Origin of the sequence: Pinirhizobacter soli, assembly GCF_015905305.1 — a bacterium.
GTDB classification, from domain to species: domain Bacteria; phylum Pseudomonadota; class Gammaproteobacteria; order Xanthomonadales; family Rhodanobacteraceae; genus Pinirhizobacter; species Pinirhizobacter soli.
This window is the reverse complement of record NZ_JADZLQ010000004.1, coordinates 1-57,671: the sequence shown is the minus strand read 5'-3', so window position 1 is coordinate 57,671 and position 57,671 is coordinate 1. Positions and strand designations below refer to the sequence as shown.

Sequence of the window (57,671 nt, the reverse complement as noted above, 5' to 3'; positions counted from 1 at the left end):
TGGTTGGAGTGGAACTTGATTTCGTCCAGGGCGTGGGACTGCATCGGGTCGGCGATGCCCACGAACAGCCGCTTGCCCCGCTTGAACAGGGGCAGGGCCTGGTGTTTGGTGATCAGGGCTTCGGTGACCAGGCCCAGCGGCAGGTTGGCCGGGGCCACCGCCGAAACGTCCATCAAGGGCATGCCGAACTCCGCCGACGCGACCTGGGTAAGCTTCAGGCTGTCAACGAGGTTGCGGTCGATCAGCCAGGACGAGAGCGCAACCTTTTGCTGGGCTGACTCCATCACGGCCTGGCGGACATCGGCCTCGGGCACGACGCCCTCGGAAACAAGCCGACGTGCCATGCCGGTGAGCCCGACAAGGTTCGACTGCTGTAGCATTTGCGACGCCATAAAATCCCTGTCCTGCCCCCAGTTACGTTAAGAATCTACAGCAGAACATGACTTTGGGCCACGTCCCTAGGCAGGCCATCCCGCCCTCTGCCGGATTATTGACGCTTTCCGGCCATGCAGATGGGATGCAAGTCGCGTACCGAGGGCGTGAATTGGGCCTGGGGGGCACGTTATGATCCGGTTTCACAGAGGGGAGCACGCCTTGAGTCGCCTTAGCATCATCCTGCCCGCCAAGAATGAGGCTGCGGCCCTGGTCGACGTGCTGCCCAAGCTTCGGGCGGCGCAGCCGGACGCTGAAATCATCGTGGTGGACGATGGGTCCACCGACGACACCCGTGCTGTATGCGCGGCAGCAGGCGTGACCTGCCTGAGTTCGCCTTATTCCATGGGTAATGGTGCGGCCATCAAGCGCGGCGCGCGGGCGGCGAAAGGCGAGATCCTGGTGTTCATGGATGGCGACGGGCAGCACGATCCGGCCGATATTGGTCGCTTGTTGGCGCGCCTGGACACCGGGTTCGACATGGTCGTGGGCGCCCGCGACTGGGACAGCCAGGCAGGCGTGGGTCGTGGCGCGGCCAACACCTTCTACAACTGGCTGGCCACGCGGATTACCGGCCATGAGGTCAAGGATCTGACGTCCGGCTACAGGGTCGTGCGGGCAGACAAGTTCCGCGAATTCATCCATCTGCTGCCCAACGGGTTCTCCTACCCCACCACCAGCACGATGGCCTTCTTTCGCAGTGCCTACGGCGTGGCATACGACCCGATCAAGGCACACAAGCGCGTAGGCCAAAGCCATATCAAACCGATTCGCGACGGGCTGCGTTTCCTGCTGATCATCTTCAAGATCGCCACGCTCTATTCTCCGTTGAAGCTATTTGTGCCGGCCAGCTTTCTGTTCTTCGTGCTTGGTTGCGCGAATTACGCCTGGACATTCCTGCACGAGGGACGTTTGACCAATATGAGCACGCTGATGTGGAGTGCGGCGGTGATCGTGTTCCTGATCGGCTTGGTCTCCGAACAGATCACGGCCCTGACATATCGCCGAGACGCCTGATGGCGCCGACGGGCGACCAAAGGGTACTTAGCCGGGCACTCGTTTCGGTCTGCGTAGTCACCTTCAACCACGAACGGTATATCCAGGACTGCCTGCGCAGCGTGCTAGCCCAGCTTGGTGATGCGGAGTTGGAGATCCTCGTCGGTGACGATGGATCCACGGATGCCACGCGGCCGATGCTGGCCGCATTGGCGGCGGAGTTTCCCCAGATCAACGTGTTTAATCGCGACCGCAACCTTGGGCCAATCGGTAACCTCCTGGATCTTCTGCAACGCTCCACGGGCCAATACATCTGCCATCTCGATGGCGACGATCTCTGGCTGCCTGGGAAGCTGCGCGAACAATTGCGCTTGATGGAGGATCCAGCCGTGTCGGCGGTGTACACCAACGCCATCGTGTACGACGACCAGCGTGAACCTGTCGGGATATTCACCAATGCAAACGCCGGCGCCTACGACAGGGCCGCCTTGCTTGAGCGCGGGAATTTCCTTAATCACAGCTCCCTGCTTTATCGCGCCCGCGATAGGCCGAGCGTCCTTGCCATGCCTGCCCCTTTCATCGATTTCCGCATCCACTTGATGCTGGCGAGCAAGGGGGAACTTCGTTATACGAGCAAAGTGCTTGTCGGATACAGGCAGGGAGCGGTTGGTTCAATGCTTGCCACGGCCAACGCCGCGGTTCGCGAGCAATATTGGCAGGCCGTCGTCGCCAACGTGGTCGCGGACGACCCGGTGCGTCTTCGCGTTGCCGCAGCTTCCGACTTCCTCAGGCGTGTTGTCTTTCGCGCGATTCGCACGCGCACGTTTGGTTTGGCGAAGCAGTGGTGGGCGACCGTGCGGCGCGACCTGCGCGTTCCCGGCGCGATGCTCCTGGCGTCAGTGGTTGCTGGGTGTATAGCCGAGGCGTGGCGCCAAGGTTACCAATGGACATCCATGCGAATGCGCCGCCGCGGCACCCGCATCCTCTATTTTCGCTGACGGGAAATGTCGTTGGATCCAGCCAAGCTCTTCCTTGCAGCCATCTACCGATGGCCCGTGTTGGCCCGCCGCCACTGCGTGGTGTGCGATCGTAACGTCGGTGGCTTCTTGCCTTATCGCGGTGGCAGCAAGGGTTTGCCGCCGGCCATGGCAGCGTTGGGCATCGTCGGTAGCGATGTCGACCATTTCGAGTGCCCTCGCTGTGGTGCCCACGATCGCCTGCGACACCTGTTCCTATACCTGGATCGAGCCGGCGTGTTCGACCGGATGCGCGGGGCGAGGATCCTTCACGGCGCTCCCGAAATCGCGCTAGCCACGCGGATCGAGGCGCAGGCGCCGTCGCGCTACGTGCAGTGCGATCTATTCCCGTCGCGGCCCGGGATCGAGCGCGTGGATCTCACTGCCATGCCGTTCGACGATGCTTCGTTCGACGTGGTGATTGCCAACCATATGCTTGAGCACGTAGGCGATCTTCCCGCAGCACTTCGGGAAATCGGTCGCGTGCTAGCACCGGGTGGCATGGGTATCCTGCAGACCCCATACGTGCCCATGCTTGAGGCAACCATCGACGATGCCGGGGTGCAGTCGGATCGGGCGCGGCTCCAGCTCTATGGTCAGGAAGACCACGTACGCCTGTTCGGTCGCGACATCTTCCATACATTCGCACGGCATTCGGGGCTGGTGAGCAAAGTCGCCACGCATGACGAACTTCTGCCGGATATTGATGCGTACCGCTACGCCGTCAACCGGCATGAGCCACTCTTTCTGTTTGAAAAATCCGCCTGATTTTCAGCGAACCTCGGGAATACCGTAAGAGCGAAACAGTATCCATTTGCGAGGGACCCAGGTAAACGCCGAGTAGTATCCGCGAAGAGGTGACGTTCCGCGCGCGCGCGCAGCCCTTCGTTCATCCATGGCAAGCTTTCGCATTCGCCATGACGAGGTGATCGCATGGAGGTAAATGTCCTTCATGACGCGCCCATCGCGCTTGGTCAAGGTGAGTGCCATGCCTTCGAGCAACAACAACAGCATATGCACGAAAAGAAGGGGCAAGACCACCCAGCCAGGCGAGAATATCGCCATCAGCATGGTCTTGTTGCGCTCGCTTAGCTTGCGCCGCCTGAAACTCGTCGACAGCCGACCGTCGGTGGCCTTGTTGCCGCCGAAACTGTGGCCTTGCCGGTGTCGGTATCCGCTCGACGGGGAGGCGAGGACTTTCCTTCCCATCCGTCGCGCAGCGCAGCAGATGTACATGTCCTCGGCGATCGATTCAATCCATGTAGGGAAGCCACCCAGTTCGTTCCAGAGGGAGGCTTCGATGCAAAGGCAGGCGCCGATGGTCATGGCTACATCGGTCCGTGAAGCATAGACATTCGGCACGGGGTTGTAGAAAGTATCAAGCAGGCAGCCCCGGTCGACGAGCTCACCGCTCGTCCAGTCGTACTGGGGGAGCGTCAGGACGTTCCCTGGATGCGCCTGTGCCTGCGCCCATAGCGTTGCCAATGCGTCGGGGTAAAGAGCGGCGTCGTTATTCAGCAGAAGCAGGAATTTGCCGCTTGCAGCATGGGCCATGCGGTTGTTGGACACGCAGAATCCGACATTGGTATCGCTGGCGATGACTTTGACGCCCGGAAATCGCGCAAGGACCTCTAGCGATGCATCCGTGGAATGATCGTCGTGCACGATAATTTCCACGCGGGCATCAATGGTTTGCGCCAGGACCGATTTGAGGCAGTCGGCAAGGATGTCTTCGCCATTGAAATTGGCGATGCAAACTGAAAAAAGGGGAGGCGTCTCGTCCAAGGTTGCCTCAGGATTGGGCTGCCCAGGCATCTGCCAGGCCCCGGTCGAGAGTCACCTGCGGCTGCCAGGCAAATGTACGGCGCGCACGCGCATTGTCCAGGACAATTCTTTCGACATCCACGGGTCGGCTTGCGCGAAAAATGCGCGGAACTGCTTTGCCGCACGCCGCTTCGACGTGGGTCAACAGTGCATTGAGGCTCGTCGGTTCCCCGCTAGAGGCATTGTAGGTTTCTACGCCAGCAGCAAGTGGGGTATCGACACACTTTATGCAAAGCGAAACGAAATCTTCGACATGGAGATAGTCTCGAACCGCGGAGCCATCGCCCCAGACGGTCAGTGGCTCGCCCGATATGGCTGCGTGAAACGCCGTAGGTATGATGCCAAAACCTGGCCGGAACGGCTGTCCCCTCCCAAATACGTTCGAAGGCCGGAGGATGATGGCCTGGCCTGCCGATTGATGGGCCCAGGCTGAAACAAACGATTCGCAAGCAGCTTTGCCGGCACTGTAGTAAGACTTTGGGGCAAGCACGCTGCTCTCGACCGCCATGGCGGCATCCACGTCGCCATAGATGGCGCCACCCGTCGATATGAAAACAAGCTTGCGCGGAGGCAGCCGGTGTAAGCCTCCCAACAGGGCGAACAGTGGCGCAAGGTTCTCGTCGAGCTCCGCCATGGGTCGTCCCGCGGTGGATCCGGGTGTGCTGGTACAGGCAAGCCAGACGATTCCCTCGCATTCACGAGCTAGTTCCTCGAACGTTTCGCTCGATGGCTCCCGCACGATGACGTGGTGCACATCCGGGATAGGAATACCTTCCTGTCTGGTCACGGCAATGACGCGACGCCCGGCGGCGACCAGCGCCTTGCAAAGACGCCTGCCGATAAAACCGCCAGCTCCCACCACCAGGACTGCCTTAGCCACGTTTGCCTTGCTCCAGGACGCTTCGGTATTGGCGGACGTACCGTTCAGCGCAATCATCCCACGTCCCCATCTCGTGTTCGATCCTTGACTTGGCGGCCTGGCCCACGGCGCGGTTGCGCGCGCTGTCCTCGAGTGCTGTAAGTCCTTCGGCAAGGGCGTCGCGGTCGGGGGCGATCCAGCCGGTCAACCCATGGGCAATGAGATCAGTGTGGGCGGCGATGGGTGTGGCGATGATTGGTAGCCCGGCGGCCATGGCCTCAAGCATGACTTGAGGACGCCCCTCTGCGTGCTGGCTGAGCGTAATCAAGCCATGGGACTGCGGAAACCATTTGGTGCGAATTTCGTCTGCCCCCGCGGGACCATGATAATTCACCCATGACGGTACCTGAATTGATTCCTGCATCGGGCCAATCAGGTCGAGGACACGACTTCCGTCCTTGAAATACGGTTCCGCCCAGTCGAAGAGCGATCCAAGCTTACCTAGGGTGAGCCGGGTTACCGCCAGCCAACGTGATGGTGTTTGCAGAGTTCGTTCAACGTCGAACCAGCGAGGATCGATGCCGAACGGCACCGCTTGCACACGCGCAACATCGCCGAAGGCCTCATTCAATACTGGCACCATCCAGTCGGCGTTGGGACACAGTACGGTCGGACGCGCGCCGAAGGTACGCCTTAGCGCGCTGCGCATACCTGGCATCTTCATCAGACGCAGATCGTTGCCGAGCACCGTCACCAGCGCTGGGCGGGAGTCATTGGGTAGCGGCAATGCACATTGCAGCCAATTCACGTGATAGACATCGCAAGTGGACTGCCGGTAGCACCGGGCCAGCCCGCGAATGATGCGGGTAGCTGCAGCCACGCCGCGAACCGGATGTTGGCGCAGAAGGTGTGCAACGCCACCCGCCGCCATGAGATTCGCGAGGTCCCGGGATTCACGTTCCGTGGTGGCATGGACGACTGATGCCGGCATCGGGCCAGGCGGTGCCCAGACTGACAAGGCTACATCGTCACGCCGTGCCAGCGCCGTCACCATGTGGCGCATGAACACTCCACGCCAGTCGAGTTTGTCGGCCGGATAGGACGTGCTGGTCAAGAGGATGTCGAGTGAGGTATGCGTCATGCGAGTGTTGGATTTGGGAGCTGGTGGTTGGCCTGTTTCAACGAATGTCGCCACGCTGTGGCCTTGCCAGCCGCAGGAGATCGACCAGGGCCGGATGGGACGTTCGCCAGGCGAGTAGCAGATAGGCGGCTGCACCGACGAGGCAGCCCGCCAGCAGCGCGACTAGTGACCGTTGCATGCTGAGGTAAACGACGTACGCAAGCGACACGGCAACGAGTGTACCAAGCACGATACCGGCCATGTCCCGCAATTGTGACGAGGCTCCGTATCCAAGGAGCTTGCCTGAGTAATGCATGTTGATGCCCATGGCGAAGAGACTCGCGGCCACCGTAGACCACGCGATTGCCCCGATGCCGAAGGGGCAGGCGGCCAACAGGAGAGCTACGGCCAGCGACTTCTTGATGACTTCGTTGCGCAGCACCAGGCGGGGATGGCCAAGCGCATTCAGTAGCGAGACATTCAGTACATGCGAAGGCCATGGCAATGCACCGAGGGCAAGGATGGCAAGGATAGGACCGGTGGCCTGCCACCGTGGACCGAACACCAATTCGACCACGGGCGTGGCGAACAAGGCCAACATGGCGACCAGGGGCACGAAGACGAACATGCTCATGGAAAGCGACCCCCTGACTGCGCGATGCAACAGGGTCGGGTCGTGCCGAAGCGATGAAAAAAGGGGGAGGCCCAAACGGTTCAATAGAGCGGCGGCGAGCGAAGTAGGAACCTGCTGGGTATTCTGCGCCATCGTGTAGAACCCGAGCTCACGCGCTGCAAAGAAACGGCCGACAAGCAAGGCCTGCAGACGTGTATAGCCCGTATCGATCAACCCGGCCAGGAGCATGAATCCGCCGAACGACCAGATCGACCATAGGGCGCGCGGCCGGAACCGGCCATGTGGCCGCCATTCCGTAATCACCAGCAGCAACACCGCGCGAGCACCGATGGATACCACTGCCTGCCAAGCCAGGCTCCATGCGCCATAGCCCCGCCACGCCAATACGAGCGCGACAGTACTCGCCGTCATGGCACTTCCGAATTCGATCTTGGCCCTGACGTTGAAACGCATCCGTTGCGTCAGCAGGGCATCGGGAACCACGGCCAGCCCGTTCAATGGGAATATCAGCGCCATGAAACGGCAAAGACCGGCGAGTTCAGGCTGATTGAAAAAACTGGCAATCAAGCCGGCGCATGCGAACAGCATCAATCCTGCAATCAGCGACACCAATACGTTCACCACAAAGACGGTCGTTTCTTCGTCGGCCGTCGTCGACTGCTTCTGTACAAGCGCGGCACCACTACCCGAATCGATGAAGATCGCCCCGATGGCGGTGAATATCAGCACCATCGCCAGCAGACCGAAGGCATCGGGAGAAAGCAAGCGCGCCAGAACGGCGGTCACGGCAAACTGGATCACATAACGTGTGCCGATCTCCACGATGCTCCATCGGGCCGCGCGGAAAGCAGTCGCGCCGGCCTGCGAATCGGGCGGAGTCATGCAGGCCGCAGAACGCGTGCTGGGACGCCGGCCACCGTGGTGCCGGCTTCCACGTCGCACGTGACGCACGCGCCAGCACCGATCACCGCGCCATCGCCTATCACCAGCGATCGAGTAGGTGTGCCGGGCAGGATCGACGCGCCGACGCCTACGAAAACCCCTTCGCCTAGGTGCACTCTCCCGGCTATGTGCACGCCCGGCGAAAGTGTGCTGAAGGAGCCGATGCGTACGTCGTGCGATACGGTGCAGCCGACGTTGATGTGAACGTGTGATCCCAGATCGATATCGACGGTGAGCACGCTTCCAGCGGCGATTACGCTGCCAGGCCCCATCGTGACAGAGGAGGCTACCGCCACCGCGGGATCGGCAAGTGTCACTTCGCGCATGCCGACGGACAGGCATTTCGCTACGGCAGTCCGTCGTGCCGACGGATCACCCAGTGCGGCGACGAATGACATGCCCTCGGGCACTATCGACGCGATGGTGGCCACCGGTATGCCAGCCGCGAATTGTCCTTGCCCATGCCCTTCGTCGACCAGGAACACCAGTTGGTCGGCTCGATAGCCGCAACGCAAGGCCAGGTTCGCGAGTTCACGCCCATGTCCACCCGCGCCGAAAATCGCGAGCTTCGTCGTTTGGCCTACAAAGGTGGCGGGATGGTCGGTCATACGGATCGTGTATCCCAGGGGTTTAGAGGGACTTCCTTGCACCCAGTTCGAGGATGTCGCAGATGGCGTCAATATCGTCCGGTGTCAGTGTCGGGCCGGAAGGCAGCACGAGGTTGCGTGCGGCGACCGCGTCGGTGTTCGGAAGGCTCACGTCTATTTCGTCGCGGTAAGGAAGCATGCGGTGACATCCTGGCCAGAAATACTTTCGCGCTAGTACATTTTCGGCGGAAAGCACTTCGACAAGGCGATCGCGCGATGTTGCCGACGCGTCACTGACGGATGCCACGATGTAGTGGTAGTTGTTTTCCTCAGCCGGGTCGTACAGGACGAGGTCCAAGCCCGGGATGCCATCGAAGCGTGACGCGTAATGCTGGTAACAGCGCTCGTTGGCGGCAATGAATTCATCCAGCGATTCGAGATTCGTCAGGCCCATGGCCGCGCTCGCCTCGATCATTTTTCCGTTGGTGCCGGGATGAACTACGTTGTCGAATCCGGCGAAACCAAAGTTGCGCATCAGTCTCATTTTTGCAGCGAGCTGATCGTCATTGGTGACCACCGCTCCGCCTTCCATGGTGTTGAATACCTTGGTGGCATGAAAACTCAGGACTTCGCATTGTCCGAAGCCACCAATCCTTCTGCCCCGATAAGAGGTGCGGAACGCATGCGCGGAGTCGAACATCAGGGCCAGGCCGTGCTGATCAGCCAGGAGCTGGAGCTCATCGATGGGTGCCGGGCGCCCCCAAAGATGCACGCCTATGATGCCGCTCGTCCTTGGGGTGATAAGGGGCTCGACTGTGGCAGCGGTGAGGTTGTGTGTGTCTGGGTCAATGTCCGCAAACACAGGCGAGATGCCTTGCCATGCAAGTGCGTGCGCGGTTGCGATGAATGTCCAGGAAGGTACGATCACCTCGCCTCTCAACCCGAGCGCCCGGATGGCAATCTCCAGGGCGATTGTCCCGTTGCACATGGCCACGCAGTGCTTCACGTCCAGGTCTTTGGCAATCCTCGCCTCCAACTCCTGAACCAGAGGGCCGTTGTTGGTCAGCCAGCGATTTTCGAACACCTGCTGCATGTATGTGGCGAACCTGGCCGGGTCGCCGACATTTGGCCGGCCCACATGCAATGGTTGCGCAAACGCGGGCGCGCCACCATCAATGGCCAGTTTCGTCCTGGGCGTCGTGCTTGCTTTTATCTGGCTGCTATTCATCGTCGGGCGGCTGCTGTTTCGGGTCATGGATATGATCGATGGCATGGGCAAGTGTAGCCACATCCTGATCGAGCCTGCCGCCATAGTTTAGATGCCTTAGCGCTGCGAGCTGCCGGGTGGCTTCCGGGGTATCGCCCAAGCTGACGGCCCAGCGTCCCAGCGTTACGCGGTAGGCCGGCTCGGCGGGTGCGGCATCCACGGCCAACCTGGCATACCTATAGGCCGTCGCCACATCGGAAGTGGACATCCAGATGTAGTCGGCATAGGTAGCCAACAGGCGCGCACTAGGCTGGGGGTGTGCGAGAGCCGAGGCAAACGCCCGTGTCATGGGTTCCTCGGGAAGATCGCAGCGATCGTCCGACTCGCACTGAACCAGTGCAATCAGTGAACTTTCATCCTGGATGGTTGGCCTGTGCGCTGCCAGTTTGCCAATCATGCTGTCCCACCAGGATTGCTGCAGAGGCAATTTCATCCGCGAGTTAAAGAAAACAAGTGCCTGTTCCGGAAGTATCGATGACCCCGGCAACTTGGCCGCACGTTCGAGCGGTGGATAAACCAGTGGCGCGAATGGAGATGAAGGCTCGTACTTTGAGGCAATGATATAGGTCCGCCCCAGCTCGTACTGGGCCCGCGGAGATTCGGGCGCTCGCAGCGCCAGTTCCTCCGCAAGGCCTATGGGCGAACCCCAGGCGGAAGCCGTGAGCCAGGTCGTGGCCGCCCAAATAAGTATAAGAGCCGCCAGTCCCGTGCGCCTGGCAACGACGAAGTGTTCGTTTTGTCTGGAAAGGGCGCACAAGCCAGGCACGACCACCAACATGGCGCCGATGCTCGAGAAATAGTTCCGGTGCTCGTAGATCAGCTCAAGCGGGATGATGGTTGCCGTAAGGACGTGTCCGGCAAGGTACCAAAGCACGCCTAATCCGATCAGGGGATGTCGTTTGCGTAGCAACAACCCCATAACGAGCATCGCTGCCAGAAGAACGATCGATGCAGCCGTTGTCCAGGGGGTGAAGATGCCCTTCGAAATGATGAAATCATCGTGGTAGAACGAGAGATCGTTCGACCGTGGGATAAAGATCCATTGCACATAATCCAGAACGATGCGTGCTTCGCTAAGCAGGCGTTCCGGCAGATTGAAATCGCGTACGGCCCACGTGGCGGGTTTGATTATGTTGGGTACAACGATGGCCACCCCGACAAGCATGGGCAGCACCAATACCAGGGCAAACAACGTAAGGATCCGCCTGTCGCGTGGCGCACTGGTGCTTGGCGTGCTGGCGGTCCGAAAGTCAAACAACACCCATTCGGCCAAAAGTGCATAAAGCGGGAGTAGTGCCGCTGTCTCTTTGGCGAGAATGCCAATGGCGGTAGGGATGGTCAGCGCAAAGATCGCCAGGAAGATCCATCGGCGGGGCGCGGATGGTGATTTGGCGTTATCTCCAGCCGCGTCGCGCATGTGCAATCGAGCGGAAACATAGAGGTTGAGGCCAAGCAGAACAAATATGTTCGCGAGGCTTTCCATGCGTTGTACCGTGTACAGCACGGCTGTCAGATTGATCGGTAGAACGAGCCAAGCGGTCGCCAGGAACGCGGCAATCAACGACACATGGTTGACGGTCAATTTTGCAGGGCTCGCCTGGTCCGATGCGCGGAGCATGCCTTCCGCATAAATTAGCCGTCTGCCAAGCAGAAACAAAAGAATGCCATTGACCAGGTGCAGAATGACGTTCGTGAACTTCATCCAGAAAGGGTCGAGCCCCGTTAGCAGGAAATTCGTAGCGAAGCTCAATGAAGCCAATGGCCGCTTGAAGTCACTCGAGGGCGATGACAGGGCCGCATTGACGAGGGTCCCTACCGTGGCAGTCGCTGGCTGCACGCCTTTATTGTCAACAATGTTCGGAAAGTCGTCGAATACGAAGCTGCCGTACAACCCTTTCCAATAAATGAATATTGTCAAGGCCGCCGCCAACAAAACGACGGCCCATGCATAGCGATCGCGCTTCAATGCGTGGATCATCGAATTCCCCCGTGTGTATCCTCAAGGTTGACATCATCTTGAAGATTCTTGCGAAGCCGGCGATATTCCTTGCCCCAATAGCCTTGGCGAGCTAGTACCCACTGGTGAATGTGCGGCATGCCTGGCGCGATCGCCAGTGACTCTTTCTTCAAAGCACTAAAATGATCAAGATGGCTTAGCCCTTCACGCGGGAATCCGGCCTCGCCGAGCATCGCTGACTGTTGCATCGCTATCTCAATACGGGGTTGCTCATCAAGCGCCATGTTGAAGTAATCCATGGCTGTTGCTGAATCCCGACGCTGCAAAGCCACGTCGCCGCGGATGTGTTCGATGTCCTGGCGACGGCCATTGCTAAACCGGGAATTGTGCAAACCTCGTTCGATCAGATGCTCGAGAGCATCAAGATCGAAACCCTTGCAGCTGCCAGCTCGCGCAGTGTCGATGGCGCGGTCGGACCAACTTACCAGTAAAGCGCCCGGGTCTCGCGATGTCTCCATCGCGCGTCCTGCAGCCTCCAAGGTAACTGGATCGACGCTCCCTTCCAGGCAGTGAGCCGCCAACAGGTTGAGTGCAACCTGGATCTGCGTTGGGTCGCGTTCAAGCATGGGTGTGAGTCTGGCAATGGCTGAAGCAGGGTGGTCGGCCGCCATTTCCAGGGTCGCGGCGTTAGTTTGCGCACGCGGGGAGTCGGGGTTCATACGCGCCCAGATAAGGGCCTGTTCGGTTGTATTGCCCCAGATCGAGGCATTGGCCCATGTCATGGAGGCCAGCCCCAGCAATAGCGCCGCTGACAGCAGGCCGTATGAGAAATCGGTGGTACGCGATCGAGGTGCGCCGATAAGCTCGAACCGGCGCCCAACGCCGGTGACCGCCAATGCCAGAGGCCAGAACAGCAACAGCGCCGGCAGGTAGTTGCGATGCTCGTAGTAGAGCTCCAATGCGATCGTAGAGGACTCAACCAAGTGGGCGCACAGGAAGAACGCAATGGCGAGCGAGGCGGCGGGCCATCGCCGACGTAATCCAAAGACGGCGAATACCAAGACGAGAAGGCCAAGGATGGCGATCCAGGTCGTCGAGGGGTCCGCGAGAGACTTCGATGCCATGAACTGCTCGTTGAATACGCCCGACGTGAATGGTCGGGGGATCCACAGCAAACGAAGATAGTCGAACAGGATGCGTGGCTCTGTGAGCAAGCGCTCGCCGAGCGTCCAGGGTCGCAATGTGCCTATGCCTCGTACCATTCCGACCCAGCCTTGCCATGCAAGGTAGCCAAGGATGGCGACGGCCGGGATCCATGCGCTAACGACCATCATCCGGCGATAGGGGGCTGGTCGCCCTTGTCGTAGCTCTCGACTTGGCGATAGCACTATGCACTCCACGAGCAGCGCATAAATGGGTAGTAGCGCTCCGTTTGCCTTGCTGAGAACACCCAGGGCGGTAAAACCCAGTAGTCCCGTCGCCACGAGGAGGCCGCCCGCCAGCGTACTTCCTTGCGCCATGCGTGCACGGCCCGAGAGCCAAAGATTCAGGCCGCAAAGCGCACACGTTGCCGGAAGCATGGCCTCGCGCTGCACGATATACAGAGTGGTGGACACAAACAGTGGATGCAGGACCCACAAGGCTGATGCCAGCGCCGCAGCCAACTCGAGCCGTCGACTTTGTCCGGGATCACGCAATGCATTGCCAGCCCCGAGGTGCCCGAGCCGACGCAGCAAGACAAATAACAAAGCGGCATTCGCCAGGTGAAGCAACAGGTTCGTGCGTTTGAAAGGATACGCATCCGCGGGCCAGTCCCGCGCATCGACAAGGAAACTCAGCAGGGCCAGCGGACGGCCGGTCGGGTCGGCTTCACCTGACGTAACGTAGCGAAAGAACGTAGCCCAGTTGTCGACTGGGCCCGTAGCGCCTATGGCAGGCAAGTTCGCGTAGTCGTCGAACAGAAAGCCGCCATGCAAGCCCGGCATGTACGCAAACCAGGCCAGGGCAAGCACGATGGCGAACAGCAAGAGCGTCAGGGATGGTAGGCGGACGTCCCTGCGCATGTGTCGATGGTCGCCTGGCTGGTTGGGAAGAGCCACATTCGTGGCTTCCCAATATTACCGCGATAAGGCAAAAATTAACGGCAGGACGAGGGAATGTAGTTGGTCTTGAGCGTCGCGGACTTGCAGCGCCACGCGATGCTACCGGCATTGGTGATCGGAGAAAGAACCAGGTTGCTGGCGGTGGGGATCTTGGTGCTGGCCTTGGGACCACCGTAGGCAGCCGTGATCAGACCGGTCGAGGCGCCGATGGTGATCGAGCTTACGTACTGACCCTTGATGCTGAGGGCGGCTGCAAGACCTGCCGAGCCGTTGTTGAGCGGGAAACGACCGGTGTTCTGGTAGAACTCGGCGACGGCCGTCTTGGCGCCATCGGCGAGAACAGGACCTTCCGAAACCTGCGAACGGATGGTGTAATCCTGGTACGCCGGGATAGCAATGGCGGCCAGAATGGCAATGATGGCAACCACGATCATCAGTTCGATGAGCGTGAAACCCTTCTGTACGGTCTTCATGGAAGTAATCCTTGTTGTGCGAGCAAAAATTGCTTGGGTGTAGGTCTCCTTATTCGCTATCAGCTTCCCTGCTTAAACAAAGAGCCGCACGAGGCGGCTCCTTGCAATCCGCAATTTGCCAGAAAATTAACGGCAGGACGACGGGATGTAGTTGGTCTTGAGCGTCGCGGACTTGCAGGTCCACGCGATGCTGCCGGCATTAGTGATCGGCGAAAGGACCAGGGTGCTGGCGGTGGGGATCTTGGTGCTGGCCTTGGGACCGCCGTAGGCAGCCGTGATCAGGCCGGTCGAGGCCCCGATGGTGATCGAGCTTACGTACTGACCCTTGATGCTGAGGGCGGCGGCGAGACCTGCCGAGCCGTTGTTGAGCGGGAAACGACCGGTGTTCTGGTAGAACTCGGCAACAGCCGTCTTGGCGCCATCGGCGAGAACGGGACCTTCCGAAACCTGCGAACGGATGGTGTAATCCTGGTACGCCGGGATAGCGATGGCGGCCAGGATGGCGATGATGGCAACCACGATCATCAGTTCGATGAGCGTGAAACCCTTCTGTACGGTCTTCATGGATGTTCCTTCCTAACGGTGGTTAGCTAACCAAAAGTGTGATGCCCCCTGAGCCCCAGCCTCGGATCCTCCTAGGCAGATCCGAAACCTCCCCCTTCCACTTAATCGTTGGCAGGAAACGACCAGGAAGCTCGCGGAGTCACTAAGCATCTTGCATGCCACGTGACTCGGCGGGCGGTGCCCCCATCATTGCGGGGCAATGCGATTGTCGGGGTTTGTTCTAGGCAGAGCAACCACAACAGCATTGAACTGGCTCACAAAAATCCCGGTTAGAGCATCGACGCTAGGCGTCACATAGTGACCTTAAGCGTCAGTAAAAGAGTTGCTATCGGCAGCTGGAAGGCAGGTAGTTGCTCTTCATCAAAGTTGCTTTACAGGTCCACTGAATGCTTCCGGTGTAGCTCACGGGCGACAGCAGCAACGTGGCAGCGCTAAGCGCTGGATTGGCTTTGGGGGTTGTGAAAGCAACTTGAATCAAGCCGCTAGTGACAGTAACTGAACTGGCATATTGTCCCCTGATCGACGTCGCCGATACGAGACCAGCAGAAGTATTGGATGGGGGCAGCCGGCCCTTGTCGGCGAAGAAATCCCAAACGGCTGTCTTTGCCCCTGTGGAAAGCGTAATGCCCTCGGCTACCTGGGCGCGGATCGTATAGTCCTGGTATGCAGGGATGGCGATGGCGGCGAGGATGGCAATAATGGCCACCACGATCATCAACTCGATAAGCGTGAAGCCCCTTGTGTTCTTCATGGCCGCTAGATTTTCCCCTGGATATTCCAAACTCCAGCACAAATCATACCGGTACCCTTGCCTACCTGACGCTCAAACGAGACTCGGGTCACAAATTTGTCGGGACTTGGCGACCTCGCCCTAAACAGGTCTAGGCGCGGCTGATCGCGGTGGCGGCCATCAGCAATTCAAATGGACGCTAGCGGGCGCCGTGCATCCAGCGCCTGATCACCGGCCCCACCACTAACGCCACCACCGCAGCCCCCAACCCCACCCAAACCATCTTGTCGAACAACTGCCCATACTTCGCACTAGCCACCGCGAAGTCGATCTTCCCATCCAGCGGAATATCCAGCGCTGCCCATTTCCCAAAGATCGAAGCCACCTGCTCGGACAGCGACGTCCCCAGCCACCAGGCACCCATCATCAGCCCCACCACCTGCGGCACGGACAGCTCTGCCACCGCCGCCAGGCCGATCGGCGCCAGCGCCACTTCGCCCACCTCGATCAGGAAGTACGCAAGCACGATCCACCACACGCTACCGAGCGACGTGGCGGTCACCGTGGCATTGCCCATGGCCAGCGGCAGGAAGGCCAGGCCTGCGAAGGCCAGGCCGATGGCGCTCTTGTTCGCCTTGCTGGGGTTCCAGCCCCGGCGTTCCAGCGCCGGCCAAAGCCAGGCAAATAGCGGCGAAATCAGCACGATAAAGAACGCGCCCAAATAGGTAAGCGAGCTCGCCGTCTGCGGCAGCACCACGCAGTCGCGCAGGATCAACAAGGTGCCCGCCAGGGTAAGGCCACCCAGCAGCAACTTGGCCATCCGCGTGGACTTCATGGCCAGCGCTGCGCCCACCGCGAAGGGGCTAAGGATCAACGGGATGGTCGACCACGGCACCGGGTGACCCTCGCGGATCACCATCGAGGGGAATAAATCCTTGCCCAGCATACGATCGTTGAACAGCACCCACGAGCCATAGGTCTGCTCATACAGCGAGAAGAACAGCAGGCACACCGCCACGAAAAACACGCAGGCCAGCATGCGGTGGCGCTGCACCTTGTCGCAGCGCATGGTCACGTACCACGCCAGCCACCCCAGCCAGCCGGCCATCGTCGCCAGCTGCAGCCAAAGAACGGCATTGCCCAGCTGCATCAGGCCCCAAAGCACCGGCAAGGCCAGGGCGGCACCCAGATAGATCGCCCATTCGGTATTGAGCGGCCCCAACACCCGGCGCTTCAGCCGCTCCATGCTGGGCGGCTCGGCATGCCCCTGCAGATGCCGCTGTCCGGTAACGAATACCGCCAACCCGGCAAGCATGCCGATCCCTGCGGCGCCGAAGCCGTAGCTCCAGCCATAGGTATCGCCCAGGTAGCCGCAGATGATCGCCGAGAACAGCGCGCCCACGTTGATGCCGGCATAGAACAAGGTAAAGCCCGAATCCAGCCGGGGGTCGTTCTCGGGGTAGAGCTTGCCTACCACGGTGGAAATATTGGGTTTCAGGAACCCCACGCCGCTGATGATCAACGCCAGCGAAAGATAAAAAACACTAAGCGCGAAGAGGTCCCGGTGCACCACGCCATCGGCACCCATGGTGGCCTGATGGCCTTCCACCGCCATGCCCAGGTGGCCCAGGCATAGCAGCACGCCGCCCAGGATCACCGCCTTGCGCATTCCTAAGAACCGGTCGGCCAGGATGCCGCCCAGCACCGGCGTTGCGTAGACCAGGCCGCCATAGGCGCCGACCAGGGTCAGGCTTTCGGTGTCGGAAAAGCCATGGTGCTTGATCAGGTACAGCGCCAGCAGGGCCTTCATGCCATAGAACGAAAACCGCTCCCACATCTCGGTAAAGAAGCAGACGTACAGGCCCTTGGGGTGGCCGAACAGGTCTTCGCCCGGATCGTGGGCCTGGGCATCTTCAAGGGTCATGCGTTGGAGCCTGGCACGTGGGATCGGCCGGGAGTATGCCGGGAATGACGGGTTGATGGGGGACAACCCTTGCGCCACGCCCGCGCGCCGCTTACCGTCACGGGCTGGAACGACACGCCCACGGAGTGCCCATGAAACCCTTGTTCGCCGCGCTTGCCCTGGCGCTTGCCGCGGGCCCCGCCCTGGCCGCCGACGGCCCGCATCCGTTCTCGGTCCGCGACCTGGTGATGATGGACCGGGTAGGGGATCCCCAGCTTTCCCCGGATGGGCGCTTCGCCATCTTCAGCCTGCGCACTACCGACTACGCGGCCAACAAGGGCAATACGGCGATCTACTTGCTGGACTTGGACAAGGGCGGCACGCCGGTGAAGTTGTCCGACAAGGGCAACACCCCGCGCTGGGCACCGGATGGTTCGGCCGTGTACTACCTGGCCAATGCCGGCGATACCTCGCAGCTCTTCCGCCAGGGCGTTGACACCAAGGGCAAAGCGCTTGCCGCCTCCGGTTCGGCCACCCAGGTCACCTCCACGGTGCTGGATATCGACAGCTACAAGCTGTCGCCCGACGGCAGCCACGTGCTGCTGTCGATGGAAGTGTTCACCGACTGCGCCGACCTTTCCTGCACCAAGGAAAAACTCGACGGCCGTGCCAAGGACAAAGCTTCCGGCACCGTTTATAACAAGCTATTCGTGCGCCACTGGGACACCTGGGAAGACGGCCGCCGCTCGCAACTGTTCATCGCCCCCACCACCGGTGCCACGGCGGAGCCCACGCTGCTCACCCGCGGTATCGACGGCGACGTCCCGGGCAAGCCCGATGGCAGCGACGATGAGTTCTCGTTCTCGCCCGATGGCCGCTCGGTGTTCTTCGACGTGCGCATCGCCGGCACCAGCGAGCCATGGTCCACCAACTTCGACATCTACCAGGTACCAGCCGACGGCTCCGCCGCACCGAAAAACCTGACCCAGGAAAACCAGGCGTGGGATGCCAACCCGCTGGTGTCCCGCGACGGCAAAACCCTTTACTACACGGCTATGAAGGAGCCCGGCTACGAGGTCGACCGCTTCGGCATCATGGCCCTGGACCTCGCCAGCGGCACCCGCCACGAAGTGGCGCCAGGCTGGGATCGCTCAGCGGGCAGCCTGCAGATCAGCGACGACGGCAAGACGCTCTACACCACCACCGACGACAACGGCCAGCACCCGCTGTTCGCCATCGACGTGGCCACGGGCAAGGTGACCAAGCTCACCGACAAGGGCACCATCGGCGGATTCGCACTGGGCGCGAAGCGCATCCTGCTGCAGCGTGACGATCTTAAAGTGCCGGCCGACCTTTACACCGCCGACACCCGCGGCAAGGGCTTGAAACAGGTAACCCATTACAACGCCGCGCGCATCAAGAACGCCAAGACCGGCGACGCTGAGTTCTTCACCTTCAAGGGCTGGAACAATGAGACGGTGCAGGGCTACGTGGTCAAGCCCGTGGGCTACAAGAAGGGCCAGAAATACCCGGTGGCCTTCATCATCCATGGCGGCCCGCAGGGCGCGATGAACGATGGCTGGAGCTATCGCTGGAACCCGCAGACCTATGCCGGCCAGGGCTTCGCCGTGGTCACCATCAACTTCCACGGCTCCACCGGCTATGGCCAGGCCTTCACCGAAAGCATCTCCGGTGACTGGGGTGGCAAGCCGCTGGACGACCTGAAAGCAGGCTGGTCGGCGGCGCTTTCGAAGTACAACTTCCTGGACGGCGACCGCGCCTGCGCCCTGGGCGCCAGCTACGGTGGCTACATGGTGTACTGGATGGCCGGCAACTGGAACCAGCCGTTCAAGTGCTTTGTCGACCACGACGGCGTGTTCGACGCCCGCGCCATGTATTACGAGACCGAGGAATTGTGGTTCGAGGAAAAGGAAAACAGCGGCGAGCAGTTCGAGCACCCGGAGAACTACGAGAAGTTCAATCCGGTCAACCACGTGAAGGATTGGCGCGTGCCGATGCTGATCGTCCACTCGGCAAAGGACTTCCGCATTCCCGATACACAGGGCCTGGGCGCGTTCAATGCACTACAGCGACGTGGCATTCCCAGCCAGCTGCTGCACTTCCCGGATGAGAACCACTGGGTGCTGAAGCCGCAGAACAGCGTGCAGTGGCATGAGACGGTGAATGCGTGGCTGAAACAGTGGACGGCTCCGACGACGGAGCATTGATTCAGCCCATCGTGCAGGGTCAGGGCAGCGTCAATGCCCTGGCCTTGCTCAGATATCTTTCTGCTTCATCAGCGTTGCCTTCGCGCAGCAACACGCTGCCCATCACGGCATAAGGTTGGGGATCGGTCGGGTCCCCCTCGATGGTCATAGTCAGCATCGCCTTGCCGTCCGCGATCTGGCCCGTGGCCAATAGCCAGCGAGCGCGACCGAACAGGTACGAATGCAGCATCCGAGGGTCGTAACGCAGCTGCCGCGAAGCCTGCACCTTGTCCAGCGCGGTACTGGCGAGGGCCAGATCACCCTGGTCCAGGGCGAAGTTGGCCACATTCACCACGCATTTGTCGCAGGGTACGGGGTCACTCATGATTCGGTCGGCAAGATGGCGCGCATCGCTGGTACGACCGGCGGCATCGTAGGCATTGAACAGCATCGCCTTCGCCTCTTCAGCATGGGGATTTACTGCCAGGGCCCACTCCCAAAGACGCAGGTTGGACGACCACAGGGGGATCACCGTGATCAGGGCGAGGATCGACGTGGCAAGCCACGCCAGACACGCCACTGCAGGGACGACGGAAACAACGCGGTTGGATGTGGCAAATGGCCAACGGCTGAAGGCGGTAGGCACAAAAACCGCCAGTGCGGCGATGGCCAGCATCGCGTAGCGCTCGTGATAGGTGCTGCCGTCGAAATTGATGCTGCCCAGGTGCAGCGCGGGCGCGATCGCCACGCTAAAAGCCAGTACCGAGATGGCCGCGGGCGAACGGCGTCGCACAGCCAAGATGATCGCACCGATGACTATGGAGATGGCGGCTACATCAATCAGGCCGCTAAGCGCGGTGAGGTGTTCCGGCGGGTAGGGCAGGGCCGGATGCAACGGATTGAGGCCCGAAGGCACGATCGCCAACGCCCAATAACGCAGGTATAGAAAGCAGGCTTGCTGCAGGTTGGTCAGTACGTCCACATGCACTTGGGCTAGAGGATTGATCCGCCCCAGCGCCCATTGCCGCAGGCCCAGGTAAATCAAGCCAGCTATGGCGCAAGCCATGTATATCCCTCCGCGCTCACGCACGAACGACATCATCCGGCGCGCGAAGCCGTTACTTGCGGCGTCGCGGGCCAAGAGCATGTCCTGGCACAGCAGGAGCAGCGGGAAACACACCGCAGACTCCTTTGACAGCGCCGACAAGAAGAATAGGGCGCCGACGACGATCGCACGGAACAGCTGCGACTTGATCGAGAGATTCGCCAGCAGGGCTAGCAATATGAATAGGGTGAGCGCCAGTTCGAACTGGCAGCCCACCCAGACTACGGCTTCAACCAACGCCGGGTGAAGGCCGAAGAACAGCATCGGTAGTGCTGGCACTAGCCAACGTTCAAGTCCATCGTCTTGCCGCCCGCAAGCTGCTCGAAGACGAAGCGCGAGCAGCCCCACGATGAAGGTATTGAGCAAGTGCATCGCCAGCGACACCAGGTGCATGGGTCCGGGTGCGTCATCGAACAGGCGGATCTGCAGCGTAAAAAAAGCAATGATCAGTGGGCGGAAATAGTATGCCCAGTCGTTATAGCCGCGGAAAATGATCTGCTTCCACTGGTCACCCGTGCGTAGCCAGGGCATCTGCTGGAAGTTCAGAAGGTCGTCCCAGACAAATCCTGCGTGCCGGACGGGCAGATAAAGCAGCGCTATGGCGGCCAGTACGGCAAGCGTGATGATTCCGCGTGATCGTGACATGGCGCCGCGCTTATCCCCTAGTGGTGCCGGGCATTGTGGGTCACCGTCCGCTGAAGGGGAAGCGCGGCCCATTGGTCACGACAGTCGCGAACCTGAGAGAATCGCTGCCAGTCAATCCAGAGCCAATAATCATGGCCCAAGAACAACCCTTCCTGGTCTTCGGCGCTCCTGCCATTGGCGAAGAAGAAATTGCCGAAGTGGTGGACTGCATGCGTTCGGGATGGCTAGGCACCGGCCCTCGAGTGGCGCGGTTCGAATCGGACTTCGCCGCTTACCGAGGCGTCGGTCCGCAGCACGTAGCGGCGGTCAACTCCTGCACCGCTGCCCTGCATGTGAGCATGGTGGCGGCGGACCTGGAACCAGGTTCCGAGGTGATCACCACACCGCTCACCTTCTGCGCCACGGTGAACGCGATCATGCACGCGGGGCTTACCCCGGTGCTGGCCGACGTGGACGAGGCGACGGGTAACATTGATCCCGATGCCATTGAGGCGGCGATCACGCCGCGCACGCGAGCCATCGTGCCGGTGCATTTCGCCGGCCGGCCTTGCGAGATGGATCGCATTGTGGCCATTGCCGAGAAACACGGCCTGGTGATCATCGAGGACTGCGCCCACGCCATAGAAACCGAGTACCACGGCACGCCAGCGGGACGGTTCGGCGATTTCGGTTGCTTCAGCTTCTACGTCACCAAGAACGTGGTGACGGGGGAGGGCGGGATGATCCTGGGGCGCGATGAGGAAAAGATCGCACGGGCGCGAATCCTGGCCTTGCACGGTATGAGCAAGGATGCCTGGCATCGTTTTGGCGACGCCGGTTACAAGCATTACCAGGTGGTGGAGTGCGGCTTCAAATACAACATGATGGACATGCAGGCGGCGATTGGACTGCATCAGCTTGCCAAGGTCGAGAAGCACTGGCTGCGTCGCCAGGCGATCTGGGCGCGCTATGACGAGGCGTTCGCCGACCTTCCCATTATCACCCCAGCACCACCCGATGCCGACACCCGCCACGGCTACCACCTGTACACGATTCGCGTCGACGCCGAACGCTGTGCGGTCGACCGGGACGGTTTCCTCAATGCGATGAATGCCAGGCGCATCGGCACAGGTGTGCACTACCTCTCCGTAGCCGAGCATCCTTATTACCAGGACACCTTTGGTTGGAGAGCGGAGGATTGGCCCGTGGCTATGCGCATCGGGCGCGAGACATCCAGTCTTCCGCTGTCGCCAGGCATGACAGACACTGATGTCGAGCGCGTGATCGAAGCCGTTCGCACGGTAGTGTTGGGGCTGTAGCAGGCATCTGGGCTAAGGGCTTTCGACTCTGTCTCCAATACCCCTTGCGACGACTACAACGCGGCGGTTTTGACATTTACTATGCCATCCTCGGGGCGACCCTACTTCGTCCTACCCGAGAGCGTCCCCTGCAGGGCCCGAATTAGATCCAACTTATTTTCGCGTGTCCAGCGAGAATCATCCAGGACGTCAATGGCTCCTTGTAACCGTCGCTCAGCCTCCGCGCGATTAATCTCCTTCATGCCTTGGGGGCGAGAGCTCTTTAGCGATGCGAGCTGTGACGCATAGAATGAGCGCGCTGCTCCGAAGTCGTTCAAGGCAACGAGAAGGAAGCCAACGTCGGGGCCTCCATAGTCCTTTGGAGCCAGCTCTCTAATCGCCAGTCGTGCTCGAGCTTCAATCTCTGGCGTAGGCGTAAGAAGATAAAGGCCCATATAGCTACTGATAATTAACTGCTTGTCCTTGGGTGGGCACGGCGTGGATTCTGTCGTTGCGATAGCTTCTTCATACAACCCTTGTCGAAAGAAGGCTATTGCCCTCTGCGACGTATTGTCCTCAAGTGTGCATTTAGGCGTTCCATCTGTCGCTGTGCATGCGCACAACGAAGAAGTCGTTAGCAGAAAAGAGAGCAGGCGGTAGCATCGAATTTTCATCGGGAATTTTGTTTGTGTGCGAACTATGACTGTGTCGACATATTTACGATGTCGCAAGAATTTGCTCTTATTGTGCGAATCTCTGATCACCCTGCTCAAAATAAGTCTTCAAATGCCAGCGCTCGGTGCTCGCTCGTCTTTGCGGGCCTGGGCGAGGCCCCCCGTATTTGAGTAGCGCCGATCACCTCGGCATCAATCTATTCAGCCGAATCTTGTAGCAAGCGACCAGCAACCGGCCAAGAACGATGTCTAAAACTATATGAGCGGCAAGCACTGCGTCGAACGTAGTGGAGGTCTCAATGCAGTCAATTATCTTGACAAGGTTTCCCCCGATTTCAATGAACCAAGCATTGTAGGAGTCAACCTGGGCATCTTGCGACGGCTCATGAGCATCCAGTAGCTCTACGCAGAAAGCCGGAAGAGCCTGACGCATGCGTTCGGGTGAGGTTTCGAAGGACCACGTGAAATGCAATTGCCAACGACTAAGACCGCCTCGATCCGCCGAATCGAGTTCCTGGAGCAGAGCGACATCCAGCTCTAGGTCCTCTGTAAAGTCGGTAAAGTCGGATGCGCTCGCTAAGCGTGACCCAGACTCAAGGGATAAACCAAGAGACTTGGTGTTGTCCAATCTTCTAAGGAGGGACTGGCGCTGGTCTTCGGGCAGTGCCCGAAATTCCTCCGATTCAACAAAGACGGCGGGGAGTTCGACTTTTACGATCACCGTTGTATCCCTAGAACCCTGGGGCATTGAGATTAGCAGCCCTTTGCCACTCTTCAAGTTCAGCCGGAGGAGGGCGGCAGTACAAGAGGACTCGGCCGATCGCTTTGCGTAGCGCAGCCTGCAATTCCAAGATGGATCTAAGTTGATTCGGATCCCAGCATCGAGTGCCACCTGATTGGAACTAGGGTATGCGCTTGTTCACTAGTTTCCAGTTCGCACTTTGCGCGTCGCGCTTGGCTTTGACGCATAAATCGTTGCTTCCCGGACAATTGCTTCCTGCCGTTGGACTGGGTTCATCCGCGCATCCTGCTGGACTATCCCGTCCACTCTTCAAATCGAACCTTGTCAATCTCCCTCCGCGCAAGCGCTCCTAAGCTCGACGCGAAGTCGCCGAGCTGTCCATAGGTTGCGACGAATCGTACGCGTATGAACGCTCTAGCACCTTGGAAGCCGGCACCAATTTCTTCCTGCACGAGGCTGACTTCAATTATTGTTTTCCCACTCGCGCCGACGCTGCTTGCACGAATCCCGATGAGTTCGTCGGCTACTCTCGTATGATCGATGGGGTCTAAATAGCCAAGCGAAATTGCAAGCGTTTCAGTGATGCTGATAGGTATCTTCGAAAATATTTCACTCTCCGTTTCAAGCGTCTTTGAATTGAAATATGCGAGGGCCTCGCCACAGAACGATCCTGACCTCAGCGCGACCACGAGTCGAGGGCTATCCTCAATATCATCATTAATAGTTACTTCAAAGTAGTTAGCCACCAATACCACCACTTACGATTTTCAGCTCGACATTGAGCCCAGCACCATTTGAAAAATAGTGAATTACCACCAGGCGCCCATCTGCGCACCGGTGAGAGTGTTGCATTTTAACCCAATCGCCAGGTCCGTAATGCGCGAGCAGCCTCGGAAGATCGCCAAGTGGATTGTCATTCATGATCGGACGCCCCGCGCCAGCCTTCGCCTCAGCTAGTGCTAACTGCTCGCACAAATCACCTCCTTGGCAATCAGGGATTGCCGGGTTGGCTGCTGTAGCAGGTGCAGCATCTCCCGAGAGCCCTCCAACTGCTGCCGCACCAATCGCTCCTCCGACTTGGGCAGGGCTTGGTACTGGGACTGGTCTTGGTTTGGGCAGCATGCCAGCGGCTTCGCAAGCCTCGGCCCATGCCGGGTTTTCGACGCAGAGTTGCGGGCTACCCTGTAAACCAAGAGCATCGGTCTCATGCAGTGGTGAACTTGCCACATACCCGTAGGTTGTGAGCCCGCCACCCAGTCCAATCGGGTCGCTTTGCAGATACCGTCCAGTCGACGCCTCATAGTCGCGGTGGACGTTGTAGGCCATACTTGATTCGGCGTCGTAGTACTGGCCAGGAAAGCGAAGATTGAACGTATAAGACCCTGTTGGCGCCAATTCTCCAAATGAGTTCCCGAGATAAGGCCATTGCCAAATTGCCGATCCGCTCGAGGTAGTTACTGACCGTGGGGTGTTTAACGCATCGGCATGGATAAATGAAAGGGCATTAGTCGAGCTCGTGTAATCTATTACTGCGACAGGTAGATCATTAACCCACAGATAGTCGCGGCTGCTTGTTCCGTGTTCTGCGATAAGCTGGTTTTTCGTGTCGTAAGTGAAGCGCTCATTCGCAACTGTGGGGAATGACGTCGACTTGCTTGTGCGTTGGCCCATGGCGTTTTGGACGTAGGTCCCCGCCATTTGACCATTCGATTGTGCCACGGTCATGCGATTGCGACCGTTGTAGCCGAAGCCAAAGGTCTGCCCTCCAAAAACACTGGCCGTGGTATTGCCGTTGGCATCCGATGTTCGCGCACCGTTGCCGACCGCGTTTAGATGGTGCGTACCGGCGTCATAGCTGTAGTCGCCGGTTGCGAGTCCAGATCCGGTCTTACTTAGACGATCCCCGGTTGCGTTGTAGGTGTACGCCTGAACAGTGTTGGTGCCATCAACAATACCGGTTAAGCGATAGAGGGGATCGTAACTATAAGTCTCCGTCGCAGGACTTGCTCCGGGAGCGTTACCAAGTGCCACTACGTTACCCAAGGCATCGCGCGCCACATGAATTGCCAAAGCCGGACTCACCACGTCGGTGAAGGCATAGTTCGCGTCGTACGTTCGCGTAACCGTCTGGCCGTTGCCCAGCGTATACGACTGCACCGGCCCAAACGGCAGATAGGCCATGTTCGACACCGCGCTGGCCGCGGTGCCGCCGGCTGGCGTCAGCGCGGCCGCAGCAATCTGCCCGTTGGCATTCCGTGTGTACGAAACAACGGTGCCGCTCGGATAGGTTAAGCTCTGCAGCCGGTTGGCACTCGTGTACGCCATCGCCGTGGTGTCGGTGGCCGCTCCCTGAGTCTGCATCTTTCGGATGACGTTGCCCCGCGAGTCGTAGCAATAAGTCGTGGTCACTGCCACTTCCACCATCCGCGTCAGCTGGCCCATGGGCTGGGAGGCGGAACAACCAGTAACTGAATTTGCCTCGTCGTAGTGATACGTCACGTTGAGCGACGTGTCGGCGTAGGTAGTCGACAAGATTCGGTTCAAGGCGTCATAGGTGGAGGTGGCGACGATACCCCGAGCATCCGTCCGGGTCAGCTGATTGCCGGCGGCGTCAAAGGTGGCCGTGGCGGTGCCGGTGTCGGGGCTGGACAGGGCAGTCTGGTTGGCGAGGCCGTCCAGGGTGTAGGTGGTGACCAGGTTGCTGGGGTCGGTGACCTGGACCAAGTTGTCTTTCGCGTCGTACCCGTACCGGGTGGTGGTGTTCTGGGTCGCAGGATCGGTGCCGTTGTAGTTGTCGAGGGTGGTGATCAGTCGGTTGAGGCTGTCGAAGCTGGACTGGCGCTGGACGCCTAAAGCATCAGCGGTGTGCACTAGGTTACCGTTGGCGTCATAGCTGTCGGTGAAGCCAGCGTTGAGCACCGTGTTGTTGAGGCCGTCGCGCAGAGCGGTGAGCTGGCCCAGGGCGTTGAAGGTGCGGCCGATGGATCGTTTGACCGTGTTGCTGGCGTCGTAGACGGTCTCGGCTGTCTTGCTTCCGGCGTTATCCAGGGTGTAGTGGATGTGGTTGCCGAGGGCGTCGGTGACGTCGGTAAGGCGATGGGCGTCGTCGTACGTGTAGTGGGTGACGACGTTGTCCGGATCGGTAACCTGGGTGAGGTTGCCGACGGGGTCGTAGCCGTAGGTCGTTGTCGCCCCACCATAGGACCGAGTCAGCACTCGCCCGCGTGGGTCGTAGGAGATGTCGGTATTAGTGCCGTTGACATCAGTGATTCGGGTGACGCGGCCAGCACCGTCGTAGGAGGCGTAGGTGGTGGTGTGACCGAGGGCGTCCTGGACGGTGTAGAGGTCGCCGGCCTGGTGGCAGGCGGAGCCGGGGGGGCCGCAGTTCGTCGCAATGCTTGATGTGTAATACGTGTAGGTGGTGATATCGCTCACATCAGTCCGTGGACCGTCTGAGCTAAGCAAAAGACCAATGACGGGGCAGGATGAACTGGTGGTGTCGCAATAAGTGTTGATAGTACGACGCACGCCGGCGGGTGGCGTACCGGTCGGGGCGCAGGTGTAGCTGCTGGCGACGGCGGGGTCGACCTCGCAAGACGCGGTGACTTGGCCGCGGCTGTTGTACACCCATGCCAGGCTAGAGACGATAACGCCGCTGGCATTCTTTACGGTGCGCAGGACAGGCTGGCGAAGTGCGCTGTTCCATGTGGTATCGGTGGTTCGCTGCTCTGATTTGCCCTGGCTCTCAATTTTCTGAGTTAGCAGGCCGTTCCCGTCGTATGTTGTTAGCGTGACGTTCCCGTTGAAGTCGGTCCTTTGCTGCGGGTTGCCGTTCGCGTCATAAATGGACGATGCGGCATTTGAACCACAGGTCGAGCACGGTGAACTCACCGACGCCACGCGAATGACGCCCAGGGGATTCACGTAGGTTACGTGCTGCGTGCTACCCAGCGGAGTGGCTACGTCCGTTGAACCATCTGAGTTGTATGTAAAGCCAAAACTTAGCGCGCCACCAGCATGCGTGGAGGTTAGTGCTTGACCATTCGCGTTATACGAGAATGTTGCAAACGTTGCGCTGTTCTCGTCGATTATGGACGTTAACAGATTGGTTCCTGGCGAATAGCCATAAGTGCGCGACGAACCGTCGTTTAACGATATCGATGAAAGATTGGTAAGACTTGGTGTGACGTTATAGCTGTAGGTATACGTGTTTCCGTCTGGACCAAGAGCGGAGCTAAGTGTTCCATCGGCGTTATAGGAGAAATTTAGGACTCGCCCTAAAGGATCGCGCACGGTAATCAGAAATCCCGGCCCAGGGGCGATACTCGCGGATGTTGATGCGTCGCTATACTTCAGCGAAGTTACAAATCCAGAGGAGTCTTGGATAGATATGAGCGATCCCGACGCATCGTAGACCTCGGTTTCGCGTGTTCCAGACCAATACAAAGTCCAGCCAGTTACGTTGTTGTTGGAATCGTGAGCCGCCGTTAGCTGATCGTACGGATTTGTGTCGGAACTAAACACATGGGTATTGGGATCAGCTTGGAATGTGATCTGCTTCCCGTCTTGCCTTAAAGCGTTCGCGCCGTAGACATCGCCTTCAATGCTACGGGAGTAAGTGTGCCGCCAGCCGGCTCCGAGGTGATCAGAGCGGGTTCCTGAGTCACTGTTGTAGTGCCGGGTAAGCTGCAGCCAGTTCCCCCATTTACCGTCAACTTCTTCCTGGTACTTGTTGCCAGTAGAGGAGTTAACGGGATTGCCGCGCATCGGCGAGGATGGGCATTGACCGTTTCCGCATGCGCCTAGATTGGCAGGCGGTTTGGGAGTTCCCGGAGGGCAGTAGTATGAGTACCCATCGTACATCTCCCATGTGCCATACCAGTTCAGCCAGAACCCCCACCCGGGTTGGCCTTCGTGCGGATGCAGGATGCATGGCTGAGTTTGAAAGCCGCCGTACGTTGATATGCGGTCTTGGTTGCATGCATCATGCATTACCTGCATATGCGGGCAAGTTGTAGAGTCGGCAAAGCTGCGCGCCACTGGAAGTGCGAACAGGAGCAAGGAAATGAGGATGGCTTTGAGGGCCGTGTGCATCTGCGTGGCCCACTTGCGATGAGTCCTTGGGGTCCGGTGACGGGATTGAGTTGCGGTGAGGCACGGCTCCGCTGCATGGCTGCAGCCATGATCAAGGACGGTCAACATGAGTTCCCCAACAAGCGCAAGCGGTGTGCCGCGCTATGAGAAACTTATACGCCGTGGGACATGCACAATCAAAGGGCGAAGAGTGCGCTAGCGCTCACTTTTGAATTATGCGTACTCGCGAGATGGCGTAACGTTTCAACACAGCGAAAAGATGACGGCCGAAGCCCTAAAGCAAATGACGCGTCAAAAATGTGTAGGGGATTTCCTACAAGCGCTTCGCGTATGCAAGCGATGAATGTGTTGACATATTCGCGATGCCGCAAAAATTTACGATTGCGGTGCCAGTGTGGAATATTCGGAATTCGTTCATCGTCAAACTTGAACTGCTCAAATGCGAAGGATTGGTGGCAACGTCACTCTTCTTCGGAGGATAGGTAGTTTGCTATCGAGAGCGAAGCTCCGAGGTCGGCAAGGGCACGCAGCACTGAAGGCGAGAATGTTGGTCCACCGTCGAACGAACTCTGAAAATGAGCGCACCACCAGAACACGTCATATTTTTTAACGTAGGTTGATATAACGTCCCTTCGAGCGAGAAGGTGAGGAAGCAAATTCAATAGGCCATCTTCTAGTTTTTCCCATTCGCGTACATAGGTGGCCTCTTCGCCAATACCCGAAAAACTCCATATGCCTGTTTCAAAAGTCCCAGAAGGCCCACGCGTTTCCCCGCGACATCTTGTGTGCCGTGGCGTAAGGCTTATTTCGTGGGTTATGTCATCTGGTACAAGGTCGGCCCCTGCAATCCTGAATTCAACGGTATAGAGATCGCGAGATGAGTCGCTCATAGGACTGACCTGTGCTCGAAATTTGTAGCCACTCAGGCAGTGAGTGGGAGGTCGATGTTACGGGATTCCAGCCAGGCTCGACGAACCGAGGCGGGAGGTTGGTAGCGATGGGCGCTGTGGGGTCGTTGTTCGTTCGAGTCGCCCAGGGCCAACCAGGCTGCCATCCGGCGATAGCCGAATCGGGGGTGCTGCTGAGACGCGGCCACGAGCTGATCGCTCACGGCCTGGTCCTTACCTGGCTGACGCAGGCCATACCCCGCCACTCGCCGGCTCAGGCCCAGATAGCCGCAAGCCTTTCGTTGCGATATTCCCCGACGAGTCAGGGTAGCCAGCGCCGCCCGCCGTCCCGACGGGGTGGTCATTTTTTTTGGCCGAATTCTTTCAGCCCATCGATCACTAGCATTTGCTCGGCAACCAGGCGTTTGAGCCGGCCATTCTCCGATTCCAGCTCCTTCAGCCGACGCGACTCGTCCACATCCATCCCGCCGAAGCGATTGCGCCAGCGGTAAAAGGTCTGCTCGGTGATGTTGTGCCGCTTGCACAGGTCCTTGATCGGCATCTCCTGCCGCTCGGCTTCGCGCAAGACGCGGATGATCTGTTCTTCGGTGAAACGCTTCTTCATGAGTTCTCCTTGCTTGATAAGTAGAGAACTCACTATCCAAATGGCTACATGATTCGGCTCAGGTCACTAGGGCACGGGGCCGTTGTCGTCGACAATAATTTTGGCGTGGTGACTGCCCGATGGAGCTTGTGCATCCGGCTGAATGCCAATAGTCACGTCATACGAGGCGGATTCTCTACTGTGGAAATAACTTCCTTGCCCCCCGTCAGCGCCCGTAATGATTGGTTGCATCCGCACGTTCCCATTTCTATCAGGTAGCTCTGTAGCGGCCCCGCGCACGTAGCCAAAGAGCGGATTACACCTATCATGTTCGTTGCGTGTCCATACGAGTTCACGCAACGCGTGGTCTTCATGGATTACCACTGGCCCGCGCGCGACCCTGACATCGATAGTTATTCGTATTTCCGATGAGGCCAAGGAGCAATCGACGGGATCTAATTTAACCCCAGCAACGAATTCGCGGCGGGGAAGGCCGGACATTCGAAAATGCAATTCCTGCGCGCGTGTCAGGTCGATATGCCCTAGGGTCAGAGTGTACTTGTTCGTAACAAAGCGATGCCCATGATCTACAAGCGTTCCATCGCCCTTGTAATCAGACACGGAGTAGCAGCCAGCTAGAAGCAATGGCAGCAAGGAAACAATTGTTAGTCTTTTCATGTGCGTAGGTCTGTTTCTAAGGTCACGGAAGCGCCGCGAATATCGCGTGGACTTCTTGTGTGCCGGGGTGTGAAGCTTATCTCTCGGGTGATGTCGTCTTGGACAAGATCGACTCCTGCAATCCTGAATTCAACGGTATAGAGATCGCGAGATGAGTCGCTCATAGGAGTTCTGAAGCCGGTTGGCTATAGATCCAGTACTACTGCATTGCTCGGGTTTGGGTTGAGTATTTAGAGAGAATCCCCGTACAGTTGCTTTGCTTCGGGTGAGTCAAAAAGAATTGTTTCGCCTATTCCGTGAGCCAATGCAAAGAATGCCTGGTGCCAGATATTCGCCGCACGAGATGCATCTTCGACCGGTCCGGGCATGTCGAAGGATGTCAATGGGAATTCGTTCATCTCATCGTCGATACGAGAGATGATCACTCGGCAACTCTTGGCATCAACTCGTACTACGTGCGCATACTTCGTCGGCGCCCTTTCCGCTATTGATTCGCCGGCTGGTGATCGTCTCCAGGTAATTCGATCATCCTGTACTTCAATCGACTTATCTGCTGGGAGACGTGATGCAAGAGCTGCCATAGCCTCTTGGCATCTAGGCGATCCACTCGGAAAGGCCATCGCTTTAGTATTGGTCTCGCAGGACAAAACAATCGTCTCGATATCCTCGTAACGTACAGGTCCAGAGCCCAGGCCGGGATCGCCCATGCCGTCCGGGCCGAGAAGAGAGAGATCCAATGGAATATCTTGTCTGTACATGCGAGGATCGCCAACGAACCATACCATCGCCCTGATAGTGATTCCTTCGTCTTGCCCAAACTTCACGAGGGCTCGTAAAAAGGCATCGACTTGCACTGAGCCGATCACGTTCCTGTCCTATATGGAAAAATCATTTCAACTCCAGCCTCGTTTCGTGCATGAAAGTGTGGGCATGAATGATGGTCTGGAAATTCAGGCCCAGTTTGGCCTGGGTGGCCATCTGGGTGATTTTTTATTTCCGCCCGACCGTTCCTACAGCCTCCCATGTTCCCGCCATGACCTGCGGCAGCGGCCCAGTCTAGATGTCTTGCTCGCTCATCTCTTTGGCGAGTACGTTAATAACATCCCCGCTTTGCATCTGAATCAGGAAACGTTGAAGGTCACCCTCCGCCTTGACCTCCACTTCAAAGATGCTGTGGCTACGTCCCCATTCATCGTTACGAGTCCAGCCGAGCGAGCGCACCCCGGAGAACAACATCCTGCAGGGCGACAAACGAACCATTTCGACCGGCGTCACATCGAGGGCAAAAGTCTTCGCGTCCCAATCAAACGACATCGCGTTGATGAATGCATCGTGATAGTTCAGCATAAAGTTTCTTATTTTCCGATGGGAAGGTGGGCTCCCGGCGAATTTTCTGCGGCGGGGTTGCCATTGATGTCCAGTCGTTGTCCGCTGGGGTCATTGACGTGCATGTGCGGACCCGATCTTGTATCGTTTGGGTGTGAGAGAACTCGCTGTTCTCCAGTCACCGGGTCATCATAACTTCCCCTTCCATTCATGGGGTCTGGCCCCATCGGCTTCAGGCCTGCATTCCGGGCGAATGCGTCAAGGGCCTGAGGCGACAAGCCAGCCAAGTCCCGCGGGTGAATGTTAGGCGACGATATCTCGCCGGCTGCATCGTAGTCTGTTGCCTTGCACTCGCCTAACGGGCCGAACTGAGAGGCCGGAATCGGTGGCACATATGTATTGTGGTCGGCGCGCGCCGCCGCTTCGTTTGCCTCCTCAGCTTCCTGCCTTTCCAGGCGGGCAATTTCTTCATTGACAACGGGAATGTTTTCCTCGGGAGCTTCCTCCTCGGGCGGGCCGGAAATGAGGCCGGTGGCATCGGTCGCGGTAAGAGGATTGCCTTGTGCGTAAGAGAAGGTAGAGCCGCCGGCCGCAAGGCCTACAGGGTCGCTTTGCAGGTATCGGCCCGTTGCCGGCTCGAACGTCCTGCGGCCATTTTGGACCAGACCGGCCTCCTGGTCGAAATACTGGCCAGCAAAGCGCAGGTTGAAGGTGACAGAGCCCGAAGGCTGCTGCTCACCGAACGCATTGGCACTAAACGCCCAGGACCAGACCACGGCGCCGGCACTGTTGGTAATGGCGCGTGGGGTATTCATGCCATCTGCATGAACAAACAACACAGAAGGCACCGTGCCCGTATTGTCAACCATGGCGACTGGGACGTTTCCAAGCCAGACATAATCGCGGCTGACGGTGCCCGATTCAGTCAGGAGATGACCCATAGGTTCATAGACAAACCGTTCGGTCGAGGTCGGGGCCTGGAGGGTCTGTTTGGCCACCCGCTGGTTGAGGGCGTTGTAGACGTATTGGGCCACCGTCTGGCCACCTTGCTGAACAATGGTCAGCCGGTTCCGGTCGTTGTACCCAAATCCGAGGGTGGCACCGGCCGAAACAATCGCCGTGGTGTTGCCATTGGCGTCCACTGACCGTGCGGCATTGCCAATTGAACTCAGCTGGTGAGTGGCTGACACATATTGGTAAGTTCCGGTAAAAATTCCTGTGCCAGACTTTGTCGTGCGGTCGCCGGTCTTGTTATAGGTGAACCCCTGGATCTGAGTGGAGCCGTCGATGACACTGATGATGCGTCCAAGGTTGTCGTATCCATAGCTCTCGGCTGGTGCGCCGCCGCCCGAGCTTGCAAAGATTCGGCCTCCGACATCTCGCTGGACATGGATGTCAAGGGCTGGGCTGACGACGTCAGTGAAGCCATAATTCTTGTCGTAAGTCCGCGTGAGTGCCTGATTGTCGGCGATTGAATAGCTAGCGACTGGCCCAAAGGGAAGGTACGTGACGTTTGAAGCCACCGTCACAGCGCTGCCGCCGATGGGGGTGACGGTCACGCCCGACACCTTGCCATTGGTGTTGCGCGTGTAGTGCACAGCGGTACCGCTGGGGTAGGTGATCGCCATTTCACGCCCTGCCAAACTGTAGGCGATGGTCAGAACGTCGGTTGATGCACCCGTGGTCTGGGCCTTTTTTATGATGTTGCCTCGGGCGTCGTAGCAAAACGTGGTCGACACGGCGCTTTCGACGATGCGCGTGAGGTGCCCGATGGGCGATGAGGAGGCGCATCCGGTGACCGAATTTGCCTCGTCATAGTAATAGGCAACGTTAAGGGAAGCGGTCGGGTAGTTTGTCCCCGTCAGTCGGTTCAATGCATCGAAACTCGACTGCGCGACAACACCTTTTGCGTCCTGGACCGTGAGGCGGTTGCCCGCTGCGTCAGTGCTAGTCGTGGTTGTCCCCGTATCGGGACTTCTCAGGGATACGCGGTTGCCGAGGCCGTCAAATCCATACGAGGTCGATAGCGCGTCGGAATCCGTGACGCTGGTGACCTGGTTTTCCGCATCGTAACCATATCCAGCCGCCATGTTCGCGGTGGCGGGAACGCTGCCCTGGTAGTCATCGAGGGTTTGGTGGAGGCGATTGAGCGCATCAAACCCCTGAAGCCGCTGAACACCATAAGCATCCTGGGTGTGAACCTGACTCCCGTTGGCATCGTAGCTGTCTGGGTAGCTTGCAGTCAGGACCGGATTGCCAAGACTGTCCTTCACCTGAGTCAGGTGTCCAAGCGTGTCGAACGTTCTTGAAGTGGAGCGAACGAATTGCCCGGAAGGATTGTAGGTTTCCTCCATCGTGCGGTTGCCAGCCGCATCCAGGCTGTAATGAATATGGCTGCCGAGGGCATCGGTGACATCCGTTAGCCGGTGCGCGCCGTCGTAGGTGTAGGTGGTGATGACATTGTCGGGGTCGGTGATTTTGTTCACGTCACCCATGGCGTCATACCCATAGGTTGTCGTTGCTCCCCCGTAAGTCCGAGTGAGGAGCCAGCCGCGCTCGGTATAGGTGAAGTCCGTGTTGATGCCGTTCGGGTCGGTGATGCGGGTGATGCGCCCGTTGGCGTCGTAAGACGCATACGTCGTCGTCTGCCCTAGGGCATTGTTGACCTGGTAGAGGTCGCCCGTCTGATGGCACGCGGCACCCGGCGTGCCGCAACTAGTGGTGCTGCTGGATGTGTAATACGAATACGTGGTGACGTCGGTGACATCCGTGCGTGGGCCATCGATAGTCAACACCAGTCCAATCAGGGGACAGGTGGTCGATATCGCGTCACAGTAGGTGTACGTCGTTCGCCTGACACCATCGGGTGGTAGGCCTGTTGCAGCGCAGACATAGCTTCCCGCCTTCACTGGGTCTATGCTGCACGTGGCAAGAGGCTGTCCACGGGTGTTGTAAACCCAGGCATCTTTGGTGACCAGCGTCCCAGCAGCATCCTTGAGCGTGCGAAGCGTTGGCTGTCTAAGCGTTGTATCCCAGGTGGTGTCCGTGGTCCGCTGGACCGCGCTTCCCGACGCTTCGATCAGTTCAGTCAGGAGGCCGGAGGCCGAGTAGGCGACCTGGGTCAGGTTGCCATTGAAATCCGTGTAGCTCGACGGGTAGCCATTGGCATCATAGGTGCGGCTCTGCCATTGGGTGCCACATGCCGGCTTGCAGGTTGCATCGTAGTTGGCCGTTCGAATATGGCCGTTGGGGTTCAGAAAGGTCTGCGTTGCGCCACCACCAAGGGCAAAGGTGATGCCCGAGGACGACGCGTTGTAGCTGATGGTGGTTTGCCCGGCACCTCCCGCCAGGGACGTGAAGGTGGCCCGGCCAAGACTGTCGAACGACGTACTCTCAAACCGTACGCCCGACTCGTCAATGATGCCCGTCATGGCCGAGGGCAGATTGTTGCCACTCGTCAGGTCTTGTTCGTTGTAGAGGTACTGGCGGACCTTCGTGTCCGGGTATTGGACCGTGGTCAGGTTGCCCGTGCTGTCGTAGCCGTAGACGAACGTGCCGCCGTCCGGCTGGGTCATTTGGTGGAGATGGGCAGTGCTGTCGTACGTGAAATTCAGTGCCCGGCCATCGGAGGCTGTCACATTGAGTAAAAGGCCTGGTTTGGGAGCGACGGCCGGGTCAGTTAAGGGTGTGCTGTAGGTCAGGATAATGCCCTGCCCGTTTTCGTCAGCGACGGATTGCAAGAGTCCGGACACGTCATAGGTTTCGATGTGGTGCAGCGTGGCAACGTTGAGCCTGTAGCCGGTGGGATTGCCGTTGACGTCATCGATTTCAACTAGGATGTCGGGGTTGTCGACATCGGCCGTCCACGCGCTGCCCGATTTGTTGAAAACCTCGCTCCTTCCATCCGGACGGTTTGCCGTCGCCGTGGCCACTCCGCTTTTTTGGATGACTTTGAGCGAGCGGTCAAATGAATGCCGCCATTGCGTGCCCATCGCAGTCCCGGTCACGCTGGGGGATGAATTGTAAAAGCGACGGAATGTCAGCCAGGCCGAGGCTGTGAAGTCATCTGCTTGAAGGAATTTGTTGCCCGTGGCCACGTTGATGGGGTCGCCAACCAGTGGCGCGCCTGACCCATCGCTCGCTTGTTGACCGTCAGACCCCGAGCCACCCCCCGCACCGGGCGAGCCCTCTCCGCAGCTGCAGTCAGGGCCTCCATTGTTCTTGGCTGGATCAAAAGTATAGAGTGTGCCGGATATTGCGTCGCCGCCACCGCAGTTGCCGGTAAGCCCCATGTCCGCGAAGTATCCTGTTGTTGGGCCGTCTGGGTAGTCGGTGCGCACATAAGAGCAGGGAAATGCCCATCCCCAACAGGACGAATAGGCCGCCCACCAAGCGTCCACCGCTGCGTCGACTGATGCAAACCCGCTGCCCCCGCCAGTACAGCCGAGTGAGTATGAAAATGGGGGGCCATAGTGAGGCTGGTCCCCATCCAACATGGGACTCACAAGCGCCGGAGCACTATTGCGCGGAAAGGCAGCGCTGATGTTCCTTACTGATGTTCCTTGCCGGCTCGATATGGTCGAGGCTTTAACCGGCCCATCCCCTGCTTGCACCAGATTGGCAATGAACATGCCGAAGGCAAGCAGCAACCACACAGCCACATGGCGAGATACGGGTTTCATCACGTTGTCCCCAGTTTGCGAAGCCCAGCTGAGGGCTTGCAGCGGCGCAGATATACCAAAGGTAGTTCTCGGGCGCTGTAGGCGTCGGCCTACAAAATCTTGGGGAACATGATTTGTGTGCGCTTACTCACGCTTCAAGGACGATTCGTAAATAATTACGGAGTACAGGGCGTGATACCAAAAAGTGGACAGATTCGCGGAGCCTAAATAAGGGGCGAATCTATTGCTCAATCACTGACTGGTGGCTCACTGTTATGTTTCTCGTGGTACGCCATCGCAAGTTCCAGAGAGTCGACGGCGCTGGGGAAGTCGCCTGGTTGTCTACCCTCGAAGTCTCCCAGTGGATCGAGCAAGTACTTACAGAAATCTTAAAGCGATGAACGAACAACGGCGATCACCCGCACCGATTGAGCATCGTTGGACGTTCGTGCCGAGTTTTTGTTCTAACCCCTGACCACCTGTCTGCGATGCATCCCAACAGCCCTGCACTGATGCTTAAACCGCCGCATCCCTCACATTGAGCATCAATCGATGTCCTAACCGTAGCAACTTTGCGACCATTACGATGGATTCGCAGCGCGTACTTCGGGATCATAGTTTCGCTGCCAGTGCACCGTAATCGATGCACCGGCAGCCGGGTGTCGAAACCCGTTCAAAGAAAATCGGGTACCGCAGGCGGAGTCCTGCGGTACCCGAGGTTTCCCGTCTTATGGCGGGCGACCAGGCGGACTTCGGTCCGGCCGGTTTTTTTCTTTGACGGTTTTCGACCCTGGCTCGCCCGCCACCTCCGGTGTCAGAAGCGGCGGTGGCACCTTCCCCCAGAGCCAGTGCGGGTGGATGGACCATAGGATCGGGTAAGAACGATCCCCCGGCTGGCCGGCTTCATTATTCCAGCGGTGAATCCGGTCAACCCGCAGGCTCCAGGGGCCTGATTGGTCCATCCGCCCGATTCGTTCTAGCTATTCCGTCGCGTAGATCGTCGCCTGGCGAATCGCCAACTTCCATTCGCCGCTTTCATCGGTCCAGACTTCCGTGGTGCGTCGATGCACAGTCTTGCCGGCGAAACGAGCTTTGCCCACCGGTGTGAGCTTCTCTTCGCCCATCAGCACGATGTCGTGCTGACCGCGAACCGCGGCATACTCGATTGAGCGCTCCAGCGACGTGTAGTCGATCAACCCAGTCTTCAGGTTGTGCTCCGCATCGGCCTTGCGAGCGATCTTGTTGAATGGATTGTTGACCACTGCGTCTTGTGCGAAGGCATCGGCAAAACCCTTCTGATCGTGGTTGAGTATGGCCTTGTCCATTCGCGTGGTGGCCTCGAGCGCCGCGGCAATGCGCGGATTCTTGATGGCCTGTGTCACCTCGGCATTGGCGGCATGCCATGCAGCATGTGCTGGCGCGGTCCCCAGCAGCGGTAGAAGAATCAGCAACGCGGCGGAAAGGCGCATACATTTCTCCAGGCTCTATAAGAACCAGATGAGCCTACGCGCCGTTGATCTCCCCGCCCATCGGCTATCCGATGTCGGCCATTCGCCAGACACAGAAAGCAAGAAAGCCACTTGGCCAACCGCGCCTTGGCCCGCTGTGGCCGCTACTCAGAACTGACGACGAAAGACGTCGATATACGGTGCGCTCTGTTCTGCCAAATAAACCACCTGCATTCGCACTTGATTCGGCTGATAAGTGAACCCCGGTTTCAATTCAACAATGAATTCGCTTGTCAAACGATAGTCCTGAGCGTCCGTTCGGCTGAACACCTGCGCGAACCCTGTACCAATCGTTGCAGTGATCGAGTTGACGGGATTCGTAGGATCGATGTTGACGAACGGTTCGTAGGGCCATAGATACAAGCTTGGCGAGCCGATGTACAAACCATCCGAATAGACAAACACGTGCTTGTCTGCCAGCGCGTAGACAAACGTAGCCTGGCCATCGAGCCGCAAGGCCTCGAAGTCGCTTGGCTGGATGCGAGTCTGGCCAGTCAGAACGTACTTGATGCGGTACGGCGCGACCGATAGCACTTCTTCGCGGTATTGCGTGTTCTGGCTGAACTCAGCCGCCATACCGAGTGCCGGTACAGTCATCGCGACAATGACCAACCAGCATGCAAGCCACTTTTTCATCGCGAGATCACTCTACGTAGCGGGAGCGATCATTATTCCATGCGTCACAAATGAGTGCGGCGGTCAGAATGCAAGGCGCCTAAAACCACTTCGCCTTCTTCAAGCCAATGAAGATCCCACCCACGATGCAAGCCACCAAACACGTAATCGCCGGATAAGCCCACGGCTGGCTCAACTCCGGCATATGCGCGAAGTTCATCCCATACCAGCTCGTAATCAGCGTAGGCGCCGCCAACATGGCCGCCCACCCCGCAAGCTTCTTCATCACTTCGTTCTGGCCGAAGGTCACCAACGAAAGGTTCACCGAGATCGCTGCACTTAGCATCTCGCGCATCGCGCTGGTCGATTCGTTCACACGGAAGACGTGGTCGTACACATCTCGGAAGTACGCGCGCAGCTCGTCGTGAATCAGATGCGGGTGCATCCGCACAAGCTGGCTGATCACGTCCTGCAACGGCGCTGCGGCCAGGCGCATGCTCATCAGTTCGCGCTGCATGTCGTATAGGCGCTTGATGGTCTGGCGGTTGAAGGTATCGGCGAAGATGTCGTTTTCCAGATCGTGCAGTTCTTCGCGGAAGTCGCGCACGATGGGCAGGAAGTTGTCCACCACGAAGTCGAGCACGGCATACAGGCCGTAGCTTGGGCCCAACGCCAGCAGCTCCGGCGAGCGCTCGCAGCTCATGCGGGCCGGGGCGTAACTCAACGATGCGCCGTGGCGCACGGTGATCAGGTAGCGCTTGCCCAGGAAGATCTGCGTTTCGCCGAAGGCGATGCTGCCGCCCAGGAGCTGCGCCGTCTGCACCACGATGAACAGCGAGTCGCCGTAGGTTTCGATCTTGGTGCGCTGGTGAGCGTACTTGGCGTCTTCCACGGCCAGGTCGTGCAGGCAGAATTCCTCCTGCAATTTGTCCAGCAGGTGCTCGTCCGGCTCGTGCAGGCCCACCCACACGAAGGTGTCCGGGGTTTTCAGCACGTCGCTGATGGCGTCCAGCGTGATATCGCCTATCTTCGAGCCATCCTTGCGGTAGGCCACGCAGTTGACCACCATCGAATTGTTCAATGGGGCGGGAGTTTCCGGGGCGGTTATATTCAAGGACATGGCCGGCATCATGCCGAGGTGCGTGTTACAGGGCAATCACGGTCTTTCGTAGTTACTTACGAAACCGCGAGGCCCCCAGCGCCAGCCAGATGGGCAGGCCAAACCCCACCCAGGGGAAATTCCGCTGGGTATAGAAGGGGAAGGCATGCAGCACCAGGGCCAGCACGGCCAGGGCGACCGAGACCCAGATGATCCGCCCGGACAGCTTCCCATAGCCTCGCCATACGGCTGGAAGCAGCAGGAAGGCTAACGGCTGGTAGATCAGCAGGTTAGCGTTCGCCCAGCCCGACTGGTGCTGGGTAAATGCCCACAACCCCAACATGACCAGGCCAGCCACACCGGCGAACAGCAGCCATAGCGTCGCCACCGTGCCGTACACGATGCGGGCGACCAGATATTCCCGGTAAGCCCCCGTCACCAGCAGCAACACGGCCAGCCCCAGGCCCACGCCAAACAATGGCAAGCCCAGTTCCGGCGCCATCGCCGGCGGCTGCTCGATGGTGGCCTTGGCCAGTACCTCGGTGGATTGCACCAGCGGCCGGCTGCCGCCCGCGCCGTTGCTCACATACATGCCGGCGACTTCATCGCGCAGCACCATGGGCAGAAAGCTTTCCTTCAAGGCATCCATGGGCTGGTCGGCGTAGGGGCCTAATCCTAAGTCCATGCCCAGCATCAGCCAGGTCTGGTTGCTCATCAATCGCGCGGTCTGCTGGCGGTAGGTCATGCCACCCGGATGCGCCGTAAGGTATGCGCGCAGCTGCCCGCCGAGCGCGCGGTCCAATGCATCGCGCACGCGCGTGGCGCAGTTGTCCACGTAATAGTTGTAGTTGTAGCGCGTGTTCTGCGGCTGGATGTTCCAGAACAGGAAGCGGCGGAGGTCTTCAGTCTGGGCCGGCGTGAAGGCCAGCCGCTGCCTCGTGACGTTGCGCCCCTCTGATGCATAGAACTGCACATCTTCAGAGGTCGGCACCGCATCCATGCGATAGCGCATGATGCCGCGGGCGAAGTTCAGCAGGAAGCCGGCTTCGTCGAAGTCGAACACGCCATAGTTGAAGGCAATCGCCTCACCCGAGGCTGGGTCGCGCAGTTCCACGGCATCGTGGCCGAAGCGCTCCCAGTAGATGTCGCCGGGACCATAGGTGATAAGCGACACCTGCAAGGTATCGGCCGGTGCTTCGGCAATGCCCGCGAACGCAGGTGCGGCCACCAGGGCCAGCAGCAGGAAAAGCAGGCGCTTCAAGGCGTGGGTGTCTCGCTCGTGCGGTCGACCAGCGTAACGCGGAAACGCTGCACGCGGCGGTCGTCGGCTTCGGTGACGTGGAACAGGAAATCGCCGATGGCCACTTCCTCGCCCACTTCCGGCAGATGGCCGAATTCGGAGGTCACCATGCCGCCCACGGTATCGAATTCCTCGTCGGAGAAACTCGCGCCGGTTTCCTCGTTGAAGTCTTCGATGGTGGTCAGGGCGCCCACGTCGAAGGCACCGTCACCGGTGGCCCGCATCAGTTGGGGTTCTTCCTCGTCGTCGTGCTCGTCGTCGATCTCGCCGACGATCTGCTCGAGCACGTCTTCGATGGTGATGAGGCCCGCCACGCCGCCGTATTCGTCGATCACCAGCGCCATGTGGTTGCGGCTGCGGCGGAACTCGGCCAGCAGCACGTTCAGGCGCATGGATTCGGGGATCAGCACGGCAGGGCGCAGCAGCGAGGAAATATCGCAGCCTTCGCCGTCACCGAAGTACTTCAGCAGATCCTTCGCCAGCAGGATGCCGAGGATTTCGTCTTTGTCTTCGCCGTGCACGGGGAAGCGCGAGTGGCCGGATTCGACCACCGTGGCGAGCACTTCGTGCAGGGTGCCGTCGGTCGGGACCATGACGATCTGGGCGCGGGGCACCATGACGTCGTCGACGGAGAGTTCGGTGACCTTGATCGCACCCTCGACCATGGTCAGGGTGTCGTTGGAGAGCAGGCCGTTGGCCCGTGCCGTGCGCAGTTCCTCGATCAGTTCGTCGCGGTTGCGCGGTTCTCCGGAAAACATGTGGCCCAGTCGATCCCACCACGATCGGTGGGCCAGGCCGCCGGTACTGCCAGGGTCCTCGTTCATCACGCTTGTTGCCGAGCCCCATCAAGGGGCGGAAGGGTCAGTTTAGCCCATCCAGATGACACTTGCCGACGGTCAAAGGTAAGGGTCGGCGATACCCAGACCGGCCAGGACGCGGGTTTCCAGTCCTTCCATGCGCTCCGCATCGGCGTCTTCCAGGTGGTCATACCCCAGCAGGTGAAGCACCCCGTGCACCGTCATATGAGCCCAGTGGTGGGCCGCCTTCTTGCCCTGTTCGGCGGCCTCCCGGGCCACCACGGGCGCGCAGATGGCCAGGTCGCCGATCAGCGGCAGGGCGACGCCGGGCGGCAATTCCGCGGGAAAGGAAAGCACATTGGTGGGGTAATCCTTGCCCCGGTAGTCGCGGTTGAGCGCCTGGCCTTCGTCGAGCCCAACGATCCGGATGGCCAATTCGGTGGCCTTGCGACGCTTCGCCCCGTGCAGCGCAGCTTCCACCCACTTACGGAAACTTAGCGCCGACGGCACACCCGCCCGCGGCACGCCGTAACCCACCGAAAGCGTCAGCGCGCTACCTGACATGCGTGTTGTCGGCGTTCTCGGTGGTCTCGAATGCCTCGTAGGCGCGGACGATCTTTGCCACCAGCGGATGGCGGACCACGTCGCGCGAGGTATAGAAGGTGAAGCTGATGCCGTCGACGCCGCGCAGTACCTCGATGGCGTGGCGTAGCCCCGAGCGGACATGGCGGGGCAGGTCCACCTGGGTCACGTCGCCGGTGATCACCGCCACCGTGCCGAAGCCGATGCGGGTGAGGAACATCTTCATCTGTTCCACGGTGGTGTTCTGCGCTTCGTCCAGGATCACGAACGAGTCGTTGAGCGTGCGGCCGCGCATATAGGCCAGCGGCGCGATCTCGATCACGTTGCGCTCGATCAGCTTGGCCACTTTCTCGAAGCCGAGCATTTCGTACAGGGCGTCGTACAACGGGCGCAGGTACGGATCGACCTTCTGGCTAAGATCACCCGGCAGGAAGCCGAGCTTCTCGCCCGCTTCCACCGCCGGACGCACCAGCAGCACGCGCTGCACGCGGTTTGCTTCCAGGGCTTCCACGGCGCTGGCGACGGCAAGGTAGGTTTTGCCGGTGCCGGCGGGGCCCACGCCGAAGTTGATGTCGTGCGAGGCGATGGCGTGCAGGTAGCGCGCCTGGTTCGGGCCGCGGCCCTTGATCACGCCGCGCTTGACCTTGATCGTGACTTCCTGCGTACCGTCGGTGTCGGACACCAGGGCGTCCACGCCGCTCTCGGCCAGGTGCAGGTTGATGGCGGCGCCGGTGAGCGATTCCTTCTCCGTCGCCTGGTACAGCGAACGCAGCACCTTCTCGCCAGCCATGGCGGCAGCTTCCTCGCCGATCACACGGAAGATGTTGCCGCGGTGGTCGATCTCCACGCCCAGGCGCAGTTCCACCTGACGCAGGTGTTCGTCGAACGGGCCGCAGAGGTTGGCAAGGCGCGCGTTGTCTTCCGGATCGAGCGGGAAGTCGCGCTGGGTAAGGCCGTCGGTCATGGGATCTCGAAGTTGGAGGCTTGTTTCAGGCAGCCGGGGCGACCACGTCGAAGCCGGCCACACGTCCGCGCAGGGAGTTGCTCATGGCCTCGGTGACGGTGACGTCCACGAACTGACCGATCATGCGGGCGTCGCCGGGGAAATTCACGTAGCGCATGTTCTCGGTGCGGCCGGTCATCTCGCGCGGGCTCTTGCGGCTGGGCTTTTCCACCAGCACGCGTTGCACCGTGCCCACCATGGCCTGGTTGATGCGGTTGGCATTGGCGGTGACGGCGGCCTGCAAGCGGGTAAGGCGTGCGCGCTTCACGTCCATCGGCGTGTCGTCGGCGAGGTTCGCCGCCGGCGTGCCCGGACGGGAGGAGAAGATGAAGGAGAAGCTCTGGTCGAAGCCCACGTCGCTGATCAGCTTCATGGTCTTCTCGAAATCGTCGTCTGTTTCGCCGGGGAAGCCCACGATGAAATCCGACGACACGCAGATGTCCGGGCGCACGGCGCGCAGCTTGCGGATCTTCTGCTTGAATTCGATCGCGGTGTAGCCGCGCTTCATGGCCGACAGGATGCGGTCGGAGCCGGCCTGCACGGGCAGGTGCAGGTAGTTGGCCAACTGCGGCACGCTGGCATAGGCCTCGATCAGCGAGTCGGAGAACTCCAGCGGGTGCGAGGTGGTGAAGCGGATGCGGCCGATGCCTTCGATGCCGGCGATGGCGTGGATCAGCACCGCAAGGTCCGCTTCGCCACCGTCGAAGGTGGGGCCGCGGTAGGCGTTGACGTTCTGGCCAAGCAGGTTCACTTCGCGCACGCCCTGGGCGGCCAGCTGGGCCACTTCCACCAGGACATCGTCGAAGGGGCGGCTGATTTCCTCGCCACGGGTATAAGGCACCACGCAGTACGAGCAGTACTTCGAGCAGCCTTCCATGATCGAGACGAACGCGGTGGGGCCCTCCGCGCGGGGCTCCGGCAGGCGGTCGAATTTCTCGATCTCGGGAAAGCTGATGTCTACCTGCGGCTTGCCGGTGCGGCGGCGGGCGTCGATCAGCTCCGGCAGGCGGTGCAGGGTTTGCGGACCGAAGACGAGGTCCACATAGGGGGCGCGCGAAACAATGGCGGCGCCTTCCTGCGAGGCCACGCATCCGCCCACGCCGATCACCACGCCTTCCTTATGCTGTTTGTAGCCCTTCCAGCGGCCGAGCTGGCTGAAGACCTTTTCCTGGGCCTTCTCGCGGATCGAGCAGGTGTTGACCAGGATGACGTCGGCCTCGCTTTCATCGAGGGTGAGTTCCAGGCCGTGCGAAGCCTTGAGCACGTCAGCCATCTTGGCCGAGTCGTACTCGTTCATCTGGCAGCCGTGGGTCTTGATGAAAAGCTTGCCGCTCATGGAGTTGCCGCGGTGGGTGGGTCGGTCATTTTACCCGCTATGGCGCCCGGCGTGGGGTGACAACGCCGGGCGCTCCGGCCAAACTGCCGCCCATGACGCACCGTGGCCGCCTGACCATCCTCCTGGCCCTGGCGGCCCTTTGGCTCGCCAGCCCGGTGCGTGCGGCCACGCTTTACCGCTGCACGGGGGCCACCGGCGAGACCGTTTTCGCCAGTTCCACGGCCGGCTACAAAGACTGCAAGAAGCTCGATATCCCGGTGTCGGCGCCCTCGCGCCATGGCCCGGTGAATGCCAAACCAGTGGCCCAGGGCGTCTCGCCGGCTTCCACGCCGAAGGCGGAACCCGGCCAGAAAGTGGTGGCTGCCCCCCAGGTGGTGGCCCCGAAAAGCCACTGGGATTACCAGGAAAGCAAGGAGCCGCTGCCGATCGCCGAGGAGCCGCCCCAGCCCAAGGCTGCGAAGGTGCTGCGCGGTTCGGTGTACCGGGTGACCCGCGCCGATGGCACGGTGGAATACACCAACGTGGCCCCGCCAGGCACGAAGGGCAGTGCGGTCACCATGCTTTTCAGCTACATCGCCACCTGCGTCGCCTGCGATATTCATTCGAAGATCAATTTCGATACGGTGGCACTGAACCTGAGCGCCTATGCCGACGTGATTCGCCTGGCCAGCGCCGAGTTCGGCGTGGACCAGGCCCTGCTGCGGGCGGTGATCCATGCCGAAAGCGGGTACAACCCGCGCGCGCTGTCGATCAAGGGTGCCCAGGGGCTGATGCAGTTGATGCCCGGCACCGGCCGCGACATGGGCGTGGCCGATGCCTTCGACGCCGAACAGAACATCCGCGGCGGGGCGCGCTACCTTGCGATCCTGCTGCGCGCCTTCAATGGCGATGAGCGCCTGGCCGCGGCGGCCTATAACGCGGGACAGCGCTCGGTAGAGAAGTACAACGGGGTGCCGCCCTACGCCGAGACCCAGGTCTATGTCGAGCGCGTGGGCATCCTCCGCCGCCGCTACGGCGCCGCCGTGCGGGCGGGTGCGCCGCTCGCCCTGCGGGCTAATGCTGCGGAATGATCGCCGGGCTGGTGCCCTGGGGATTGGCTGTCGACTGCACCGGGATCGGTGGACGCTGCACGATCTTCACCGGTGCTTTGAACGGAATGCCGTTGCGCAGTCCCGAGACTTCCACCGTGGTCCCCGGCGACTGCATGGCCTCGCGGCGGCGCAGGTCGTTGGGGTCGACGATGCCGGTGTCGCCGAAACGCAGCAGCACGTCGCGGGGCTGGATGCCCGCGGTGGCGGCCGGGCCTCCGGGGTAGACATCGTTCACCATCACGCCGCGTGCGGCGGAGGGCAGGCCGCTGTCCGCCGATACCGCGACGGCGCCGTAGTCGGCGCCCATCCAGCCGCGGGTGACGTGTCCGGTGGCGATGATCTGGTCCAGCACCTGCTTGGCGCTGGCCACCGGGATGGCGAAGCCGATGCCCTCGGCACCCACCGCCTGGCCGATCAGGGCGGTGTTGATACCCACCAGCTCGCCATAGGCATTGACCAGCGCGCCGCCGGAATTGCCGAGGTTAATGGCGGCATCGGTCTGGATGAAGATCTCGGGGCTCGACAGGTTCAACTGGCGCCCCATGGCACTGATGATGCCCATGGTCACGGTCTGGCCGATGCCGAAGGGGTTGCCGATGGCCAGCACCACGTCGCCCACTCGTTGCTTGTGTGCGGGGGCGGCGAGGGGAATTTCCGGCAGGCTGCCGGCATCGATCTTCAGCACGGCAAGGTCGGTTTCGTCGTCCGAGCCCACCACGCGGGCCTTGAACACCCGGCCGTCGTAGAGCAGCACCTGGATGTCGTAGGCGCTGGCGATCACGTGGTTGTTGGTCAATACATAACCATCGGGCGAGACGATCACCCCCGATCCCAGGTTCTGCTCGCGGCGTTTGGTCACCGGCCCCGTGGGCACGCGCAGGATGCGTTGCATCACCGGATCGGCAAAAACTTGAGAGGGCTGTTCGCTCACCAGGCGGTTGGCGTAGATGTTCACCACGGCCGGCGCGGCACGGCTCACGGCGTCTGCATAGCTGGCAGGGCCTGATGCCACCGGTGGCGCGGCCAGGGTCGATGATGATGCCGCCGGGGCGGGGCCGAAGCCCAGCCGCGCACGCAGGACCTGGCCGGTGCCGGGCCAGACAAGGCCGATGGTAAAGGCAACCGCCAACCCCAACACGACGAACTGGGCGATGAAGGCGATGCCGCGGGCGGCCGGTTTCATGGGTAGAGCAGGTCCTTCGGACGGTCGTCGGATGGGCGGCCAATCGGTACCGGTGCGTCAATTACCTCGCGCCGGATGCACCAGTGTATGTCAACACGTTCAGTTTTATTGTGTGCCCCGGGGTCAAACGCTACACTAACGCGATTTTTGCGGGTCGAGAAAACCCGCACCTCAATGGCATATGTTCCGGAGAGCCTGATGGCGAACGAAGTCGTCGATCACGGCCGACGCCGTTTCCTCACCATCACCACGGCAGTGGTGGGTGGTGTGGGAGTGGTGGCGGTGGCCGTGCCCTTCATTAAATCCTGGGAGCCGAGCGCCCGCGCGAAAGCCGCCGGTGCACCGGTTACCGCCGACATTTCGAAGATTGAGCCAGGCCAAAAGGTGACGTTCGCCTGGCGTAGCCAGCCGGTATTCGTGGTCAATCGCACCAAGGACCAGCTTGCCGCGCTTTCCTCGCTCGACGTCCGCCTGACGGATCCGAAGTCCGAAGTTACCGACCAGCAGCCGAAGTACGCGCAGAACGCCACCCGTTCCATCAAGCCCGAGTGGCTGGTGGTGGTGGGCCTGTGCACGCACTTGGGCTGCGTGCCCGATTTCGAGCCGGTGATGAAGCCTGAGCCGTTCGACCCGAACTGGAAGGGCGGTTTCTACTGCCCTTGCCACAAGTCGCGTTACGACCTGGCCGGCCGCGTCTTCCAGGGCGTTCCCGCCCCGAAGAATTTGCCGGTGCCGCCGTACCACTTCGTGGACGACAACACGATCCAGATTGGCGTCGATCCGAAGGAGGCCGGCTAATGGCTAATGTATTCACCCGCGTGGGCGAGTGGGTCAACGAGCGCGCGCCGAACCTGGCGCCGACGTACCGCAAGCACATGACGGAGTACTACGCACCGAAGAATTTCAATCTTTGGTACTACTTCGGCTCGCTCGCGCTGCTGGTGCTGGTCAACCAGATCGTCACCGGCATCTTCCTCACCATGAACTACAAGACCAGCGCCCTTGAGGCGTTCAATTCGGTCGAGTACATCATGCGTGACGTCGAATGGGGCTGGCTCATTCGTTATATGCACTCCACCGGCGCCTCGCTGTTCTTCATCGTGGTGTTCCTGCACATGTTCCGCGGCCTGATGTACGGGTCGTACAAGAAGCCCCGCGAACTGGTGTGGCTGCTGGGCATGCTGATCTTCCTGGTGCTGATGGCCGAGGCCTTCATGGGCTATGTGCTGCCTTGGGGCAACATGTCGTTCTGGGGCGCCAAGGTGATCATCTCGCTGTTCGGCACCATCCCGGTGATCGGCTCGACCCTGGTGGAGTGGATCATGGGCGACTTCCTGCCCGCCGATGCCACCCTCAACCGCTTCTTCGCCCTGCACGTGATCGCGCTGCCGATCGTGCTGTTGCTGCTGGTGGTGCTGCACCTGGCCGCCCTGCACGAAGTGGGTTCGAACAACCCCGATGGCGTTGAGATCAAGAAGGGCCCGAAGGGCAATCGCTGGGACGACCACAAGCCCGCGGACGGCATCCCCTTCCATCCGTATTACACGGTGAAGGATCTCGTCGGCGTTGGCTTCTTCCTGATGATCGCGGCCTTCATCATCTTCTTCGCGCCCACGTTCGGCGGCTGGTTCCTCGAGCACGACAACTTCATCCCGGCCAACAACCTGGTCACGCCCACGCACATCAAGCCGGTGTGGTACTTCACGCCGTTCTACGCGATCTTGCGCATGATCCCGTCGATGTTCGGTACGGCCGTGTGGGGTGTGATCGCCATGTTCGCAGCCATCGTGCTGCTGTTCCTGGTGCCCTGGATCGATCGCGGGCAGGTCCGTTCCATCCGCTATCGCGGCGCGGGCTTCAAGGTGCTGCTGTTCACCTTCGTGGTGGCCTTCATCGCGCTGGGTGCGGTGGGCGCGGGTGTCATCGCCGAGATCATGCCTTCGTGGGAAATCTTCTTCGGCCGGGTCTGGACCATCGTCTACTTTGGGTTCTTCCTTGGGCTGTGGGCTTACACGCATTTCGGCTGGGAGAAGACCAAGCCGGTTCCGGAACGGGTGACGACGCATGACTAAGCGGTATTTCTCCATCATCGCACTCGCCTTCGGCCTCATCGTCGGCGGTACGTCCGCCGTCATGGCCGAGGAAGGCCCGGAGATGCCGGCTGCCGGCACCAACGTGCGCGACACCGCTTCCCTGCAGCGCGGCGCCAAGTTGTTCTTCAACTATTGCGTGGGCTGCCACTCGCTCAAGTACGTGCGCTACTCGCGCATTGCCGAAGACCTCGGGCTGTCCGAACAGGACGTGATGGACAACCTCAATTTCACCGGCGCGAAGTTCGGTGAAACGGTGGTCTCGCACATGCCCGAAGACTCCGCCAAGGAATGGTTCGGCAAGGCACCGCCCGACCTCTCGCTGGAAGTGCGCGCCAAGGGCCAGGACTGGGTATTCAACTACCTCAATTCCTTCTACCTTGACCCGTCCCGCCCGGTGGGCTGGAACAACACCATCTTCGCCAATGCCTCGATGCCGAACCCGCTTTGGGAACTGCAGGGCGTGCAGGTGGCGGTCAAGGGCAAGCCCGATGCCCAGGGCGAGTCCGAGGTCGAGAAGCTGGAACTGGCCCAGCCCGGCCGCCTGACCCTGGAGCAGTTCAAGGGTGCCACCCGCGACCTCACCGCCTTCCTGGAATACGCGGCCGAGCCCGCGGCGCTCCAGCGGCAGTCGATGGGCGTTTGGGTGATCCTGTTCCTGGCCGGATTCACCTTCCTTGCGTATATGCTCAAGCATGAGTACTGGAAGGACGTCCACTAAGGGCGCAAGGGCGGCGCAAGCCGCCCTTCTTCATAGGGTAGGCTAAAGCCGGCATTTTCCAGGGGAGGAGAGCAAGGTTATGGTGCAAAACGCCCGTTCGCGGACCGTACTCGCGCTCTACACCACCGCCGAGGACGTCCAGTGCCACCGTACGCGCCTCGTGCTCGCCGCCAAGGGCGTCAGCTACGAACGCGTGATGGTCGACCCGGAGAAACCGCCGGCCGACCTGGTTGACCTCAACCCCTATGGCACGCTGCCGACCCTGGTCGACCGCGACCTCACGCTCTACGACACCTACGTGGTGTGCGAGTACCTCGATGAGCGCTACCCGCACCCGCCGCTGATGCCGATCGACCCGCTGTCCCGGGCGCGCCTGCGCCTGGCCTCGGTGCGTATCGAGCGTGACTGGCTACCCGAGATCAACGTGATCCGCGCCGGCGGCAAGCCTGCCGAGGCCGCCCGCAAGCGGCTGCGGGAGCATCTGCTCGAGGCCGTGCCGCTGTTCAAGGCCTCCCGTTTCTTCCTGAACCCGGAAATGAGCCTGGCCGATTGCCTGGTGGCTCCGGTGGTCTGGCGCCTGTCGATGCTCGGGGTTGACCTGGGCAAGGAAGGCAAGCCGATCATCGATTACGGCGAACGGCTATTCCACACCCAGGGGTTTGCGCGTAGCCTGACGCCTGAAGAAAAAGCGATGCGCGAACTGTAATGACTGATACCAGCGAACCAACCGGCATGACTTCCAATCGCCCGTACCTGCTACGGGCGATCTACGACTGGATCAGCGACAACGGGCTTACGCCCTACGTGCTGGTCGATGCCGGCCAGGCCGGGGTGAAAGTACCCAGCCACGTGATCAAGAACGGCCAGGTGGTGCTGAACCTGGCCATGCGCGCGGTGGCCAACCTCGACCTTGGCAACGACATCATCAGCTTCCAGGCTCGTTTTTCAGGCGTAAGCCAGTCGATCAGCATCCCGGTCACGGCCGTGCTGGCGCTGTACGCGCAGGAGAACGGCCAGGGCATGATGTTCCCGGCCGACGACAACGCTTCGGTGGCGGGCGAGGGTGGTGGTGGCAACGATGCGGACGGCGATTCCGAGCCGCCGCCGTCGGACGATCGCCCAAAGCGCGGCGCGCCCCACCTGCGGGTGGTGAAGTAACCCCTTACGAGGGGTCTTTCGGCCTTGGCCGGAACGGGATGACGTTGTCGGCGCTGCCTTCGGCGATACGCTTGGGCGCGGCCGGCGGCCGCCGGGGGCCATAGACGGCTTCGGGATAATCGGGCTCGGCCGAAGCCAGGGCGGAAACATCCCGCTCGGGCATCACCAGCCGGGCCACCCGGCGTCCCCGCATCCAGATCTGGCCACCCTGCCGCGTACGACCGTCCAGGCTTACTTCAAAGCCATAGCGCACTTCCACGCCCAGGTGGCCGTCGTGCCGGTACAGGCGCAGGGCCGATAGCGCCACGCTTTGATCCAGCAGCTGGATGTCGTGTTCGTTGCACAGCCGCGATGCCTGCGCCACGGCGCGCTCCCGCGCAGCCGTCAGCCCCATCCATGAGGCCACCAGGCCGCATAAGAGGAGCATGACGAAAAGGTCGGTTAGCGAAAGCATGCAAACAGTGTGTGGCCGCCGGGCCCCACTCGCAAGCGCTTAAGGGCTAATCCAGCTGAAGTCGCAGCGAAAGATCGATCGCACGAACGTGCTTGGTCAGGGCGCCGGTGGAAATGAAGTCGACGCCGGTGGCGGCGATTCGCGCCAGCGAGGCGATTTCCACGTTGCCCGATACCTCCAGGGGCACCCGGCCATCGGCGATGCGCACGGCTTCCAGAAGGTTCTCGTGGGTGAAGTTGTCCACCAGGATGCGGTCGACGCCGGCGTCGATGGCCTGGCGGAGTTCGTCGAGCGTCTCCACCTCCACTTCCAGCAGCAACCGTGGATGCATGGTGCGTCCGGCGCTGACCGCGCGGTCGATGCCGCCGGCGGCGATGATGTGGTTTTCCTTCACCAGAATGGCGTCGAACAGACCCACCCGGTGATTGGTACCGCCGCCGCAAAGCACGGCGTACTTCTGCGCCATGCGCAGGCCTGGGAGGGTTTTGCGCGTGTCCAGGATGCGCGTGCGGGTGCCGGCAACCTCCGCCACGAAGCGGGCGGTGGTGGTGGCCGTACCCGAAAGCAGCTGCAGGAAGTTCAGTGCCGAGCGCTCGGCCGTCACCAGGGCGCGGGCGCTACCGTGCAGCATGCAGATCACCTGGCCGGCGGCGAGGCGGTCGCCGTCGGCCGCGCGCCACTGGATCACCACGTGCGGGTCCATATGGCGGAAGCAGGCGTCGAACCAGTCCTGGCCTGCAAGGACGGCGTCTTCGCGGCAGGTCAGCACCGCGCTGGCGGTGGCGTCGCGGGGAAGCAGGTCCGCCGTGACATCGCCACCCCCGATGTCCTCGGCCAAGGCGCGTGCCACATCGGCGTCCACACGAATGGGATCCGGCCGCGCCAGCGGCGCGGCCGGGGAAGATGGTGCGTTCATGGGGTATCCGAGCCTGGCTGGCGCAGCTTCTCGACGATGGCGTCCATGGCCCGGTCGAACAGCAACGCGGATTCGAGCACCGTGGCGCGGCCGTTGGCAAGCGCGGCAGCCAGCGACACCTGGCTATGGTCGGCCACCTTCAGGCCACGGCGGTTGACGAACAGGTAGCGGCCGCTGATCGGGCTGATCCACGACAGCTTGGCGCGCTCGCTGTTGTCCTCTTCGTCGACGAAGGCCACCCATTGGCCCACGCGTAGCTCCGCGGCCTGGGCCAGGAAGTTGTCGGCGATGGCATCGTCGTCGATGCCAAGGTCGTCGTCTTCGGGTTCGAGCAATTCCGGCTCGACGATGGCCTGGATGGAATCGGGGATCGGCAGCGGCGCGGCTGGGGTATCCGGCGACGGCGCGCGCGCCTCGCCCAGCTGCTGGCGGTAGAACTCCTGCAACTGCGTCATCAATTGTTCGGTATCGGCTTCCTGGAACGCCACGGCGGCCAGGCCCCGGCGCAGGTTGCGTTCGATGAAGGGCAGGCGGTTGCGCAGCAGCTGCCGCGCCGTGGGATCGGACATCGGCTGCACGGTGGCGATGAAATCGTCGACGAAGCGCAAGGCCTCGCGGAACTCGGGTGATTCATCGCCCTGGCGCAGGAGCGTTAGTACCAGATAGTTGGCCCAGGCGCGGGTAAGCACGCCGTGCGCCAGCGCCGGCAGATGCCGCTGGCCGATGCGGTCGACGATCTCGCGTGCGGCGCGGCGGCGTGCCTGTTCGAGCTTCTCGCGGCCGCGGGTGGATTCAGCTACACGCTGCTCGGCCAGTTCCGCACGCTTGCGGCCGACGTCCAGGAACTCCTGCAACTCGCCCGACAGGCGGTCGAAGATATGCATGTCATCGTCGAAATCCTGCAGCAGGCGATCGACGATGGATTTGACCTTGTCGTACAGGCGGTGGTCGCGGTCGGCATCCAACGACCAGCCCTTGCCGGCGTCAGCCAGTGCGTCCAGCAGGCGGCGCGCCGGATGGTTGCGATGGGCGAACATGCGCCGGTCGATCAGCGCGACCTTCAAGTACGGAATCTGCAGGCGAGCCAGCAGTACCTGCATCTCGGCCGGGAGGTTGCGGTCTTCGAGGATGAACTCGAAGAGCATGCCGACGAGGTCAATGGTGTCCTCGTCCATGCTGGCCACATGCGTGGACGGTTGGCCGCGCAGCTGACCCAGCTGCAGCAGCAGCTGTTCCTTCAGGTGGCCGACTTCAGCATTGCTTTCGGCTGGGCTCAGCGGCACGCCGTGCGTGGTCCCGGCGATCTGGCTCTGCAGCAGAGTAAGCGCGCCCAGCAGTTCCGCCGGGGTTGGCGGCGGCCCGACGGGGCCACCTGCGTAGTGGCTGCCTGTTGCCATGCCGCCACCAGCCTGTCCGCCATGGCTCACCACGCCGCGCCGGGCGCTGAAGAGCGACTGCAGGGTATGCATGATGTCGGCGGTGTAGTCGCCGCTGGCGCCTTCGTCGGCCTGGTAATCAGGGGGCAGCGGCGTGCCGTCGGCCGAAACGCGCGGGGTTGCGCTTTCGGTGCGGCGCCCGGGAAGTTCGTGGCGCAGTTGCGGTAACACGCCGGCCTTGGCCAGTTCGTTGTTGACCTCGTCGTAGAGCTCATCCAGGCCCGACAGCACGTAGCGGTCGAACAACTTGTAGATGATCAGCTTCACCCTGACATCCACGCCCAGCTCGCGCACGGCCTGGCGGAACGCCTGCGATAGTGCGCTGGGGCCGATGGGGTTGTTGGCGTCGTCGGTGCGGGTGCCGCCACAGATCACCGACAGGCGCTGGTTCACCGCGAACAGGGCGCGCGCCATGCGGGTTTCGTTCTTGCCCACCATGCTGGTGATGGCGAGCGATTCCTCAAGCTCGCTTTCACCCACCAGCGAAAGCTCCGGTGTCACGAAGGCGTTGCGCTCGGGGTTGTCCGGTTCGCTGCGGGCACGGCCGGCGGAGAAGTCGGCGAAGTCGCGGGTGGTCTGGCCAAGGAAGCTGCGTTCCACCAGCGCCCGCTTCTTGCGCACTTCGCGCATGCCGTCGAAGTACTGGGTTTGCGCCGCGTTGCTCTCGGCTTTCTCGGCCAGGTCGAACAGGGCGTCGTCGACGTTCTCGAACATGTTGCTGGCCAGCGCATGCAGCTTCTGCGTGGCGATGCCGCGGACGGCGATCAGCAGGTCGCCCACCCTGACTTCTCGCGGGTCGAGCCGCGCGCCCAGGTCCACCACATTGGAAGGCTCTTTGGCGTTATTCATCGCCGCACCTGGATTCACTTGGGAAGCCCCCGCTCCGACGCACAAGTTTGCCGGAAAGCGGGTTTTGATTTGTGACCCCTATCACGGTCGGGCTGTTCAAGGGCTTGCCGGCCACTCGTTGAACTGGACCGTGCCGATTCCTTGCTCGGGAAGCATGACTGGGATGCCATCGTCCACCCGGTAGACCACCTTGCCGTCGGTGGTGACCAGGGCCTCGTCCACGCGCTGGGAGAGCTTCTCGCCGGCCACGTTCTGTACCTGGCCCTTTTCGATGCCGGCGTTGAGCATCTCCAGCTCACCCGGTTTGAGGGTTCGCAGCGGGCGTTTGCTGACGGGGCAGCAGAGGATGTCGAGCAGACGCTTGTCCATGGGGAGGGGTCAATGCCTAATGCCTGGAATGCGCTTACAATAACGCTTTTTTGGATATCCAGGCGATGACTCCTGCGGCTTCGGCGCCCCGCGTGGGCGTGGTGATGGGCTCGTCTTCCGATTGGGAGACCATGGAGCACGCCTGCAACATCCTGACGGACCTGGGCATCGCCCATGAGGTCCGGGTGGTCTCGGCCCACCGCACGCCCGATCTTCTTTTCTCCTATGCCGAAGAAGCCGTGGGTCGTGGTTTGCAGGTGATCATCGCCGGTGCCGGTGGCGCCGCCCACCTGCCGGGCATGCTCTCGGCCAAGACGCGCCTACCCGTCTTCGGCGTGCCGGTGCAGTCGAAGGCCTTGAATGGCATGGATTCCCTGCTTTCCATCGCCCAGATGCCCGCCGGCATCCCAGTAGGAACGCTGGCCATCGGCCGGGCCGGCGCCTGCAACGCCGGGCTCCTGGCCGCGGCCGTGCTGGCCCTGCATGATCCGGCCGTGGCCCGCGCACTGGACGAGTTCCGCGCCCGCCAGACGGCCGCGGTGCTCGACAAGCCGGACCCCCGCGCATGAGTCGCCGCCAACCGGTGCTCGGCATCCTGGGAGGAGGCCAGCTGGCCCGCATGCTCACCCTGGCCGCTGCACCCCTGGGCGTGCGCACCTACGTGGTGGACGGTGCGGCCGATGCCTGCGCCGGACAGGTCGGCCCACTATTGGTTGCCGATTACGGCGATGCAGAGGCCCTGGCCGGGTTCGCCGGCTCCGTCGACGTGGTCACCTTTGATTTCGAGAACGTGCCGGCAGAAGCCGCCGCGGGGCTGGCAGCGCGCGTGCCGGTCTACCCGGCCCCCCAGGCCCTCGCCGCAACCCAGGACCGCCTGGCCGAGAAAACCCTGTTCCGCGAATGCGGCCTGGACACCCCCGACTTCCATCCCGTGGACACCCGGGCCGACCTCGACCTCGCCATCAGCCGCGTCGGCACCCCGGCGATCCTCAAGACACGCCGCCTGGGCTACGACGGCAAAGGCCAGTTCCGCCTGCGCACCTCCGACGACGCCGATGCCGCATGGGCGGCCCTCGGCCGCCAGGCGCAAGCACATGGATTGATCCTCGAAGCCTTCATTCCCTTCGAGCGTGAACTATCCGTGCTTGCCGTGCGCGGCCGCGACGGCGACTTCCGCACCTGGCCTCTCACCCGCAACTGGCACACCGACGGCGTGCTGGCGCTAAGCCTCGCCCCCGCCCCCAACATCCCCCCAAACCTGCAGGTCGATGCCGTCCGCCACGCCCGCACCCTGGCCGAACGCCTCGATTACGTCGGCGTATTCGCCCTCGAATTGTTCGTCCGCGGCGGTAAGTTGCTGGGCAACGAAATGGCCCCCCGCGTCCACAACTCCGGCCACTGGACCATCGAAGGCGCCCACACCAGCCAATTCGAAAACCACGTCCGCGCTGTCCTCGGCATGCCCCTCGGCGACACCGGCATCCGCGGCCCCTGCGCCATGTTCAACTTCATCGGCAACCTCCCCGACCCCTCCCCAGTACTCAAAGCCACCGACGCCCACTGGCACGACTACGGCAAAGAACCACGCGCCGGCCGCAAAGTAGGCCACGCCACCGTAGTCGCAAAGGACGCCGACACCCTCCGCTCACGCGTGTCATCCATCGCCGAGGCACTAGGCAGGCAAGAGCAGGCACGGCCCGCCGTTGACGCGCTCGGGTAAAAGCGCGTGGCGGTTTCGGGGGTGAGCCATCGGGTGGCGTTTTCCTCACTAAGTCCTCGTCGGGCTTCGCCCTCCTGCGGAAGCGTTCCGAAAACGCCACCCGATGGCTCACCCCCTCCGGCCGCTACGGCGGGTTGG

The 57,671-nt window shown here is 60.8% G+C and carries 47 protein-coding genes and 1 pseudogene (1 of these 48 running past the window's edge); 13 read left to right on the top strand and 35 right to left on the bottom strand.

Annotated features, from left to right (window positions below; translation table 11 throughout):
- Nucleotides 1-392: the 5' end (the start) of a type IV-A pilus assembly ATPase PilB gene (gene pilB, locus NDK18_RS17030; RefSeq protein WP_284692174.1), read on the bottom strand. 1,336 nt of this gene lie to the left of the window's left edge; only the first 392 of its 1,728 coding nucleotides appear in the window; its start codon is at nucleotides 390-392; its stop codon lies off the left edge, out of view.
- Between the two features lie 202 nt (nucleotides 393-594).
- Here pilB and NDK18_RS17025 point away from each other — a divergent pair, with 202 nt between their 5' ends.
- From NDK18_RS17025 to NDK18_RS17015, 3 genes are read left to right on the top strand one after another with little or no spacing between them, the layout of a single operon-like run.
- Nucleotides 595-1,449 carry a glycosyltransferase family 2 protein gene (locus NDK18_RS17025; RefSeq protein ID WP_250628471.1) on the top strand — a complete coding sequence of 285 codons (855 nt, stop codon included), beginning with the start codon at nucleotides 595-597 and terminating at the stop codon, nucleotides 1,447-1,449.
- Nucleotides 1,449-2,426: a glycosyltransferase family 2 protein gene (locus tag NDK18_RS17020; RefSeq protein WP_250628470.1), complete on the top strand. Its 978-nt coding sequence runs from the start codon at nucleotides 1,449-1,451 to the stop codon at nucleotides 2,424-2,426. The genes NDK18_RS17025 and NDK18_RS17020 overlap by 1 nt, the downstream gene beginning before the upstream one ends.
- Nucleotides 2,427-2,438: 12 nt before the next feature.
- Nucleotides 2,439-3,212 (top strand): class I SAM-dependent methyltransferase, encoded by a 774-nt coding sequence (locus NDK18_RS17015; RefSeq protein ID WP_250628469.1) that lies wholly within the window; start codon nucleotides 2,439-2,441, stop codon nucleotides 3,210-3,212.
- A 3-nt stretch (nucleotides 3,213-3,215) separates the two neighbouring features.
- On the opposite strand, the gene NDK18_RS17010 is transcribed toward NDK18_RS17015, so the two are convergent.
- From NDK18_RS17010 to NDK18_RS16955, 12 genes are all read right to left on the bottom strand, one after another.
- A complete protein-coding gene (locus NDK18_RS17010) occupies nucleotides 3,216-4,229 on the bottom strand; it encodes a glycosyltransferase family 2 protein (RefSeq protein WP_250628468.1) in 1,014 nt (337 codons plus the stop codon).
- Between the two features lie 7 nt (nucleotides 4,230-4,236).
- On the bottom strand, nucleotides 4,237-5,205 hold the full coding sequence (locus NDK18_RS17005; RefSeq protein WP_250628467.1) for an NAD-dependent epimerase/dehydratase family protein: 969 nt from the start codon (nucleotides 5,203-5,205) through the stop codon (nucleotides 4,237-4,239).
- The gene (locus NDK18_RS17000) at nucleotides 5,141-6,268 is read right to left on the bottom strand and encodes a glycosyltransferase family 4 protein (RefSeq protein ID WP_250628466.1); all 1,128 of its coding nucleotides are present in this window, start codon (nucleotides 6,266-6,268) and stop codon (nucleotides 5,141-5,143) included. The genes NDK18_RS17005 and NDK18_RS17000 overlap by 65 nt, the downstream gene beginning before the upstream one ends.
- Nucleotides 6,269-6,305: 37 nt before the next feature.
- Complete coding sequence (locus NDK18_RS16995; protein WP_250628465.1) at nucleotides 6,306-7,703, bottom strand: lipopolysaccharide biosynthesis protein; 1,398 nt, start codon at nucleotides 7,701-7,703, stop codon at nucleotides 6,306-6,308.
- Between the two features lie 56 nt (nucleotides 7,704-7,759).
- Entirely contained in the window at nucleotides 7,760-8,431 is a 672-nt protein-coding gene (locus NDK18_RS16990) for an acetyltransferase (protein WP_250628464.1), read from the bottom strand.
- A gap of 22 nt (nucleotides 8,432-8,453) precedes the next feature.
- Nucleotides 8,454-9,665: a DegT/DnrJ/EryC1/StrS family aminotransferase gene (locus NDK18_RS16985; protein ID WP_250628463.1), complete on the bottom strand. Its 1,212-nt coding sequence runs from the start codon at nucleotides 9,663-9,665 to the stop codon at nucleotides 8,454-8,456.
- Entirely contained in the window at nucleotides 9,631-11,655 is a 2,025-nt protein-coding gene (locus NDK18_RS16980) for a hypothetical protein (protein ID WP_250628462.1), read from the bottom strand. The genes NDK18_RS16985 and NDK18_RS16980 overlap by 35 nt, the downstream gene beginning before the upstream one ends.
- Nucleotides 11,652-13,697: a tetratricopeptide repeat protein gene (locus NDK18_RS16975; RefSeq protein ID WP_250628461.1), complete on the bottom strand. Its 2,046-nt coding sequence runs from the start codon at nucleotides 13,695-13,697 to the stop codon at nucleotides 11,652-11,654. Before NDK18_RS16975 ends, NDK18_RS16980 begins: the two co-directional genes overlap by 4 nt.
- Nucleotides 13,698-13,771: 74 nt before the next feature.
- Nucleotides 13,772-14,209 (bottom strand): pilin, encoded by a 438-nt coding sequence (locus tag NDK18_RS16970; RefSeq protein WP_250628460.1) that lies wholly within the window; start codon nucleotides 14,207-14,209, stop codon nucleotides 13,772-13,774.
- A 126-nt stretch (nucleotides 14,210-14,335) separates the two neighbouring features.
- The gene (locus NDK18_RS16965) at nucleotides 14,336-14,773 is read right to left on the bottom strand and encodes a pilin (RefSeq protein WP_250628459.1); all 438 of its coding nucleotides are present in this window, start codon (nucleotides 14,771-14,773) and stop codon (nucleotides 14,336-14,338) included.
- A 325-nt stretch (nucleotides 14,774-15,098) separates the two neighbouring features.
- On the bottom strand, nucleotides 15,099-15,524 hold the full coding sequence (locus tag NDK18_RS16960) for a pilin (RefSeq protein WP_250628458.1): 426 nt from the start codon (nucleotides 15,522-15,524) through the stop codon (nucleotides 15,099-15,101).
- Between the two features lie 178 nt (nucleotides 15,525-15,702).
- A complete protein-coding gene (locus NDK18_RS16955) occupies nucleotides 15,703-17,427 on the bottom strand; it encodes a peptide MFS transporter (protein ID WP_250628457.1) in 1,725 nt (574 codons plus the stop codon).
- A gap of 131 nt (nucleotides 17,428-17,558) precedes the next feature.
- On the opposite strand from NDK18_RS16955, the gene NDK18_RS16950 reads away from it, so the two are divergent.
- Entirely contained in the window at nucleotides 17,559-19,634 is a 2,076-nt protein-coding gene (locus tag NDK18_RS16950; protein ID WP_250628456.1) for a dipeptidyl-peptidase 5, read from the top strand.
- 19 nt (nucleotides 19,635-19,653) lie between these two features.
- Here the strand turns inward: NDK18_RS16950 and NDK18_RS16945 are convergent, their stop codons facing one another.
- A complete protein-coding gene (locus tag NDK18_RS16945) occupies nucleotides 19,654-21,435 on the bottom strand; it encodes a tetratricopeptide repeat protein (RefSeq protein WP_250628455.1) in 1,782 nt (593 codons plus the stop codon).
- A 59-nt stretch (nucleotides 21,436-21,494) separates the two neighbouring features.
- On the opposite strand from NDK18_RS16945, the gene NDK18_RS16940 reads away from it, so the two are divergent.
- The gene (locus NDK18_RS16940; protein ID WP_250628454.1) at nucleotides 21,495-22,661 is read left to right on the top strand and encodes a DegT/DnrJ/EryC1/StrS family aminotransferase; all 1,167 of its coding nucleotides are present in this window, start codon (nucleotides 21,495-21,497) and stop codon (nucleotides 22,659-22,661) included.
- 834 nt (nucleotides 22,662-23,495) lie between these two features.
- Here NDK18_RS16940 and NDK18_RS16935 read toward each other — a convergent pair.
- The 16 genes and pseudogenes from NDK18_RS16935 to miaB all read right to left on the bottom strand — a co-directional run bounded on the left by NDK18_RS16935 (nucleotide 23,496) and on the right by miaB (nucleotide 45,546).
- Nucleotides 23,496-24,035, bottom strand: coding sequence for a hypothetical protein (locus NDK18_RS16935; protein ID WP_250624057.1), 540 nt, complete (start codon nucleotides 24,033-24,035; stop codon nucleotides 23,496-23,498).
- Nucleotides 24,036-24,349: 314 nt separating this feature from the next.
- Entirely contained in the window at nucleotides 24,350-24,814 is a 465-nt protein-coding gene (locus NDK18_RS16930; protein WP_250628453.1) for a hypothetical protein, read from the bottom strand.
- On the bottom strand, nucleotides 24,795-28,823 hold the full coding sequence (locus NDK18_RS16925) for an RHS repeat-associated core domain-containing protein (RefSeq protein WP_250628452.1): 4,029 nt from the start codon (nucleotides 28,821-28,823) through the stop codon (nucleotides 24,795-24,797). Before NDK18_RS16925 ends, NDK18_RS16930 begins: the two co-directional genes overlap by 20 nt.
- A 788-nt stretch (nucleotides 28,824-29,611) precedes the next feature.
- Nucleotides 29,612-30,040, bottom strand: coding sequence for a DUF4279 domain-containing protein (locus tag NDK18_RS19495; RefSeq protein WP_425600653.1), 429 nt, complete (start codon nucleotides 30,038-30,040; stop codon nucleotides 29,612-29,614).
- Nucleotides 30,041-30,170: 130 nt separating this feature from the next.
- Nucleotides 30,171-30,662: pseudogene (locus NDK18_RS16920) on the bottom strand (transposase); the annotation flags it as partial.
- Nucleotides 30,663-31,549: 887 nt separating this feature from the next.
- Nucleotides 31,550-32,185 carry a hypothetical protein gene (locus NDK18_RS16915; RefSeq protein ID WP_250628451.1) on the bottom strand — a complete coding sequence of 212 codons (636 nt, stop codon included), beginning with the start codon at nucleotides 32,183-32,185 and terminating at the stop codon, nucleotides 31,550-31,552.
- Between the two features lie 190 nt (nucleotides 32,186-32,375).
- A complete protein-coding gene (locus tag NDK18_RS16910; RefSeq protein ID WP_250628450.1) occupies nucleotides 32,376-32,666 on the bottom strand; it encodes a hypothetical protein in 291 nt (96 codons plus the stop codon).
- An 8-nt stretch (nucleotides 32,667-32,674) separates the two neighbouring features.
- A complete protein-coding gene (locus NDK18_RS16905) occupies nucleotides 32,675-36,937 on the bottom strand; it encodes an RHS repeat-associated core domain-containing protein (RefSeq protein WP_250628449.1) in 4,263 nt (1,420 codons plus the stop codon).
- A 1,349-nt stretch (nucleotides 36,938-38,286) separates the two neighbouring features.
- On the bottom strand, nucleotides 38,287-38,775 hold the full coding sequence (locus tag NDK18_RS16900; RefSeq protein WP_250624053.1) for a nuclear transport factor 2 family protein: 489 nt from the start codon (nucleotides 38,773-38,775) through the stop codon (nucleotides 38,287-38,289).
- A 147-nt stretch (nucleotides 38,776-38,922) separates the two neighbouring features.
- Nucleotides 38,923-39,450 carry a hypothetical protein gene (locus NDK18_RS16895; RefSeq protein ID WP_250624052.1) on the bottom strand — a complete coding sequence of 176 codons (528 nt, stop codon included), beginning with the start codon at nucleotides 39,448-39,450 and terminating at the stop codon, nucleotides 38,923-38,925.
- A gap of 79 nt (nucleotides 39,451-39,529) precedes the next feature.
- A complete protein-coding gene (locus tag NDK18_RS16890) occupies nucleotides 39,530-40,558 on the bottom strand; it encodes a magnesium and cobalt transport protein CorA (RefSeq protein WP_250624446.1) in 1,029 nt (342 codons plus the stop codon).
- 43 nt (nucleotides 40,559-40,601) lie between these two features.
- A complete protein-coding gene (locus NDK18_RS16885; protein WP_250628448.1) occupies nucleotides 40,602-41,789 on the bottom strand; it encodes a lipoprotein N-acyltransferase Lnb domain-containing protein in 1,188 nt (395 codons plus the stop codon).
- Nucleotides 41,786-42,652, bottom strand: a complete 867-nt coding sequence (locus NDK18_RS16880) for a CorC family transporter (protein ID WP_250624050.1) — start codon at nucleotides 42,650-42,652, stop codon at nucleotides 41,786-41,788. Before NDK18_RS16880 ends, NDK18_RS16885 begins: the two co-directional genes overlap by 4 nt.
- A gap of 72 nt (nucleotides 42,653-42,724) precedes the next feature.
- On the bottom strand, nucleotides 42,725-43,189 hold the full coding sequence (ybeY, locus tag NDK18_RS16875) for an rRNA maturation RNase YbeY (protein ID WP_250624049.1): 465 nt from the start codon (nucleotides 43,187-43,189) through the stop codon (nucleotides 42,725-42,727).
- Nucleotides 43,179-44,171, bottom strand: a complete 993-nt coding sequence (locus tag NDK18_RS16870) for a PhoH family protein (RefSeq protein ID WP_250628447.1) — start codon at nucleotides 44,169-44,171, stop codon at nucleotides 43,179-43,181. Before NDK18_RS16870 ends, ybeY begins: the two co-directional genes overlap by 11 nt.
- A 25-nt stretch (nucleotides 44,172-44,196) precedes the next feature.
- The gene (gene miaB, locus NDK18_RS16865; protein ID WP_250628446.1) at nucleotides 44,197-45,546 is read right to left on the bottom strand and encodes a tRNA (N6-isopentenyl adenosine(37)-C2)-methylthiotransferase MiaB; all 1,350 of its coding nucleotides are present in this window, start codon (nucleotides 45,544-45,546) and stop codon (nucleotides 44,197-44,199) included.
- A gap of 92 nt (nucleotides 45,547-45,638) precedes the next feature.
- Between miaB and NDK18_RS16860 the strand changes: the two genes are divergently transcribed.
- A complete protein-coding gene (locus NDK18_RS16860; protein ID WP_250624046.1) occupies nucleotides 45,639-46,616 on the top strand; it encodes a transglycosylase SLT domain-containing protein in 978 nt (325 codons plus the stop codon).
- Here the strand turns inward: NDK18_RS16860 and NDK18_RS16855 are convergent.
- A complete protein-coding gene (locus NDK18_RS16855) occupies nucleotides 46,600-47,820 on the bottom strand; it encodes a S1C family serine protease (RefSeq protein ID WP_250624045.1) in 1,221 nt (406 codons plus the stop codon). The two genes, NDK18_RS16860 and NDK18_RS16855, sit on opposite strands and share 17 nt — an antisense overlap.
- Before the next feature lie 198 nt (nucleotides 47,821-48,018).
- Here NDK18_RS16855 and petA point away from each other — a divergent pair, with 198 nt between their 5' ends.
- The 5 genes from petA to NDK18_RS16830 all read left to right on the top strand — a co-directional run bounded on the left by petA (nucleotide 48,019) and on the right by NDK18_RS16830 (nucleotide 51,789).
- The gene (gene petA, locus NDK18_RS16850; RefSeq protein WP_250628445.1) at nucleotides 48,019-48,618 is read left to right on the top strand and encodes a ubiquinol-cytochrome c reductase iron-sulfur subunit; all 600 of its coding nucleotides are present in this window, start codon (nucleotides 48,019-48,021) and stop codon (nucleotides 48,616-48,618) included.
- Complete coding sequence (locus NDK18_RS16845; protein WP_250624043.1) at nucleotides 48,618-49,892, top strand: cytochrome b; 1,275 nt, start codon at nucleotides 48,618-48,620, stop codon at nucleotides 49,890-49,892. The genes petA and NDK18_RS16845 overlap by 1 nt, the downstream gene beginning before the upstream one ends.
- Nucleotides 49,885-50,631 carry a cytochrome c1 gene (locus NDK18_RS16840; RefSeq protein ID WP_250628444.1) on the top strand — a complete coding sequence of 249 codons (747 nt, stop codon included), beginning with the start codon at nucleotides 49,885-49,887 and terminating at the stop codon, nucleotides 50,629-50,631. The genes NDK18_RS16845 and NDK18_RS16840 overlap by 8 nt, the downstream gene beginning before the upstream one ends.
- A gap of 79 nt (nucleotides 50,632-50,710) precedes the next feature.
- A complete protein-coding gene (locus tag NDK18_RS16835; protein WP_250624041.1) occupies nucleotides 50,711-51,337 on the top strand; it encodes a glutathione S-transferase N-terminal domain-containing protein in 627 nt (208 codons plus the stop codon).
- 26 nt (nucleotides 51,338-51,363) lie between these two features.
- The gene (locus tag NDK18_RS16830; RefSeq protein WP_250624040.1) at nucleotides 51,364-51,789 is read left to right on the top strand and encodes a ClpXP protease specificity-enhancing factor; all 426 of its coding nucleotides are present in this window, start codon (nucleotides 51,364-51,366) and stop codon (nucleotides 51,787-51,789) included.
- Nucleotides 51,790-51,793: 4 nt separating this feature from the next.
- Here the strand turns inward: NDK18_RS16830 and NDK18_RS16825 are convergent, their stop codons facing one another.
- The 4 genes from NDK18_RS16825 to NDK18_RS16810 all read right to left on the bottom strand — a co-directional run bounded on the left by NDK18_RS16825 (nucleotide 51,794) and on the right by NDK18_RS16810 (nucleotide 55,813).
- Nucleotides 51,794-52,216: a DUF3301 domain-containing protein gene (locus NDK18_RS16825; RefSeq protein ID WP_250624039.1), complete on the bottom strand. Its 423-nt coding sequence runs from the start codon at nucleotides 52,214-52,216 to the stop codon at nucleotides 51,794-51,796.
- A 73-nt stretch (nucleotides 52,217-52,289) separates the two neighbouring features.
- Nucleotides 52,290-53,159, bottom strand: a complete 870-nt coding sequence (nadC, locus tag NDK18_RS16820) for a carboxylating nicotinate-nucleotide diphosphorylase (RefSeq protein WP_250628443.1) — start codon at nucleotides 53,157-53,159, stop codon at nucleotides 52,290-52,292.
- Nucleotides 53,156-55,444, bottom strand: a complete 2,289-nt coding sequence (locus NDK18_RS16815; protein WP_250624037.1) for a DUF1631 domain-containing protein — start codon at nucleotides 55,442-55,444, stop codon at nucleotides 53,156-53,158. Before NDK18_RS16815 ends, nadC begins: the two co-directional genes overlap by 4 nt.
- Before the next feature lie 96 nt (nucleotides 55,445-55,540).
- Nucleotides 55,541-55,813 (bottom strand): Trm112 family protein, encoded by a 273-nt coding sequence (locus tag NDK18_RS16810; protein ID WP_250624036.1) that lies wholly within the window; start codon nucleotides 55,811-55,813, stop codon nucleotides 55,541-55,543.
- A 65-nt stretch (nucleotides 55,814-55,878) separates the two neighbouring features.
- Between NDK18_RS16810 and purE the strand changes: the two genes are divergently transcribed.
- Together purE and NDK18_RS16800 are read left to right on the top strand one after the other, a co-directional pair.
- Nucleotides 55,879-56,382: a 5-(carboxyamino)imidazole ribonucleotide mutase gene (gene purE, locus NDK18_RS16805; protein WP_250624035.1), complete on the top strand. Its 504-nt coding sequence runs from the start codon at nucleotides 55,879-55,881 to the stop codon at nucleotides 56,380-56,382.
- Nucleotides 56,379-57,533 carry a 5-(carboxyamino)imidazole ribonucleotide synthase gene (locus NDK18_RS16800; RefSeq protein WP_250624034.1) on the top strand — a complete coding sequence of 385 codons (1,155 nt, stop codon included), beginning with the start codon at nucleotides 56,379-56,381 and terminating at the stop codon, nucleotides 57,531-57,533. The genes purE and NDK18_RS16800 overlap by 4 nt, the downstream gene beginning before the upstream one ends.
- The last annotated feature ends 138 nt before the right edge of the window (nucleotides 57,534-57,671 follow it).

What these genes read in the sequence shown, in the direction of transcription:
- NDK18_RS17020 (WP_250628470.1), top strand. Translation starts at nt 1,449, where the DNA reads ATGGCGCCGACGGGCGACCAAAGGGTACTTAGCCGGGCACTCGTTTCG.
- NDK18_RS17005 (WP_250628467.1), bottom strand. Translation starts at nt 5,205, where the DNA reads ATGATTGCGCTGAACGGTACGTCCGCCAATACCGAAGCGTCCTGGAGC.
- NDK18_RS17000 (WP_250628466.1), bottom strand. Translation starts at nt 6,268, where the DNA reads ATGACGCATACCTCACTCGACATCCTCTTGACCAGCACGTCCTATCCG.
- NDK18_RS16990 (WP_250628464.1), bottom strand. Translation starts at nt 8,431, where the DNA reads ATGACCGACCATCCCGCCACCTTTGTAGGCCAAACGACGAAGCTCGCG.
- NDK18_RS16985 (WP_250628463.1), bottom strand. Translation starts at nt 9,665, where the DNA reads ATGACCCGAAACAGCAGCCGCCCGACGATGAATAGCAGCCAGATAAAA.
- NDK18_RS16980 (WP_250628462.1), bottom strand. Translation starts at nt 11,655, where the DNA reads ATGATCCACGCATTGAAGCGCGATCGCTATGCATGGGCCGTCGTTTTG.
- NDK18_RS16975 (WP_250628461.1), bottom strand. Translation starts at nt 13,697, where the DNA reads ATGCGCAGGGACGTCCGCCTACCATCCCTGACGCTCTTGCTGTTCGCC.
- NDK18_RS16970 (WP_250628460.1), bottom strand. Translation starts at nt 14,209, where the DNA reads ATGAAGACCGTACAGAAGGGTTTCACGCTCATCGAACTGATGATCGTG.
- NDK18_RS16965 (WP_250628459.1), bottom strand. Translation starts at nt 14,773, where the DNA reads ATGAAGACCGTACAGAAGGGTTTCACGCTCATCGAACTGATGATCGTG.
- NDK18_RS16960 (WP_250628458.1), bottom strand. Translation starts at nt 15,524, where the DNA reads ATGAAGAACACAAGGGGCTTCACGCTTATCGAGTTGATGATCGTGGTG.
- NDK18_RS16955 (WP_250628457.1), bottom strand. Translation starts at nt 17,427, where the DNA reads ATGACCCTTGAAGATGCCCAGGCCCACGATCCGGGCGAAGACCTGTTC.
- NDK18_RS16950 (WP_250628456.1), top strand. Translation starts at nt 17,559, where the DNA reads ATGAAACCCTTGTTCGCCGCGCTTGCCCTGGCGCTTGCCGCGGGCCCC.
- NDK18_RS16945 (WP_250628455.1), bottom strand. Translation starts at nt 21,435, where the DNA reads ATGGGCCGCGCTTCCCCTTCAGCGGACGGTGACCCACAATGCCCGGCA.
- NDK18_RS16940 (WP_250628454.1), top strand. Translation starts at nt 21,495, where the DNA reads ATGGCCCAAGAACAACCCTTCCTGGTCTTCGGCGCTCCTGCCATTGGC.
- NDK18_RS16925 (WP_250628452.1), bottom strand. Translation starts at nt 28,823, where the DNA reads ATGCGCGGCAATCCCGTTAACTCCTCTACTGGCAACAAGTACCAGGAA.
- NDK18_RS19495 (WP_425600653.1), bottom strand. Translation starts at nt 30,040, where the DNA reads ATGAGCGACTCATCTCGCGATCTCTATACCGTTGAATTCAGGATTGCA.
- NDK18_RS16910 (WP_250628450.1), bottom strand. Translation starts at nt 32,666, where the DNA reads ATGCTGAACTATCACGATGCATTCATCAACGCGATGTCGTTTGATTGG.
- NDK18_RS16905 (WP_250628449.1), bottom strand. Translation starts at nt 36,937, where the DNA reads ATGGGGCTTACCGGCAACTGCGGTGGCGGCGACGCAATATCCGGCACA.
- NDK18_RS16900 (WP_250624053.1), bottom strand. Translation starts at nt 38,775, where the DNA reads ATGCGCCTTTCCGCCGCGTTGCTGATTCTTCTACCGCTGCTGGGGACC.
- NDK18_RS16895 (WP_250624052.1), bottom strand. Translation starts at nt 39,450, where the DNA reads ATGAAAAAGTGGCTTGCATGCTGGTTGGTCATTGTCGCGATGACTGTA.
- NDK18_RS16890 (WP_250624446.1), bottom strand. Translation starts at nt 40,558, where the DNA reads ATGCCGGCCATGTCCTTGAATATAACCGCCCCGGAAACTCCCGCCCCA.
- NDK18_RS16880 (WP_250624050.1), bottom strand. Translation starts at nt 42,652, where the DNA reads ATGAACGAGGACCCTGGCAGTACCGGCGGCCTGGCCCACCGATCGTGG.
- ybeY (WP_250624049.1), bottom strand. Translation starts at nt 43,189, where the DNA reads ATGTCAGGTAGCGCGCTGACGCTTTCGGTGGGTTACGGCGTGCCGCGG.
- NDK18_RS16870 (WP_250628447.1), bottom strand. Translation starts at nt 44,171, where the DNA reads ATGACCGACGGCCTTACCCAGCGCGACTTCCCGCTCGATCCGGAAGAC.
- miaB (WP_250628446.1), bottom strand. Translation starts at nt 45,546, where the DNA reads ATGAGCGGCAAGCTTTTCATCAAGACCCACGGCTGCCAGATGAACGAG.
- NDK18_RS16860 (WP_250624046.1), top strand. Translation starts at nt 45,639, where the DNA reads ATGACGCACCGTGGCCGCCTGACCATCCTCCTGGCCCTGGCGGCCCTT.
- NDK18_RS16855 (WP_250624045.1), bottom strand. Translation starts at nt 47,820, where the DNA reads ATGAAACCGGCCGCCCGCGGCATCGCCTTCATCGCCCAGTTCGTCGTG.
- petA (WP_250628445.1), top strand. Translation starts at nt 48,019, where the DNA reads ATGGCGAACGAAGTCGTCGATCACGGCCGACGCCGTTTCCTCACCATC.
- NDK18_RS16845 (WP_250624043.1), top strand. Translation starts at nt 48,618, where the DNA reads ATGGCTAATGTATTCACCCGCGTGGGCGAGTGGGTCAACGAGCGCGCG.
- NDK18_RS16840 (WP_250628444.1), top strand. Translation starts at nt 49,885, where the DNA reads ATGACTAAGCGGTATTTCTCCATCATCGCACTCGCCTTCGGCCTCATC.
- NDK18_RS16835 (WP_250624041.1), top strand. Translation starts at nt 50,711, where the DNA reads ATGGTGCAAAACGCCCGTTCGCGGACCGTACTCGCGCTCTACACCACC.
- NDK18_RS16830 (WP_250624040.1), top strand. Translation starts at nt 51,364, where the DNA reads ATGACTTCCAATCGCCCGTACCTGCTACGGGCGATCTACGACTGGATC.
- NDK18_RS16825 (WP_250624039.1), bottom strand. Translation starts at nt 52,216, where the DNA reads ATGCTCCTCTTATGCGGCCTGGTGGCCTCATGGATGGGGCTGACGGCT.
- nadC (WP_250628443.1), bottom strand. Translation starts at nt 53,159, where the DNA reads ATGAACGCACCATCTTCCCCGGCCGCGCCGCTGGCGCGGCCGGATCCC.
- NDK18_RS16815 (WP_250624037.1), bottom strand. Translation starts at nt 55,444, where the DNA reads ATGAATAACGCCAAAGAGCCTTCCAATGTGGTGGACCTGGGCGCGCGG.
- NDK18_RS16810 (WP_250624036.1), bottom strand. Translation starts at nt 55,813, where the DNA reads ATGGACAAGCGTCTGCTCGACATCCTCTGCTGCCCCGTCAGCAAACGC.
- purE (WP_250624035.1), top strand. Translation starts at nt 55,879, where the DNA reads ATGACTCCTGCGGCTTCGGCGCCCCGCGTGGGCGTGGTGATGGGCTCG.
- NDK18_RS16800 (WP_250624034.1), top strand. Translation starts at nt 56,379, where the DNA reads ATGAGTCGCCGCCAACCGGTGCTCGGCATCCTGGGAGGAGGCCAGCTG.